The sequence below is a fragment of the Streptomyces sp. NRRL S-118 genome, assembly GCF_000716335.1.
Lineage (GTDB): Bacteria > Actinomycetota > Actinomycetes > Streptomycetales > Streptomycetaceae > Streptomyces.
This window is the reverse complement of the sequence record NZ_JOBL01000104.1, coordinates 1-56,384: the sequence shown is the minus strand read 5'-3', so window position 1 is coordinate 56,384 and position 56,384 is coordinate 1. Positions and strand designations below refer to the sequence as shown.

Here is a 56,384-nt window from a genome sequence, read left to right as displayed (position 1 = left end):
GACGGACGGCAAGCGGCGCAAGGGCCTGATGGCCGCGTCCGCCCTGCTCGGTGGCGTGCTGGTACTCACGGGCTGCAACGACGGCGAGGCCGAGAGCAACGGCACCTCCGGTGGTTCGTCGTCGCAGGCCCAGGTCGACGAGGCCGCCGCCAAGGACGCGTCGCAGGCCCGAATAGCGATCTCGCCGAAGAACGGCGCGATCAACGCCGGCATCAACGACGACGCCAAGGTCACCGTCACCGACGGCAAGCTGACCGAGGTCACCATGACCACGCAGGACGGCAAGGCCGTCCCGGGCGAGATGGCCGCCGACGGCACGAGCTGGAAGCCCAGCGAGCAGCTCGACCGCGCCACCACGTACAAGATCGCCGTGACCGCCAAGGACGCCGAGGGCCGCGAGGCCCACGAGAACTCCTCCTTCACGACCGTCTCGCAGGCCAACAGCTTCATCGGGAACTTCACGCCCGAGGACGGTTCCACCGTCGGCGTCGGCATGCCGGTCTCGATCAACTTCAGCAAGGCGATCACGGACAAGAAGGCCGTCCAGTCCGGCATCACCGTGACGTCGAGCGCCGGCCAGGAGGTCGTCGGCCACTGGTTCAACAGCCAGCGGCTGGACTTCCGGCCCGAGCAGTACTGGACGGCCGGCTCCACGGTCACCCTGAAGCTGAACCTCGACGGCGTCGAGGGCGCGGACGGCGTGTACGGCGTCCAGCAGAAGACCGTCACCTTCAAGATCGGCCGCAGCCAGGTCTCGACCGTCGACGTCGCCGCGAAGACCATGAAGGTCGTCCGGGACGGCAAGACGCTCAAGACCATCCCGATCTCCGCCGGCTCGCCGGACAACCCGACCTACAACGGCCAGATGGTGATCTCCGAGAAGTTCAAGGAGACCCGGATGAACGGCGCGACGGTCGGCTTCACGGACGACGACGGCAAGGGCGAGTACGACATCAAGGACGTGCCGCACGCCATGCGGCTGTCCACGTCGGGCACCTTCATCCACGGCAACTACTGGGGTGCCGACTCGGTCTTCGGCAACGTCAACACCAGCCACGGCTGCGTGGGCCTGAACGACGTCAAGGGCGCGGGCGACCCGGGCCAGCCGGCCGCGTGGTTCTACGACAACTCGCTCATCGGTGACGTGGTCGTCGTGAAGAACTCCAAGGACAAGACCATCGCCCCGGACAACGGCCTCAACGGCTGGAACATGAGCTGGGCGCAGTGGAAGGCCGGCTCGGCGATCTGAGCCGGCGGCCCCGTACGGCCCGAAGGCGGCGGCACCCCTCGCGGGGGACCGCCGCCTTCGGCGTACCGGGCCCCGCGCTCAGTGCCGCTCCGCGACCTCCTCGGCCCCCCAGTTCGCCAGCAGCCGCAGCGCGTCCGCCGACGGCGAGCCCGGCTCCGCGGTGTACGTCACCAGGCTCACGTCGTGGTCGTCGGGCAGCCTGAGCGTCTCGTACGACAGCGTCAGTTCGCCCACCAGCGGATGGTGCAGCCGCTTCACGCCGTGGCCCTTCTCCTGCACCGTGTGCGCGGCCCACAGGGCCCGGAACTCCTCGCTCTTCACCGACAGCTCCCCGACCAGCGACGACAGCTGGGGATCGTCCGGGTAGCAGCCCGCGCACAGCCGCAGCACGCTCACCACCTCGGTGGCCTTGTGCTCCCAGTCGACGTAGAGCTCCCGCGCGTTCGGGTCGAGGAACACCAGGCGTGCCATGTTCCGTTCCTCCGGCGGGAGGGAGCTCAGGTCGCCGAGGAGGGCGCGGGCCATCCGGTTCCAGCCGAGGATGTCGAGGCGGCGCCCCAGGAGGTACGCGGGCACGCCGTCCATCGCGTCCAGCAGGTGCCGCAGCTCGGGCCGCACCCGCTGGGGGCGGGCGGCCGCGGCGCGCTTCTTCTTCGTCTTCGGCCGTGCCAGGTGCGTCAGGTGCGCGTGCTCGGCGTCCGACAGGCGCAGGGCGCGCGCGATGGCGTCCAGCACCTCCGTGGAGACGTTGGCGCCGTTGCCCTGCTCTATGGACGTGTAGTACGCCACGGACACGCCCGCCAGCTGGGCCAGTTCCTCCCGGCGCAGCCCCGGTACGCGGCGCGCCCTGCCGAAGTCGGGCAGGCCGACGTCGCGCGGCTTGAGCCGGGCCCGGCGGGAGCGGAGGAACTCACTCAGTTCGGTGCGCTGGTCCATACCGGACAAGTATTCCGGGTCGTACGCCGGGACACGGCGCCGATCCTGACCCTGCCAGTAGTACGCACACGGGTCGTACGGAGCGCAGGGGGCTGGGTGACCTGCGCCGATGACGACAGGCTTGCCGTCATGACCACGAACGTGACCGCTTACGCAGCCCCCGCAGCCAACGCCCCGCTGGAGCGCACGACCATCCCCCGCCGGGCGGTCGGCGAGCACGACGTCCTCATCGAGATCAAGTACGCCGGCATCTGCCACTCCGACATCCACCAGGCCCGGGACGGCTGGGGCGAGGGCATCTTCCCGATGGTGCCCGGCCACGAGATCGCCGGAATCGTCACCGAGACCGGCCCGGGAGTGACCAGGTACCAGGTCGGCGACCGCGTCGGCGTCGGCTGCTTCGTCGACTCCTGCCGCCGGTGCGAGCACTGCCTCCAAGGCCTGGAGCAGTACTGCACGGGCGGCGCCACCCCCACGTACAACGGCCTCGACAAGAACGGCGAGCCCACCTACGGCGGCTACTCCACCCACATCGTCGTCGACGAGAACTACGCCGTCCGCATCCCCGACGGCCTCTCCCTCGACATCGCCGCACCGCTGCTGTGCGCCGGCATCACCCTCTACTCGCCGCTGGCCCGCTGGAAGGCCGGCCCCGGCAAGAAGGTCGCGATCGTCGGCCTCGGCGGCCTCGGCCACATGGGCGTGAAGATCGCACACGCCCTGGGCGCCGAGGTGACCGTCCTCAGCCAGACGCTGCGCAAGCAGGAGGACGGGCTGAAGCTGGGCGCCGACCACTTCCACGCGACCGGCGACCCCGAGACCTTCCGGAAGCTGGCCGGCACCTTCGACCTGATCGTCTCGACGGTCTCGGCGCCGCTGGACTTCAGCGCCTACCTCGGACTGCTGAAGACCGACGGCGCGCTGGTGAACGTCGGTGCCCCCGAGGAGCCCGTCTCGCTCAACCTCTTCTCGCTGATCAGCGGCCGCCGGACGCTGGCCGGCTCGATGATCGGCGGGATCGCCGAGACGCAGGAGATGCTCGACTTCTGCGCGGAGCACGGACTGGGCGCGGAGATCGAGCTCATCCCCGCGGACCGGATCAACGAGGCGTACGAGCGGGTCCTCCGCAGCGACGTCCGCTACCGCTTCGTCATCGACGCCTCGACGATCCGATGACCTCCGGGGTCATCGACGCCGTCCGCCGGCGCCGGGAGCATGGGGGCATCCGAACCACGAGGAGGACCCCATGAGCGCGTACGCCATCGGAAGCCTGCAGCCCGCCGCCGTCCTGCACGAGGAGGTGCTGGAGTACATGGAGCGCGTCCAGGGCACCCTCGACCCCTTCGGGGGCCGCTTCCTGGTGCACGGCGCGCCCGTCCTGGAGGTGCGGGAGGGCCGCTGGGAGACCGCGCTGGTGATCATCGGCTTCCCGAGCATGGACCACGCCCGCCGATGGTACGACTCCGACGCCTACCAGGCCCTCCTCCCGCTGCGCACGCGCCACCTGCGGGGCGACGTCATCCTGGTGGACGGCGTCGCCCCCGGCTACGAAGCGGCGGCGACGGCCGCCCGGCTGCGAGCGGCTCAGTCGGCCCGGACGACGCCGACCGGGCAGGAGACGCCCGTGCCGCCGATGCCGCAGTAGCCGCCCGGGTTCTTGTCCAGGTACTGCTGGTGGTACGCCTCCGCGGGGAAGAACGGACGGCCGTCCGCCGGGAGGATCTCCGTGGTGATCGCGCCGTAGCCGGAGCCCGCCAGCACCTGCTGGTAGGCGTCGCGGGAGGACTGCGCGGCCGCGGCCTGGGCGGGGGAGTGGGTGTACAGCGCCGAGCGGTACTGGGTGCCCACGTCGTTGCCCTGCCGGAAGCCCTGCGTCGGGTCGTGGGACTCCCAGAACAGCTTCAGCAGCGACGTGTACGCGACGGCCGACGGGTCGAAGACGACGCGGACCACCTCCGTGTGGCCCGTCAGGCCCGAGCACACCTCTTCGTACGTCGGGTTCGGCGTGTGGCCGCCCTGGTAGCCGACGAGGGTCGTCCACACGCCGTCCGTCTGCCAGAACTTCCGCTCGGCGCCCCAGAAGCAGCCCAGCGCGAAGTCCGCGACGTCGAAGCCGGCGGGGTACGGGCCCGCGAGGGGGGTGCCGAGCACCGTGTGGCGGTCGGGCACCGCGAACTGCGGTGCCTCGCGGCCCGGGAGCGCCTGCTCGGGGGTGGGGAGCACGGGGGTGCGGCCGTAGAACATGCGGGTCTCCTCGTCGGTGGCTGCCGACCCGTACAACGTACGGACCGGCGCACCGATTCCACGGACGGCGGGCGGCTCTCCCGGGGAGCGCCGCGGGTCAGTGCGGGAGCGTCGCCGGGCTGCCGCCGTTCGCCTCGTAACCCGCCACCGCGAGCGCACGGTGGATCGCGTACTCGGCCGCCGGGTCCTCGCTCAGGGTCCACGGCAGCGCGCCCACATGGCCGTCGACGTGCACCAGCTGGTGCATCGCCTCGGCCCAGCGCTCCGCCCGCACCAGGAAGTGGATCAGCAGGTGGCGCACGTGCGCCAGCATCGGGTCGTCGGGGCGGGCCGAGTGCACCGCGTACAGCGCGCCCTGCATGGCCCTGGAGACCACCTCGGTGCCGTAGAAGTCCTGCACCAGCGCCACCTCAGGCAGGTGCTCGAAGACCGCGAACAGCGGCAGCGCGGCGAGCAGCGAGCCCTGCGGCGCGCGGGCGGCGGCGGCCGTCGCGAACCGGTCCGCGTCCCGGCGCGAGCCGTGCCACTTCTCGCACCAGTAGTGCAGGGCGGCCAGGTGCGCCCCCATGTGGTGCGGCGCCCGGTCGATGATCTTCGCCCAGACCTGGTCGAACTGCTCGTGCGAGTACCCCAGTCCGCGCGCCACGGCCAGCTCGATGATGTACGGCACGGGGTCGCCGGGTGCCAGCAGCGCGGCCTCGCCGCACACCGTCCGCGCCTCCTCCAGGATGATCCGGAAGTCGTCGGTGCCGGCCGACGACGAACGCCACGCCTGCTGCACCAGGAACTCGGCGTGCACCGCCGCGCCGCCCGGGTCCTTCGGCTGCTCCGCCCGCCAGGTCCGCAGCCACGCGCCGCCGGTGCCCGGCTGCTGCTGGAGCTCCAGCGACGCGGCGCCCGCGAACGCCTGCACGCGCTGCCAGCGCACCTCGCCGTCCCGGTCCGTGCCGGCCAGCAGCTGCGAGGCGGCCCGCCAGTCCTGCGTCCGCTGCACCACGTCCAGCACGTCCACGAGGTCCTGGTCCGGCCCCGGCATCCGCACGTCGAGCTCCTCCTGGCGCAGGAAGCCGTACGCGCTCGGGTCGGCGGCGTCCGGCGCGCCGGGGTCGACCAGCCGGATGCCGTCGCGGCGGCGCCTCAGCCACGGCACGACGATCACGCCGATCAGGCCGACGGTGAACAGGAACCAGAGAATCTCCATGCGCCCATTGTCCCGGACGGCACGGGCACCCCGGCGGCCCGGACTACGCTCGGGCCCATGAGCGACCAGCACACCCACCAGAGCTTCGAGACCCGCGCCATCCACGCGGGCAACACCGCCGACCCGCTGACCGGCGCGGTCGTCCCGCCCATCTACCAGGTGTCCACCTACAAGCAGGACGGTGTGGGCGGCCTGCGCGGCGGCTACGAGTACAGCCGCAGCGCCAACCCCACCCGCACCGCGCTGGAGGAGAACCTCGCTGCGCTGGAGGGCGGGCGCCGCGGTCTCGCCTTCGCCTCCGGCCTCGCCGCCGAGGACTGCCTGCTGCGCGCGCTGCTCGTGCCCGGCGACCACGTGGTCATCCCGAACGACGCCTACGGCGGCACGTTCCGGCTGTTCGCGAAGGTCGTCGCGCGGTGGGGCGTGGAGTGGTCCGTCGCCGACACCTCCGACCCGGTGGCGGTCCGGGAGGCGATCACCGACCGCACGAAGGCCATCTGGGTCGAGACCCCGTCGAACCCGCTGCTGGGCATCACCGACATCGCGGCCGTCGCCGACGTGGCCCGCACCACGGGCGTCAAGCTGGTCGTCGACAACACCTTCGCCAGCCCCTACCTCCAGCAGCCGCTCGCGCTCGGCGCGGACGTCGTCGTCCACTCCCTGACCAAGTACATGGGCGGCCACTCCGACGTCGTCGGCGGCGCGCTGGTGACGGCGGACGAGGCGCTCGGCGAGGAACTGGCCTACCACCAGAACGCCATGGGTGCGGTGGCCGGTCCCTTCGACTCGTGGATCGTGCTGCGCGGCATCAAGACGCTCGCCGTCCGCATGGACCGGCACAGCAGCAACGCGGCCCGGGTGGCCGAGATGCTCACGCGGCACCCCAAGGTGACGCAGGTGCTCTACCCGGGCCTGCCGGAGCACCCCGGGCACGAGGTCGCCGCCAAGCAGATGAAGGACTTCGGCGGCATGATCTCCTTCCGGGTGACGGGCGGCGAGGAGGCGGCGGTCGCGGTGTGCGACCGCGCGCAGCTGTTCACGCTGGGCGAGTCCCTCGGCGGTGTCGAGTCGCTCATCGAGCACCCGGGCCGCATGACCCACGCGAGCGTGGCCGGTTCGCTGCTGGAGGTGCCCGGCGACCTGGTGCGCCTGTCGGTCGGCATCGAGAACGTGGACGACCTGCTCGCGGACCTGAGCCAGGCGCTGGGCTGAGCCCGGCCCAACCCTCGGGCCTCACCCGCCCGCGGGCCCGGCCGCCCGGCCGGGCCCGTATCGCGCCGGACCGGGCGGGTGGCGCGCCCGGGCCGTGCCGCTCCGGCCGTGTCGCCCGCCCGGTACCGGGCTACGGTCGGGGGCGCGGGGCGCCCGGCGCCTCAGAAGCCCTCGACCACGGGCGTGGTCCCCGACGGCGGCGGCGCCCAGGGCTCCGCGGCCGACGCCCACACCACGAACGCGACCCCCGCGGCGGTCAGCAGCAGCCACCCCGTCCGCCGCACCGCGCGCGCGTGACGCAGTCGCCGGCCGCCGCGCGCGACCGCCCGCGGCAGCAGGTCCTCCGGGACACGGGGGTGCGGCGGCGCCTCCAGCAGGCGCCGGACCTCGGCCTCCCTGCGGTCGCTCACGGTGTCACCGCCCGGCCCGCCGCGTCCGGCCGGGCCGCGGGCGCCGCACCGTGGCGCAGGGCGGCGACCGCGCGCGTGCAGACCGCGCGCACGCGCTCCACCGGCAGGCCCAGCAGGGCCGCCGCCTGCTCCTCGGCGAGGCCCTCGTACAGCCGCAGGACCAGGACGAGCCGCTCCTGAGGGGTCAGCCGGGACAGCAGGCCGCCCGTGGCGGGGCGGTGGAAGTGCCAGGCGGCGCGGGCGAACCGGGCGACCAGTTCCTGGCGCGCCCTGGCGTACGGGTCGTCGTCGCGCAGCCGGTCCCAGCGGGCGTACGTCGCGGCCAGCGCGGCGGTCAGCAGCTCCTGGGCCCGCGGGTTGCACGCGGGCGGCTCGGCCGTCAGGAGCGTCGCGGCATGGAGGAGCCGCCCGGCCGCGCCCCCGGCGAACGCCTCGAACTCCCGGGCGCGGTGGCGTGGTGCTGTCGCCTGCCGCCGCTCTCGCACCCCTTCATCCGAGACGACCGGGCGGCCGGGGTCAAGACGTCGGCGCGGCCCCGGTCGCGGCAGCCCTCTCCACGGGCGCCGGAGCGGTCGCCTCGGCCGCGGCCTCGGCGGGGGGCAGACCGGCCTGGCGGGCGGACAGCGCGGAGTTGAAGCGGGTGAGCAGCGTGCAGAACGACTCGCGCTCGGCCTCGGTCCACCCGTCCGTCACCTGGGCCATCAGCTCGCGCCGCGAGGAACGGACCTCTTCGAGCCGGGCCTGCCCGCGCGGCGACAGCTGGAGCACGACCGCGCGGCCGTCCTCCGGGTGCGAGGTGCGCTTGACCAGGCCGGTGTCGACCAGCGGCGCGACCTGGCGGGTGACCGTGGAGGAGTCGATGCCCATCCCGGCCGCCAGCGCCTTGACGCCCATCGGGCCTTCCTGGTCGAGCCGGTTGAGCAGCAGGTACGCGGCCCGGTCCATGGAGTTGCGGAGCTGTCCGGTGCCGCCGAGGCGGGTCTGCTCGGCCCGCCGGGCGAAGACGGCCACCTGGTGCTGGAGGGCATCGAGGAGACCTTGGTCAAGATCAGTCGTCATGTCCTGGGATGTGGGCATGGCTGGGGGCTCTCTCGTGCGTGGTGGTCGGTTGGTGGGGGACAGAGTACGCGGACCCGCGGGAGTCCGTACCGGCGCTGCACGAACGTGATGGGCGGCGCTGTACGAACGTGATGAGCCGCGGCATGAGCTGCGAGACTGGCGGTCATGAGCTTCCGTACGTCACGCCCCTCACACCCGCTCATCCTCGACGACGTCCGCGGGGCGCAGAAGATGCTGTCGGGCGTGGCCCGGATGACACCGATGGAGGGCAGCAGGCACCTGTCCTCGCTGGTCGGGGCGCCCGTGCACCTCAAGTGCGAGAACCTCCAGCGGACCGGTTCGTTCAAGCTGCGCGGGGCGTACGTGCGGATCTCGGGGCTGCGCCCGGAGGAGCGGGCGGCCGGTGTCGTCGCCGCGTCGGCCGGGAACCACGCGCAGGGCGTCGCCCTCGCCTCCTCGCTGCTCGGCGTGCGCTCCACCGTCTTCATGCCGGTCGGCGCCCCGCTGCCGAAGGTGGCGGCGACCCGGGAGTACGGCGCGGACGTACGACTGCACGGACACGTGGTGGACGAGACGCTGGCCGCCGCGGAGGAGTACGCCCGGGCGACGGGCGCGGTGTTCATCCACCCCTTCGACCACCCGGACATCATCGCGGGGCAGGGCACGGTGGGGCTGGAGATCCTGGAGCAGTGCCCCGAGGTGCGCACGATCGTCGTCGGCATCGGCGGGGGCGGACTGGCGGCGGGCATCGCGGTGGCGGTGAAGGCGCTGCGTCCGGACGTGAAGGTGATCGGCGTGCAGGCGCAGGCCGCGGCGGCCTACCCGCCGTCGCTTCAGGCCGGGCGCCCGGTCGTCGTGGACACCGCGCCCACGATGGCGGACGGCATCAAGGTGGGGCGCCCCGGGGACGTGCCGTTCGCGATCGTCGAGGAGCTCGTCGACGAGGTCCGCACGGTCTCCGAGGACGCCCTGTCGTCGGCCCTCCTGCTGTGCCTGGAGCGGGCGAAGCTGGTGGTGGAGCCGGCCGGGGCGAGCCCGGTGGCCGCGCTCCTGTCCGCGCCGGAGACCTTCCTGGGCCCGGTGGTCGCGGTGCTGTCGGGCGGGAACGTGGACCCGCTGGTGCTGCAGCGCATCCTGCGGCACGGCATGTCGGCGGCGGGGCGCTACCTGAGCCTGCGGCTGCGGCTGACGGACCGGCCGGGGGCGCTGGCCACGCTGCTCGGCGTGCTGTCCGTGGTCGACGCGAACGTCCTGGACGTCGGTCACGTGCGCACCGACCCGCGCCTCGGGCTCACCGAGGTCGAGGTGGAGCTGCACCTGGAGACGAAGGGTCCGGAGCACTGCCGCGAGGTCGGGGCGGCGCTGCGGGACGCCGGGTACGTGGTGATCGGCTGAGCCGGGCCGGCGCGGGTTTCGCGAGTCGGCGCCTCGGTGTCGCGAGTCGGCGCTCCGGGTATCGCGACTCGCTGCCGTGGATATCGCGAGTCGGACCCTCGTGGTCTTCCGCACGCTCGCGGTCCGCAAGTACCGCTCGGCGGCCGCCTGAGCCGGCCGCGGGGCCGCCGGGCCACCGGCCGTGGCCGGACGGGCGCACGGGGAACGGAAAGGGGAAGGGGCCGGACCGCGCGATGCGGTCCGGCCCCTTCGCTGTTCGGGGGAAGGCCGGTCAGCCCTGGTACGGCTTGGCCTCGAGGATCTTGACGGACGCCTTCTTGCCGTTCGGCAGCTCGTACTCCGCGTCCTCGCCGACCTTCTTGCCGTTGACGCCCGAGCCGAGCGGCGACTGCGGGGAGAACGTCTCGATGTCGGAGCTCGCGTACTCGCGGGAGGCCAGCAGGAAGGTCAGGGTGTCGTCCTCGTCGCCGTCGAAGGCGATCGTGACCACCATGCCGGGCGCGACGACGCCGCTCTCCGTGGGAGCCTCACCGACCTTCGCGTGCTCCAGGAGCTGGGTCAGCTGGCGAACGCGCAGCTCCTGCTTGCCCTGCTCCTCCTTGGCCGCGTGGTACCCGCCGTTCTCGCGCAGGTCGCCCTCCTCGCGCGCAGCCGCGATCTTGGCGGCGATCTCGGTTCGCGCGGGACCAGACAGGTACTCCAGCTCGGCCTTGAGCTGGTTGTACGCCTCCTGGGTGAGCCAGGTGACGTTCTCGCTGGTCTGGGTCACAGGTGCTCCTCGTCGGTACTGGGAATACAAAGCATCGCCCTACCCAGAAGGATTCTGCCTTCCTGGATGGGCGAAACCACGAGCCTAACAATTTCGTGGGGAAAGGGGGAGGACGAAAGTCACGTATCTTTCGTCTCCGCAGGTCAGCGCGGAATCAGGCAGGGCCGTTCCGGTTACTGCGACGCCTCGGACGTGCAGCCCAGCAGCTGGGCGCTGGTCGCCTTCGCCGTCGTACGGACCGTGACGACCTCGTCGATCCGGTCCGCGGCCCGGTCGAACCGGACCTCCTTGCGGCCCACCTCGCTGCCGTCCTCCGCGAGCGCGCGCAGGGTGCAGTAGCCCCGGGCCGACGGCTCCTTGCGGACCTCCAGGTGGACGGCCACCCGGTCCTCCGCGGAGAGGTCGAACTTGATCACCTCGGCGCTGATCCTCTGGCCGGCGACGTAGTCGTACCCGAACCAGCCGATCAGGGCGAGCAGGCCGACGCCGAGGACGGAGCCGACGATCTTGAGCTTGCGGTCGGCACGCTCGTCCGCCGAGCGGCCGTAACGGCCCTCGGGCAGCCCTTCCCGTACCGCGCTCATGATCGTCCTTTCCCGCGCCGGTCCTTGCGGCGTTCGCGCGCCGGGCGACGGAATTTTCCGCGCGCCGATTCCGTCACTATAGAAGCCGCCGATGCGACCAATCGATGAGGATCCGTCTTGACTGAGCAGCTGCGACTGATGGCCGTCCACGCCCATCCCGACGACGAGTCGAGCAAGGGCGCGGCCACCATGGCCAAGTATGTGTCCGAGGGGGTGGACGTGCTGGTCGTCACGTGCACGGGCGGCGAGCGCGGCTCCATCCTCAACCCGAAGCTCCAGGGGGACAAGTACATCGAGGAGAACATCCACGAGGTACGCCGCAAGGAGATGGACGAGGCCCGCGAGATCCTCGGCGTCCGCCAGGAGTGGCTCGGCTTCGTCGACTCCGGCCTCCCGGAGGGCGACCCGCTGCCGCCGCTGCCGCAGGGCTGCTTCGCCCTGGAGGACGTCGACAAGGCGGCCGGCCGGCTGGTGAGGTCCATCCGCCGCTTCCGCCCCCAGGTCATCACGACCTACGACGAGAACGGCGGCTACCCGCACCCCGACCACATCATGACCCACAAGATCACGATGGTGGCGTTCGACGGTGCGACGGACGCCGAGAAGTACCCGGAGTCCGTGTTCGGTCCCGTCTGGCAGCCGTCGAAGGTCTACTACAACCAGGGCTTCAACCGGCCGCGCACGGTCGCGCTGCACGAGGCGCTCCTCGCCCGGGGCCTGGAGTCCCCGTACGGCGAGTGGCTGGAGCGCTGGAAGGAGTTCGAGCGCGCCGAGCGGACCCTGACCACGCACGTTCCCTGCGCCGACTTCTTCGAGATCCGCGACAAGGCCCTGATCGCGCACGCCACGCAGATCGACCCGGACGGCGGCTGGTTCCGCGTCCCGCTGGAGCTCCAGAAGGAGGTCTGGCCGACCGAGGACTACGAGCTCGCCAGGTCTGTGGTGGACACCTCCCTCCCCGAGGACGACCTCTTCGCGGGCATCCGGGACAATGCCTGACATGAGCGCACACCAGGCACTGACTCAGCTCGTCCCGATCGCCGCCAAGGAGTTCGACGAGAACAAGGTGACCCCCGGCGTCCTCGGGTTCATCGTCTTCGCCGTCATGGCGCTGGCCGTATGGATGCTGATGAAGTCGATGAACCGCCACATGGGCAAGGTCGACTTCGAAGAGGCCCCCGAGCCGGCGAAGACCGCCGGGGCCGCCAAGGCAGCCAAGGCCGCCGAGTAGACCCCGCGGGCCGGCCGCCCGTCTCGCGCTCCGGTTCCATCGACGCGTGGTGGAATCCGGCGCCCGCCCGCGGCCCCCGCGCACGGGGCCGGGTGGCCGCTGTGCGCGGTCCCGGCCCGGCCGCGGGGGTCGCCCGCGCGTCATGCGGGGCCTGGCGAGGTGGGCCCGGCGCGTCATGCGGGGCCCGGCGAGGTGGGGACGCCCATCACCTCCCGCGCCGGGCGGGCCGGGGTGAGGCCCAGCGTCCAGGCCTGCCAGGGGGACTCCAGGCGGATGCCGCGCTCCAGCACCAGGGCCCAGGCCGCGAGGCTCTCCTCCAGTCTCGGGTCGCGCGCGGGGTGCTTGCCGTCCCTCAGTGCGGTCAGCTCCTGCTGGGCGACGACCGTGCCCACGTCCACGCCGCCCGGTGAGGCGTACGGCAGCAGCGTGCAGCGCAGGAAGCGGGCCCAGTCCGCGCCGCGGCGGTCGTCGTACGAGGCGAACAGCTCCGCCGCCTCGTCGCACAGGGCGAGCGCCTGGGGCGCCCTGCTGTTGCCCGCGTCGATGACGGCCAGCTCCAGGCAGGTCCACGCCTCGCCGTGGGCCACCCCGATGCGGCGGAAGTCCGCGCGGGCGTCCACCAGCAGCTGGCGGGCGAAGCCCGAGTTGCGCAGGTTTCCCGTCTGCGCGGCGCGCTGGTCCCGGGTGAGGCGGCCCGCGTGGTGGCGGGCGCACGCCAGGCCGTAGACGTCGCGCATCCGCGAGAACATCCCGCGCGCCCGCTCCAGCTCCCGGACCGCCTCGTCGAGGTCGCCGCCCTCCTCCAGCGCCTGGCCCAGGTAGTACAGCGTCCACGCCTCACCGCGCACGTCCTCGTTCTCGCGGTGCCGTGCCAGGGCCGTCCGCAGCCGCTCCAGCGCCTCGCCCGCCTCGCCGGCCACCAGACGGGCCCGGCCCAGCTGGGTCAGCGCCCACGCCTCGCCCCGCCCGTCGTGCGTCCGCCCGTACAGGTCGAGCGCCGCGCGCAGGGCCGTCTCCGCGCGCCCCGCATCGCCCGTCCGCAGACGCGCCTGGCCCAGCTGGAAGTGCGCCCACGCCTCGCCGTGCAGCGACTCGCTCTCCCGGTGCAGCGCCAGCGACCCGTCCAGCAGGCCCAGCGCCACGGCCACGTTCCCCCGGTCCCGCTCCACCGCCGCCAGGGCGTGCATCGTCCAGGCCCGGTCCGCCGCCAGTTCCGGCGCGTCCTGCAGCGCCAGCGCCTCCCGCAACCGCGCCGCCGCCTCCGGCAGGTTGCCCTGATGGTGCAGCGTGATGCCGAGCGAGCACAGGGCCAGCGCCGCGCCCGCGTCCTGCCGGGCCTCCTGGTACAGCGAGACCACCGACGTCAGGGTCGTCCGGGCGGTGTCCAGTTCGCCCAGCTGGCGCGCCGCGATGCCCGTGCGCCACTGCACCGACCGCACCAGCAGCCCCTGGCCCACCGCCTCACTGAGCTGCTGCAGCTCGCCCAGCCGGTACAGGTCGCCCCGCAGCAGGCAGTAGTCGCACAGAGCGCCGAGCAGGTGCAGCACCGTCTGCCGGGAGACGCCCTCCGCGTGCCGCAGCGCCGCCGTGATGAACCCGGACTCGTCGTCCAGCCAGCGCAGCGCCGCGTCCAGCGACGCGAAGCCGTGCCCGTCGAAGCGGGTCCGGCCGACGCGCGTCGACATCTTGCCGTCCACCATGCGGATCACCGCGTCGGCGAGCTCCGCGTAGTTGCGGATCAACCGCTCCTGCGCGGCGGTGACCTCGCCCGGGTCCTCCTCCTCCCGCAGCCGCGCCGCCGCGAACGCCCGCACCGCGTCGTGCAGCCGGAACCGGTCACCGCGCACCTGGTCCAGCAGCCCCGCCCGCGCCAGCTCCCGCAGCCGCTGCTGCGCCTCCTCCTCCCCGGCCGCCAGCAGCGCGGCCGCCGCCGCCGCGCCCAGAGACGCCCGGCCCGCCAGCGCCAGCCGCCGCAGCAGCCGTCGCTGGTCCTCGTCCAGGTGCGTGAAGTACCGGACGGCGACCGCCCGCTCCACCGGCCCGGCGCCACCCGGCCGCCGCGCCAGCAGCCGGGCGACCTCACCCGCCGGCGCCTCCGCCCCGACCGCCGCCCCCACCACCCGCAGCGCCAGCGGCAGCCCGCCGCACAGCTGCCGCAGCCGCTCCGTGGCCTGCGCGTCGTAGGGGCCCGGCTCCCGGTCCGCTGCCGCCTCCCGCAGCAGCTCCTCGGTCCCCGCCTCGTCCAGGCCGCCCACCGCCAGCCGGTGCACCCACGCCGGCACGTCCTCGCCCAGCTCCAGCGGTTCGCGCGCCGTCACCAGCACCAGGCTGTCGGAGCGCTCCGGGATGAGCGTGCGCACCTGGCGGGCGTCGTGCGCGTCGTCCAGCACCACCGCGACCGGCAGCCCGGTCAGATGCTGGTGGTACACCTCGGCCAGCCTGCGCACCTGGTGTTCCGCCGACGAGGAGTCCCGCATCAGCAGTTGCTCGCGCGGCGCGCCCAGCCGGTTCAGCACGTTCAGCAGCGCGTCGCGTGTCGTCAGCGGCGTCTCGTGGCCGCCCGCGCCGCGCAGGTCCACCAGGCACGCGCCGCGGAACAGGTCGCGCAGCCGGTGCGCCGCCCGCACGGCCAGGGCGGTGCGGCCCGCGCCGGGCTCGCCGTGCAGCAGCACCACCACCGGGCGGGTCTCGGTGGAGGCCCGCGCCGCCCGCACCCACCGCTCGATCTGCTCCAGCTCCGAGCGCCGACCCGCGAAGGGCGCGTCCGGCTCCGGAAGGTGCCCGTAGGACTGCTCCAGGGCAGCGCGCCGGCGGGAGACCGCGCTGCGGTCGAGCCCCCGCAGCTGCGGCGCCGCCTTCGGCTCGGGTTTCTTCAGGGCGGCCGCCGCCAGCATCCGCTGCTGGTCGAGGAACGGGCGGATGCCCCGCACCTCCAGCGCCGTCAGCCACTCCAGCCGTAACTGCTCCGGGCCGCCCGGCCGGCTCAGGGCGGCCGCCCTGCGGTGTGCGGCCGGCCAGTGTCCGGCGGTCGCCTTCAGCACCGTCGTCGCGGCCCCGGCGGCCGCCACCACCGCACCGGCGCCCAGCGCCGTGCCCGAAGTCGTGCCCAGAGCCAGGTCCGCGCCCACCGCCGCGGCCGCCGCGACGGCCGTCACCAGCGCGGACGTGCCCATCACCGGGCCGCGCAGCCGTTCCGCCGGCGACTGCTGCCCGGCCTGCGCCTCCTCCAGCGCCCGGACGTACGCCTCGTACTCCTCGGCCGCGGGCGCCGCCAGTCCCTCCAGCGCGGCACGCCCGCGTGCCAGCAGCACCGCCGCGTCGGCCCGGCCGCCCGAGCGCCGGACCTCCTCCTCCACGGCGCGCACCAACAGCCGCTCCACTTCCCCGCGATGGCCGTCCCGCAGGTGTCCGTCCCGCATCCGCTCGTCGCGCATGTGCGTCCCCCTCCGCCGCGTTCCGTCAGCAGGCCCGGCGACAAGTGTCCGTCGTACGGACGATCGGCGCGAGGGCCTGTGGACAACCCCGCGGCGGGCCGGGGCGCCGGGTCCGCTTCCCCCGCCCCGTCCGGCAGGATGGGTGGTATGGCGAACCGACTGGCCCATGAGACGTCCCCGTACCTCCTCCAGCACGCCGACAATCCGGTCGACTGGTGGCCCTGGTCGGAGGAGGCCTTCGCGGAGGCCCGGCGCCGTGGTGTACCCGTGCTGCTGAGCGTCGGCTACAGCTCGTGCCACTGGTGTCACGTCATGGCGCACGAGTCGTTCGAGGACGCGGCCACCGCCACCTACCTCAACGAGCACTTCGTGCCGGTCAAGGTCGACCGCGAGGAGCGGCCGGACGTCGACGCGGTGTACATGGAGGCCGTGCAGGCCGCCACCGGCCAGGGCGGCTGGCCCATGACGGTGTTCCTCACGCCGGAGGCCGAGCCGTTCTACTTCGGTACGTACTTCCCGCCGTCGCCCCGCCACGGCATGCCCTCCTTCCAGCAGGTACTGGAGGGCGTCCGGGCGGCCTGGACGGACCGGCGCGAGGAGGTCGGCGAGGTCGCCGGCAACATCGTGCGGGAGCTGTCGGGGCGCTCCCTGGCGTTCGGCGGGGCCGGCGCGCCCGGCGAGCAGGAGACGGCGCAGGCGCTGCTGGGGCTGACCCGCGACTACGACGCGCGGTACGGGGGCTTCGGCGGGGCGCCCAAGTTCCCGCCGTCCATGGTGGTCGAGTTCCTGCTGCGCCACCACGCCCGCACCGGGGCGGAGGGCGCGCTGCAGATGGCCGCCGACACGTGCGAGGCCATGGCGCGCGGCGGGATCTACGACCAGCTCGGCGGCGGGTTCGCCCGCTACTCGGTGGACCGCGAGTGGGTCGTGCCGCACTTCGAGAAGATGCTCTACGACAACGCCCTGCTGTGCCGCGTCTACGCGCACCTGTGGCGGGCCACCGGCAGCGATCTGGCCCGGCGGGTCGCGCTGGAGACGGCCGACTTCATGGTGCGCGAACTGCGCACCGCCGAGGGCGGTTTCGCCTCCGCGCTCGACGCGGACAGCGACGACGGCACGGGCAGGCACGTCGAGGGCGCCTACTACGTGTGGACCCCCGGGCAGCTGCGCGAGGTGCTGGGCGAGGAGGACGCCGCGTACGCCGCCCGGTACTTCGGCGTCACCGACGAGGGCACCTTCGAGCACGGCTCCTCCGTCCTCCGGCTGCCGCAGAGCGCCGGGGTCGCCGACGCCGAGCGGGTCGAGCGGATCCGCCGGCGGCTCCTCGACGCCCGCGACCGGCGCCCGCGCCCCGGCCGTGACGACAAGGTGGTCGCCGCCTGGAACGGGCTCGCGATCGCCGCCCTCGCGGAGACCGGCGCCTACTTCGACCGCCCCGACCTGGTCGAGCGGGCCACCGAGGCCGCCGATCTGCTCGTACGGCTCCACATGGACAGCACCGCACGCCTCTCCCGCACCTCCAGGGACGGGCAGGCCGGCGCCAACGCCGGGGTGCTGGAGGACTACGGCGACGTGGCGGAGGGCTTCCTCGCCCTGGCGGCCGTGACCGGCGAGGGCGTGTGGCTGGAGTTCGCCGGGTTCCTGCTGGACATCGTGCTGGACCGGTTCACCGGGGAGGACGGCGCGCTCTACGACACGGCCCACGACGCCGAGCAGCTGATCCGCCGCCCGCAGGACCCCACCGACAACGCCGCGCCGTCCGGCTGGACCGCCGCGGCCGGGGCGCTGCTCGCGTACGCCGCGCACACCGGCTCCGAGGCGCACCGCACCGCCGCCGAGGGGGCCCTCGGCGTGGTCAAGGCGCTCGGCCCGCGCGCGCCCCGCTTCATCGGCTGGGGCCTCGCCGTCGCCGAGGCGCTGCTCGACGGGCCGCGCGAGGTCGCGGTGGTGGGCGACCCGGACGACCCGGACGCCCGCGCGCTGCACCGCGCGGCGCTGGTCGCCGCCGCTCCCGGCGCCGTCGTCGCGTACGGGCGGCCGGGCGAGGAGGACCGTGACGACGTGGAGTTCCCGCTGCTCAGGGACCGTCCGCTGGTCGGCGGGCGGCCGGCCGCGTACGTCTGCCGCCACTTCGTCTGCGACGCGCCCACCACGGACGTGGCCGGTCTCGAGGGGAAACTGTCCAGCGGACCCCGCTAACGATGTTTTTATCGGGATAGCCCCCTGAGTGTCGGTCCTGGCCTCTATCCTCGTCGGCATGAGGAGTTGAGAAGACTCCGCGCGCGTTCTGGGGAGGGCGCGGGCGGACGTCGTGTGGGGGCGTCGACGGCCAGGGGGGTCCTGCCGCGATTCGCCCCGAAGTGCCTTTGCACCTACCGAAGTGCCTTTGGGGATTGACTCGTCCTGCGGTGGCAGCGCCGTGCCCGGCTGCGCGCCCGCGCCGTCGCGACGGGTCCGAGGGGGGACCTTTCGTGCTCGTATCGCTGTTCGTCGCTGCCGTCTCGCTCGCGCTGTTCTGGATGGCCGCGTTCACGCTCTGGTGGCAGATGCACGCCTGGCGCACGCCGGAGACGCTCGCCGCCACCCGTTTCGCCAGTCCTGACGGCCGACAGGGCCTGTCGTTCTCGCTGTTGCTGCCCGCCCGGCACGAACAGCTCGTCCTGGAACACACCATCGACCGGCTCCGGGAGTCCAGCCACCGCGACTTCGAGATCATCGTGATCGTCGGTCACGACGACCCGGAGACCGCCGAGGTCGCCGAGCGGGCCGCCGCCCGCGACCCCGGCCGCGTACGGGTCGTCGTCGACACCCACGCCACCAAGAACAAGCCCAAGGCGCTCAACACGGCGCTGCCGCACTGCCGCGGCGACGTGGTGGGCGTCTTCGACGCCGAGGACCAGGTCCACCCCGAGCTGCTCGCCCACGTCGACCACGCCTTCACCGCCACCGGCGCCGACGTCGTCCAGGGCGGTGTCCAGCTCATCAACTTCCACTCCAGCTGGTACTCCCTGCGCAACTGCCTGGAGTACTTCTTCTGGTTCCGCTCCCGCCTCCACCTGCACGCCGCGAAGGGCTTCATCCCCCTGGGCGGCAACACCGTCTTCGTCCGCACCGACGTGCTGCGCGAGGCGGGCGGCTGGGACCGGAACTGCCTCGCCGAGGACTGCGACCTGGGCGTCCGCCTGTCCAGCAAGGGCAAGAAGGTCGTCGTCGCGTACGACGCCGACATGGTCACCCGCGAGGAGACCCCCGGCACCCTGATGAGCCTGCTCAAGCAGCGCACCCGCTGGAACCAGGGCTTCCTCCAGGTCTACCGGAAGAAGGACTGGCGCCAGCTGCCCACCCTCGGGCAGCGGATGCTCGCCCGCTACACCCTGATGACACCGTTCATGCAGGCGTTCACCGGTGTCGTCATCCCGCTCAACGCCGCGATCGCGTTCTTCCTCGACGTGCCCGTCGGCATCGCCTTCATCACCTTCCTCCCCCTGATCACCGCCCTGGTGACGTTCGTCTTCGAGATCGTCGGGCTGCACGACTTCGGCCGGCAGTACGGACTGCGGGTCCGGTTCGTCCACTACCTCAAGCTCATCGTCGGCGGCCCCTTCTACCAGCTGCTGCTGGCGGGCGCGGCCGTGCGCGCGGTCTGGCGCGAACAGCGCGGCCGCAACGAGTGGGAGCTCACCAGCCATGTCGGCGCGCACCTCGTCCGGGAGGAAGCCACCCGATGACCGCCACGCTGCCGGCCGCGAGCCCCGCGGCCCCCGAGCCCGCCGCCCCGCCGGCCCCGCCCGCGCCGCTCGACAAGAGACGGCTCCTCATCCGGCCCGTCGTCCGCTTCCGCGGCTCACGCCCCGACCTCGTCCTGTGCGGTGTGCTGCTGGCCGCGATCCTGCTCGTGCAGGGCTGGAACATCCAGCAGTACCCCACCCTCAGCGACGACGAAGGCACCTACCTGGCCCAGGCATGGGCCGTGCAGAACGGCCACGGCCTCGCCCACTACACCTACTGGTACGACCACCCGCCGCTCGGCTGGATGCAGCTCGCGGCGCTCACCTGGATACCCTCCCTGATCGCCCCCGAGTCCATGACGGTCGCCCCCATGCGCTGCGCGATGCTGGTGGTCGGCGCCGCCTCCGCGGTCATGCTGTACGTGCTGGCGCGCCGGCTGTGGCTGCCGCGCTGGGCCGCCGGGCTGGCCATGGCGCTGTTCGGGCTCTCCCCGCTCTCCGTCGTCCTCCAGCGGGAGATCTTCCTCGACAACCTCGCCGTGATGTGGATGCTGCTGGCGTTCTGCCTCGCCGCCTCGCCCAGCCGCCACCTGTGGCACCACTTCGGGGCCGGGCTCGCCGCCGCCGTCGCCGTGCTCACCAAGGAGACGATGCTCGTCGTCCTGCCGGCGCTGCTGGTGACCATGTGGCGCTACAGCCACCGCGACACCCGCAAGTTCGCCGTCACCGGCGCCGTCACCGCCTGCGTGCTGATCGGCCTGTCCTACCCGCTGTTCGCGCTGCTGAAGGGCGAACTGCTGCCCGGCGCCGGGCACGTCTCGCTGTGGGAGGGCGTCACCTACCAGATGAGCCGGCCCGGTTCGGGGTTCATCCTCACCGACGGCAGCGGCTCCAACGGCGTCCTGGACTCCTGGCTGTACTACGACCGCGTGCTGCCGCTCGGCGGCCTCGCCGGCGCCGCCCTGCTCCTGGCCACCGTCCGCTGGTCGGTCACCGCGCGGGCGCTGGCCGGACCCGCCCTGGCGGTCGCCGTCCTGGCGCTCGTCGCGATGCGACCCTCCGGCTACCTGCCCGCCATGTACGTCATCCAGGCGCTGCCCTTCCTGGCCCTGGTCCTCGCCGGAGGCGCGGCGAGCGTCGCCCACGCCGTGCTCCGCAAGGGCCGGCCCCTGCCCCGGCTGGTGCCCGTCCGCAGGACCGTCGCGGTACTGCTCGCCGCCGTCGCCGCCGCGTACGTCCTGCCGCGCTGGTACGACGGCGACCGCACGGCCATGACCGCCGACGCCAACGCCCCCTACCGCGCCGCGGCCTCCTGGCTCGGCCGCGAGGTGGACGACCCGGCCGGCGCGCGCGTGCTGGTCGACGACGCGCTCTGGCTCGACCTGGTCCACGCCGGGTACCGCCCCGGCCTGGGCGTCATCTGGTTCTACAAGGCCGACCTCGACCCGGCGGTGACCAGGACCATGCCCCGCGGCTGGCAGGACCTCGACTACGTGGTCGCCTCCCCGACCGTACGGCGCGACGCCCGCGACCTGCCCAACGTCGCGGCGGCGCTGCGGCACTCGACGCCCGTCGCCACCTTCGGCGTGGGCGAGGAACGCATCGAGATCCGGAAGATCACCGGAGCGGAGGCCCGTTGACCATCCAGCCCACCGGAGCCGAACAGGCCACCCCCGTCACGGCGGACCCCGCCGAACCGGGCGCCGTCACCGTCGTCATCCCCACCTACAACGAGTCCGGCAACGTGCGGGAGCTGCTGCGGCGCATCGCCGACGCGGTGCCCGCCCGCATCCCCTGCGAGGTCGTCTTCGTCGACGACTCCACCGACGACACCCCCGCCGTGATCGCCGACGCGGCGCGGGACTGCGCCTTCCCCCTCTCCGTCATCCACCGCGACACGCCCGAGGGGGGCCTCGGCGGAGCCGTCGTCGCCGGCCTGAAGGCGGCCGCGTCGGAGTGGATCGTCGTCATGGACGCCGACCTCCAGCACCCGCCCGACCTCGTCCCCGACCTCGTCGCCACCGGCGAGAAGGAAGGGGCCGACCTGGTGGTTGCCAGCCGGTACCTGCCGGGCGGCAGCCGCGCCGGACTCGCGGGCGGCTACCGCGTCGCCGTCTCGCGCGGCGCGACGTGGCTCGCCAAGGGGCTCTTCCCGCGCGCGCTGCGCGGCATCAGCGACCCGATGAGCGGCTTCTTCGCCGTCCGCCGCGACGCCGTCACCACCGACGCCCTCAAGCCCCTCGGCTACAAGATCCTGCTGGAGCTGGCGGTGCGGTGCCGGCCGCGCCGGGTGGCCGAGGTGCCGTTCGTCTTCCAGGAGCGGTTCGCCGGCGCATCGAAGTCCACCGCGAAGGAGGGGCTGCGCTTCCTGCGCCACCTCGTCGAGCTGCGCACCGCCTCCCCGCTCGCCCGGATGGCAGCCTTCGGACTGATCGGCCTCACCGGCTTCGTACCGAACCTGGCCGCCCTGTACGCACTGACCGGCGCCGGACTGCACTACCTCCCCGCCGAGATCCTCGCCAATCAGTTCGGCGTCGCCTGGAACTTCCTCCTCATCGAGGTGCTGCTGTTCCGCGACCGCCGCCACCACCGGCACCGGGCGGACCGGATCGGGCGGTTCGCGCTGCTCGCCAACGCCGACCTGGTGCTGCGCCTCCCGCTCATCGCCCTGTTCGTCGGGCAGCTCCACCTCGCGGTGCTGCCCGCCACCGCCCTCGCGCTGCTGACCACGTTCGTCCTGCGCTTCGCCGGGACCGAGGCGCTGGTCTACCTGCCGCGCAAGGGCCGCCCGGGTACCGGCCCCACGGCCGGGAGCCGCACAGGAAGGAAGGTTCGATGAAACCACCCGGACGCCCGCCCGCCCCGTCCCGCACCCCCCGGCGCAGGAGAACGGCCGCGCTGCTCGCCGTCGGCGCCATGACCTCCGGGCTCCTCCTGGCCGCCCAGCCCCCGGCCGCGGCCGGGATCAACCTCATCAAGAACCCCGGCTTCGAGACCCCGGGCACCGACCACACCGGCATGCCGCAGTGCTGGTCCAGGTCCGGCTGGGGCGACAACGACTTCACCTTCTCCACCACCACCGACGCCCGCTCCGGCACCGCCGCCATGAAGGTCGAGCTGACCCGCCGGGTCTACGGCGACCGCAAGGCCCTGATCACCGAATCGGACGCCTGCGCCCCGGCCGTCGTCGCCGAGCGGCAGTACGACCTGTCCCTCTGGTACAAGTCGACGACCCCGGACGCGGCGATCACCCTGTTCCGGCGCGACACCACCGGCGGCTGGCAGTACTGGACCGACCTCAAGACCCTGCCGACGGCCGGCGCGTACACCCGCGCCGAGGTGCGCACCCCCGTGGTGCCGCCCGGCACCGACAAGATCGCCTGGGGTGTCTCCGTCTTCGGCACCGGCAGCGTCACCACCGACGACTACGTGATGGAGGAGGTCGCCCCGCCGGCGCCGGACCCGGTGTGCACCGGCACGGCGGAGGAGTGCGCCAAGGGCAAGTGGGAGGTCCTGCCTACCAGGAACCCGGTCCGCTCCATGCACTCCGTCGTGCTGCGCAACGGAAAGGTGCTGCTGATCGCCGGTTCCGGCAACGACCCGGAGAGGTTCAGGGCCGGCACCTTCACCTCCGCCGTGTACGACCCGGCGAACGGCTCCTTCAGGACGATCCCCACCCCCGCCGACATGTTCTGCGCCGGCCATGTGCAGCTGTCCGACGGCCGGGTGCTGGTGATGAGCGGCAACAAGGGCTACCCCTCCGCCGACGGGAAGATCGGCTACCAGGGCCTGAAGGACTCGTACGTCTTCGACCCCGCCACCGAGACGTACACCAGGACCAACGACATGCACGACGGGCACTGGTACCCGTCGGCGACGATCCTCGGCAACGGCGACGTGATCTCCTTCGGGGGCCTGAAGGAGGACTCGACCGGCAATGTGACGGCGGAGAAGTTCTCGGCCGTGCAGAACAGGTGGCTGCCGATCAACGAGGTCAAGCAGACCTGGTCGTACTGGGGCCTGTACCCGTCCATGATCCTGATGCAGGACGGGCGGCTGTTCTACTCCGGCAGCCACACCTTCGGCAACGGAACGCCGGGCACGGGCGCCTCGATCTACGACTACGACGCCAACACCATCACCGACGTACCCGGCCTGAGGAACAAGGACGAGCGGGACGAGTCGGCGAGCGTCCTGCTGCCGCCCGCCCAGGACCAGCGGGTGCTGACCATCGGCGGTGGCAACAACGAGCGCAACCCCGCCGCCAACCGGCTCACCGACATCATCGACCTCAAGCAGCCGAACCCGCAGTACGTCGCGGGGCCGCCGCTCCCGCAGGGCCTGGTCGACCAGGGCGCGGGCAAGCGGCCGCAGACCGGCGACGAGGGCAAGATGTACGTCTCGGCCGTGCTGCTGCCCGACGGCAAGGTCCTGGAGACCGGCGGCGCCCTGCACGACCGTGCCGACCCGGTGTACGAGGCGTCGATCTTCGACCCGGCCACCGACACGTACCAGGCCGGCATGGCCGCCGACCCGGTGCCGCGCGGATACCACTCGTCGGCGTTCCTGCTGCCCGACGGCCGGGTGATGGCGGTCGGCGACAACCCCGGCAACGGCTCGTACAACCACGACGTGTCGCTCTACACGCCGCCGTACCTGCTCAAGGGCCCGCGCCCGCGGATCACCTCGGTGATCGACGGCCGCTGGAACTACGGCGACACCCAGCGCATCACCGTCGACCGGCCGATCGCCAAGGCGGAGCTGATCCGGCCGGCCGCCGTGACCCACTCCTCCGACCCCAACCAGCGGTTCGTCGACCTGCCCATGAGCGTGATCGACGACAGGACGGTCGACCTGAACGTCACCGGCAATCCGAACCTCGCCCCGCCCGGCTGGTACATGCTCTTCGCGGTCGACGCCAACGGCATCCCGTCCGTCGCCCAGTGGGTGCACCTGGGCGGACCGGCCGCGATGGCCGCGGAGGCGGAGCGGACGGCGCACGTCCACGACTTCGCCGGGGACCTCGCCGCCGCGCCGAAGAAACCGCTGAAGAAGCGGGACTCCGTTCCGGTGAGTCCGCGGATCGCCGGGTGCGACCGGCACTACGGCTCGGCCGGGGTGTGCGTGCCGACGGTGTTCCCCCGGTCGGTGAAGGCGACGACGAAGGCCCGCTGCGACTGGCTGGCCTCGCACGACTACGGGCGCCTGAAGGTCAACGGCAAGGACGACCCGCTCCGGCTGGACCCGGACCGGGACGGTCTGGCCTGCGGGAAGGGGGACACCCGGAGGCGCTAGGCAGCGTCCGCGCGGACAGGTTGATCCCTGGCCGCACGGCCGCACGGAACGGGGGAGTGCCGGCCGGGGCCCATCCCGGCCGGCACTCCCCGCCGTCCGGGGCAGGAGCGGGCTCGGTCCGCGCTCCGGTGCCGCCCGAGTGCGCGGTGCGGTCCGAGTGCGCGGTGCCGTCCGCGGCCAGCGGCGGAACCGGGAGTACGGGCCGGCCCGGGCGCCGTGCCGCTCGGGCACATCCCGCCCGGCCCGCCGGCCGGACGGGACGGTGCGGACACGTCCTAGAGGGCCTGGAGGGAGTGCCGGCCGCCGAGGGTGTCGAAGGCGCGGTCGATGAGCGCGACCAGGTCGTCCTGCTGGTCGCGCTCGGCCCAGTGGACCGTCACCTCGCGCAGGGCGCCCATCACGGCGGCGGTGAAGACCCGCACCTCCAGGTCGTCCGCCGCCCGGCCGGTCCGGTCGGCCAGCACCTGCGACAGCAGCCGCGAGGACTCCGCCATGGCCTCGGTCATCCGGGCGCGTACGGCCGGCACCCGCGCCAGCAGTACGGCCCGCTGCCGCATCAGCTCGGGCTCGTGCCGCAGGACGCCGGCCACGGCTTCCCGGAACACGGCGCGCAGCGAGTCCAGCGGCTCCTCCCCGGCCGGGCGGGCCCGCAGCGCGTCGGCGACCGGGCCGTACTCATCGGTGAGGACGATGTCCTCCTTGGCCGGGAAGTACCGCACCACCGTGCTGGGCGAGACCTCCGCCGCCTCCGCGATCTGCTCGATCGTGGTCGCCTCGTACCCCCGCTCGGCGATCAGCCGGTACGCGGCCCGCCGGATCGCCAGACGGGTCTTGAGCTTCTTGCGCTCACGCAGGCCCATGGGCGGATGCGCGTCGGCGAGGGAGGGGCGGGCGGCCATGGAACCCATTGTTCCGGCTCACGCGTGCTGGTACGCCACGAGCGAGATCCCGACGTAGTGGACGACGAACGCCGCCAGGGTGAGAGCGTGGAAGACCTCGTGGAAGCCGAACCACCGCGGTGACGGGTCCGGCCGCTTGAAGCCGTACACCACGCCGCCCAGGCTGTAGAGCACCCCGCCGACGATCACCAGGACCAGCACCGCGACGCCGCCCTTGTGCAGGAAGTCCGGCAGGAAGAAGACGGCCGCCCAGCCCATGGCGATGTAGCAGGGCGTGTAGAGCCAGCGCGGGGCGCCGACCCAGAACACCCGGAAGGCGATTCCCGCCACCGCAGCCGCCCAGACCGCCCACAGCAGCACCCGCCCGGTGGAGTCGGGGAGGAGCAGCAGCGTCAGCGGGGTATAGGTGCCCGCGATGATCAGGAAGATATTGGCGTGGTCGAGCCGGCGCAGGACGGCCGTGGCGCGCGGGCCCCAGTCACCCCGGTGGTACAGCGCGCTCACCCCGAAGAGGGCACAGGCGGTCAGCATGTAGACGCCGCAGGCGATCCGGCCGCGTGTGGAGTCGGCCAGGGCGGTGAGGACGATGCCCGCGATCAGGACCGCGGGGAACATGCCGGCGTGCAGCCATCCGCGCAGCCGCGGCTTCAGCACGGCGGCCGCGGCCGACACGGAGGTGGTCACCGAGGAGGTGGCGGAGGTGTGCGCGGACGGGCGCGGGTCGTCGTCGGTCACTTCGGGCATGGCCGATGCAGTCATACCGGAATGCTACCTACGCATGAGTAGGTGGGGACCTGAGTGGCAATGCTCACGTGAGAGGCCCTCTGGACATATGCGCAACGGACGCGGATGATCAGATGAGTGCGGTCGGCACCGGATGAGCGCCAGATCAACCACGTGAAGCGTCCGGGTCGCAGCCCCCACGGGGCAGAAAACCTAAAACCCCTCAACAAGGAGCAATCGTGGCGCGCGACAACGCGGCTCCCTCCACCGTCGTCCCGACCAACCACCAGGAACTGATCTCCTGGGTCGACGAGATCGCAGCAATCACGCAGCCGGACGCCGTCGTCTGGTGCGACGGTTCCGAAGCCGAGTACGAGCGCCTGTGCGAGGAGCTCGTCGCCAAGGGCACCTTCCGCAAGCTGGACCCGACCTCGCGCCCGAACTCGTACTACGCCGCGTCCGACCCCTCCGACGTGGCACGCGTCGAGGACCGCACCTTCATCTGCTCCGAGAAGGAGGAGGACGCGGGCCCGACCAACCACTGGAAGGCCCCCGCCGAGATGCGGGAGATCTTCACCGGGGACGAGGGAATCTTCCGCGGCTCCATGAAGGGCCGCACGATGTACGTCGTGCCCTTCTGCATGGGCCCGGTCGGCTCGCCGCTCTCCGCCATCGGTGTCGAGATCACCGACTCCGCGTACGTCGCCGTCTCCATGCGCACCATGACCCGCATGGGCCGCGCCGTCCTGGACGAGCTCGGCGAGGACGGCTTCTTCGTCAAGGCCGTCCACACCCTCGGTGCCCCGCTGGAGCCCGGCCAGGAGGACGTGCCCTGGCCCTGCAACACGACCAAGTACATCTCGCACTTCCCCGAGAGCCGCGAGATCTGGTCGTACGGCTCCGGCTACGGCGGCAACGCCCTGCTCGGCAAGAAGTGCTACGCCCTGCGCATCGCCTCCGTCATGGCCCGCGACGAGGGCTGGCTCGCCGAGCACATGCTGATCCTCAAGCTCACCCCGCCGCAGGGCGAGTCGAAGTACGTCGCCGCGGCCTTCCCGTCGGCCTGCGGCAAGACCAACCTCGCGATGCTGGAGCCCACGATCTCCGGCTGGACGGTCGAGACGATCGGCGACGACATCGCGTGGATGCGGTTCGGCGAGGACGGCCGGCTGTACGCCATCAACCCCGAGGCGGGTTTCTTCGGCGTCGCGCCCGGCACCGGGGAGCACACCAACGCCAACGCCATGAAGACCCTGTGGGGCAACGCGGTCTTCACGAACGTCGCGCTCACCGACGACAACGACGTGTGGTGGGAGGGCATGACCGAGGAGGCGCCCAAGCACCTCACGGACTGGAAGGGCAACGACTGGACGCCGGACTCCGAGACCCCGGCCGCCCACCCCAACGCCCGCTTCACCGTCCCGGCCTCGCAGTGCCCGATCATCGCACCCGAGTGGGAGGACCCCAAGGGCGTGCCGATCTCGGCGATCCTCTTCGGCGGCCGCCGCGCCTCGGCCGTCCCCCTGGTGACCGAGTCCTTCGACTGGCAGCACGGCGTCTTCCTCGGTGCGAACGTCGCTTCCGAGAAGACCGCCGCCGCCGAGGGCAAGGTCGGCGAACTGCGCCGCGACCCGTTCGCCATGCTGCCGTTCTGCGGCTACAACATGGGCGACTACATGGCCCACTGGATCAAGGTCGGCAAGGACGCCGACCCGGCCAAGCTGCCGAAGATCTACTACGTGAACTGGTTCCGCAAGAACGACGCGGGCAAGTTCGTCTGGCCCGGCTTCGGTGAGAACAGCCGCGTCCTGAAGTGGATCGTCGAGCGCCTCGACGGCAAGGCCGAGGGCGTCGAGACGCCGATCGGCATCCTGCCGACCAAGGAGGCCCTGGACACCGACGGTCTCGACCTGCCCGAGGAGGACCTCGACTTCCTGCTCAAGGTCGACACCGAGGTCTGGCGCGAGGAGGCCGCCCTGGTGCCCGACCACCTCAACACCTTCGGCGACCACACGCCGAAGGAGCTGTGGGACGAGTACCGCGCGCTGGTCGCCCGCCTGGGCTGACCCGACGGACCTCGTGGCGGGTCAGCCCGACATCCGCCCTGACCTGTGGGTTCACGAATGACCCGCCGCGATGCAATCGGCCCCCGAAGCACCCTCAGGCTTCGGGGGCCGATCCTTTTCCGGCCCTTCCGGCCCTTCCAGGACGACGCTGCTCCGCGGACGCTCCCAGGGTCCGGCGTCAGGATTCCGCCCGGTGGGTGGCACCCGGTCCGCGCGCCGAAACGGGCGCGGACCGGGGCCGTCATGGGGTGTCCCGGCCCCGCGGGCCGGGTGAGGGGCCCGGGGTGCCTCGGGCGGGCGGCGAAGGGACGCCGTTCCGCCGTTCCCTCAGGCCGCGCCCGCGGTGGCGACCGGACTCCGCCGGTCGTCCCGCAGCTCGTCGAGTGCGGCGGTGTGCGCGTCCATGCGCTCGGCGGCGAGGATCGCGGCGGCCGTGTCGGCCCGGGAGGCGGCGACGACCAGTGCCCGGCCCGCCAGCGTGTGCGCCCGGCGGTGCAGGGCCACCGGGTCGGCGCCGGTGAGGCCCGCGTGCCGTGCGGGCGGCGCGCCGCGCAGCCGCGCGACCTGCTGGGCGATCCGGTCCGCCGCCACGCCGTCGTCGAGCTCGTCGGTGACGGCGAGCAGCGCGGCGAGGTGTCCGGCGAGCTGGATGTCCAGCTCCTCCTCGCGGGAGCGGTGCGGAATGCGGTCCTGGGCGTCGTCGGCCATCCGGTGGACCGACTTGGTGCGGATCGGTTCGTACATGGTGGACGGCCTCCTGCTCTTCGTCAGGAGACCATCCTACATTGGATTCTGTCTAAAGTTGAGTCTGCGCCAAGTGGGGGGCTCAGGGCTGGCCGTAGCCGTCCAGGAAGTTTCCGATCCTGGTCACCGCGTCCGCCAGGTCCGTCGCGTTCGGCAGCGTCACGATCCGGAAGTGGTCCGGCTCGTGCCAGTTGAAGCCCGTGCCGTGCACCACCATGATCTTCTCGGCCCGCAGCAGGTCCAGCACCATCTGCCGGTCGTCCTTGATCTTGAAGACGTTCGGGTCCAGCCGTGGGAACAGGTACAGCGCACCCTTCGGCTTCACGCACGTCACGCCCGGGATCTGCACCAGCAGCTCGTACGCCACGTCCCGCTGCTCCAGCAGCCGGCCGCCCGGCTGGACCAGGGACTCTATCGACTGCCGGCCCTGCAGCGCCGCGGCGATCGCGTGCTGCGCCGGCATGTTGGCGCACAGCCGCATGTTGGCCAGGATGGTCAGGCCCTCGATGTACGAGGAGGCGTGCGCCTTCGGCCCGCACACCGCCATCCAGCCGCTGCGGTAACCGGCCACCCGGTAGTTCTTCGACATGCCGTTGAAGGTCAGCACCAGCAGGTCGGGGGCGAGCGCGGCGGTCGGCGTGTGGGTGACGCCGTCGTACAGGATCTTGTCGTAGATCTCGTCCGAGCAGACGACCAGGTTGTGCCGGCGGGCGATCTCCGTCAGGCCGCGCAGCATCTCGTCGTCGTACACCGCACCCGTCGGATTGTTCGGGTTGATGATGACGATGGCCTTGGTCCGGTCGGTGACCTTGCGCTCGATGTCGGCGAGATCGGGCATCCAGTCCGCCTGCTCGTCGCAGCGGTAGTGCACCGCCGTACCGCCGGCGAGGGACACGGACGCCGTCCACAGCGGATAGTCCGGCGCCGGTACGAGCACCTCGTCGCCGTCGTCGAGCAGCGCCTGCATCGACATCTGGATGAGTTCCGAGACGCCGTTGCCGAGGTAGATGTCCTCGACCGACAGCGGGATGCCCTTGGTCTCGTAGTGGCTCATGATCGCCCGCCGGGCCGACAGCAGCCCCTTCGCGTCCCCGTAGCCGTGCGACTCGCCGAGGTTGCGCAGCATGTCCTCGAGGATCGCGGGCGGGCACTCGAAACCGAAGGCGGCGGGGTTGCCGGTGTTCAGCTTGAGGATGCGGTGACCTGCAGCCTCCAGCCGCATCGCCTCCTCGAGCACCGGGCCCCGGATTTCGTAACAGACGTTGGCGAGCTTCGTGGACTGGATCACCTGCATGCCGCGAGCTTACGGCGGCGGGCGGCGGGACGCCTCGTGTTTTGTGCCACTGGACCCGTACGGGCGGGGTGCGCGGGGCACCATCCGCCCATGGAATCTCTGCACCGCTTCGGCGGACACGGCGTACTGATCACCGGCGCGGCCCGCGGCATCGGCGAGGCCACCGCCCGCAGGCTCGCCTCAGAGGGCGCCCGCGTCCTGGTCGCCGATCTCGACGGGGAGCTCGCGGGCGAGGTGGCGGACACCATCCCCGGAGCCGTGGGCCAGGCGTGCGACGTCGCCGACCGGGCGGCGGTCGAGGCGGCGGTCGCCCGCGCCGTCGAGACCTTCGGCCGGCTCGACGTGCTGGTCAACAACGCGTCCTCGTGCACGCCGGACGCCGGGCGCTTCGAGGACGAGGCGGACGAGGGCTGGCGGCGCGACCTGGACATCACGCTCGGCGGCGCGATGCGGTGCGCGCGGGCCGCCCTGCCCCACCTGGAGGCCTCCGGCCGCGGCGCGATCGTCAACATCGGGACCGTCAACGGCCTGCAGTCCTTCGGCAGCCACTCCTACAGCGCGGCCAAGGCCGGCCTGGGCTCGCTCACCCGCACCCTCGCGGCCCACGCCGCCGGGCGGGGCGTCCGCGTGAACCAGATCGACCCGGGAACCGTTCGCACCCGCGCGTGGGCGGGCCGCGAGCGCGGGCTCCGGGCGCTGGCCGACCGCGTCTACCCGCTGGGCCGGGTGGGTGAGCCCGAGGACATCGCGGCGGCCGTGGCGTTCCTGGCGTCCCGCGACGCCTCCTGGATCACCGGCACCGCCCTGACGGTGGACGGCGGCCTGCTCGCGGTGAACACCGGCTTCCGCCAGGCGCTGGACGCGACGGACGAGGCCCGGGAGCTCGGCGGATGAAGAACCCGGGCCGGCCCCGGATGACGGCGGCGCGTCACCCGGCGCAGGGACGCCGGAGCGCACCGCGACCGCGGCCTCCGGCGCGGGGGCCGGCCGGCCGGGCCGATAGGTTGGCCGGTCATGTGGGAGATGAGCGCGGTCGGGTACCGCCGACTGGGTGCGACCGGGTCGCTCGCGGCGGCCGCGGGCGGCTGGGCCGCCGGCAGCCTTCCCGCCCGTGACCCGTGGAACCTGTGGGTGCCGCACGGCACGGCGACGACCGTGGCGGCCGCCGTCCTCGCGTACGCCGGGCTCACGCTGCTCCTCGCCGCCTGGTGGGGGTACGGGCGGGTCGCCCGCGAGGCGCCCGTGCGCGAGACGCTGACGACGCTCGCCTGGTGGACCGCGCCCCTGCTGCTCGCGCCCCCGCTGTACAGCGCGGACGTCTACAGCTACATCGCCCAGGGCGCGATGGTGCTGGAAGGGCACGACGTCTACGCGGCCGGGCCGGCGGTCCTGGACCCCGGCGGCCCGGGCGGCGACGCGGCGGCGAGCGTCGGCGGCCACTGGACGCACACCCCCGCGCCCTACGGCCCGGTCTTCCTCGTGCTCGCCCGGGCGGTGACCTGGCTGACCGGCGGCACGATCGTGCCCGCCGTGCTCGGCATGCGGCTCGTCGCCGTGGCCTCGCTGGTCCTCGTCGTGTGGGCGCTGCGGAGCCTCGCCCGCGACCGGGGCCGCAGCGAGAGCGGAGCCCTGTGGCTGGGGGCGCTCAACCCGCTGCTGCTGATGCACGTGGTCGGCGGCCTGCACAACGACGGCGTGATGACCGGCCTGATGCTCGCCGGGATGGTGGGGGCCCTGCGCGGCCGCTGGGTCGTGGGCAGCGCGCTGATCGGCCTCGCCGCGATGGTGAAGTCCCCGGCCGCGGTGGCGCTGCTCTTCGCCGGCGTGGCGGTCGCCCGGACCGCCACCGGGCCGCGTGCCCGCCGTGTCGCCATGGGCCTGCTGGCCCCCGGCCTGGTGGCCGCCGCGGTCGCCGTCGCCGCGACCCTCCTCACGGGCACCGGCTTCGGGTGGCTGCGCACCCAGGGGGTCGCCGGGACGATCCACACGGCCCTGTCGGCCACCAGCGACCTCGGCCTCGCCCTCGGAGAACTGCTGCACCTGCTCCTCGGCACGGACCCCGACCCCGTCAAGGCCGCCGTCCAGCGCCTGGGGCTCGCGGCGGCCCTCGCGCTGATCGCACACCTGGCGTGGCGCTCGCTGCGCGGCCGTCCCGACCCGGTCCACGCCCTCGGCCTGGCCCTGCTCGCGCTGGTCGCCCTCTCCCCGATGGTGCAGCCGTGGTACCTGCTGTGGGGCATGGCCGCGGTCGCGGCCACCGCCGCGCCGGCCGGCCGCGTCACCCGCGTCCTGGTCGTGCTGTCCCTGGCCCTGCCGTACGAGACGCAGCCCTCGGGCCACACCCCGGCGTACGGCTTCGCCCTCGCGGGCGCCGCCTGCCTGCTCGGGGTGTGGCTCCTGCGCCGGGAGAAGAGCCCGGCCCGCGTATGACGCGCCGGCGGAGCCGCGGTCAGCGTGGGGTGCGGCGGACCGCGCGGCCCGCCAGGGCGTCCGTGCGGCGGCCGTCCTCGATCACGAAGCGGCCGTCGATCAGCACGTGGGGGATGCCGGTCGGCAGGGTGCGCGGGGCGTCGAAGGTCGCGCCCGCCGCGACCGTCGACGGGTCGAAGAGCACCAGGTCGGCGCGGTAGCCCTCGCGGACCAGGCCCCGGTCGGGGAGCCGCAGGCGGGCCGCCGGGCGGGAGGTGAGGTGCGCGACCGCCTCCTCCAGGGACAGCACGCCGAGCTCGCGCACGTACCGGCCCAGGTAGTGCGGGAAGGTGCCGTAGGCGCGCGGGTGCGGCTTGGCACCCTGGAGGATGCCGTCGGAGCCGCCCGTGTGGACGCGGTGGCGCATGATCGCGCGGACGTTCTCCTCGTGGCCCACGTGCTGGAGGACCGTCGTCCCGAGCCGGTCGCCGATCAGCAGGCGGCGGGCGACGGTCCACGGCTCCTCGCCGCGGGCGTCCGCCGACTGCCGGACGGTCCTGCCGACGAAGGCGGCGAGCGAGGGGTCGCCGACCCCCGAGACCTCGACGGTGTCCCATGCGACGGGCACGCCGTGGCAGCCGTCCGAGCCGAGGACCTCGAGGTGATGGCGGACGCGCTCGGCGGTCGCGTCGTCGCGCAGCCGGGCCAGGACCGCCTCCGGGCCGCCTTCGCTCGCCCAGCTCGGCAGCAACGCGACGAGGGTCGTGCAGCCGGGCGTGTACGGGTAGGTGTCCAGGGAGATGTCCGCCCCCGCGTCGAGCGCCGCGTCGAGCAGCGCGAGCAGCTCGGGCGCCCTGCCCTCGTTGACACCGAAGTTCATGGTGGCGTGGGCCAGGTGCAGCGCGCAGCCGGCCTCCCGCGCGAGGGCGACCATCTCCTGGTACGCCCGCAGTGCGCCCGCGCCGTAACTGCGGTGGTGCGGGCAGTAGTAGCCGTCGTACGCCGCCACGACCCGGCACAGGGCGGCGAGTTCGGAGTCGTCGGCGTACATGCCGGGCGTGTAGGTGAGACCCGAGGACATGCCGACCGCGCCCTGCTCCATGCCCTCGGCGACCAGCGTCTTCATCCGGGCCAGCGCGGCGTCCGTGGGCGGCCGGTCGTCCCAGCCCATGACGTGGGCGCGGACCGTGCCCTGCGGGATCAGGTACGCGGCGTTCACCGCGATGCCCTGTCCGCCGAAGTTCCGGTCCAGGCGGTCGAGGTACTCGCCGACGGTCCGCCAGTCGAAGTCGACGGAGGGGTCGCCGGGCCCCCCGCCGTTCCAGCCGGCGATGGCGGTGCGGACCTCGTCGAGGGTGCGGTCGTCCACGGGTGCGTACGACAGGCCGTCCTGGCCGAGCACTTCCAGCGTGACGCCCTGCGCGGCCTTGGCGCTGTGGTCGGGGTCGCGCAGCAGCGCCAGGTCGCTGTGGGCGTGCATGTCGACGAAACCGGGGGCGAGGGCGAGTCCGTGGGCGTCCAGGACACGCCGGCCCGGCAGCGCCGGTTCGCCCGGGGTGCGCAGGGCGGCGATCCTGCCGCCCTCGATGCCTACGTCGGCGCGGACGGAGGGGCCGCCCGTGCCGTCGACGACGCGGACGTCCCGTATGACGAGGTCCATGGCCACCGGGCCCTAGAAGAAGGTGCGGACGAAGTCGGCGACCGTGCCGTCCGCCTCCACGAGCGGGATCAGCTGCCACTTGTCGAACACCGTGCAGGGGTGGGACAGGCCCATCCCGACCCAGTCGCCCACCTCCAGCTCCGCCCCCTCGGCCGTGTCCAGCCAGGCGTGCTGGTCGGACAGGCGGCTGACCGTGATCCCGGTGGCCGGCCGGACCGAGCCGTCCCGCGCCGAGCGCACGACCTGCGCCTCGGGCAGGTGGAGGTCGTACGCCGCGTCCCGCTTGCCCGCGTTGACGAACGCCTGCCCGGCGGTCGGGCGGGACACCACCTGGGCCCACAGGCGGAACGCGGGCTGGAGGGCGCCCTCGTCGGGGACCCGGTTGAAGGGCGTGAGGGCGCGGTACTGGCCGTCGTCGTGCGACACGTACGCGCCGGAGCGCAGCAGCTTCAGCACCGGGCGGGAGAGCGGCGGCAGTTCGGCGAACACCTCCGCGACCGTGTCGAACCAGGCGCTGCCGCCGGCGCTGACGACGATCTCCTCGACGCCGGCCGGGAAGCGGCCCGCCGCGTCCAGGCGGGCGGCGAGCGCGGTGAGCCGGCGCAGCCAGTCCCGGACGGTCGCCCCGGTCGCCTGCGGTACCTCGCCCTCGTACCCGGCGACGCCCACCAGACGCAGGTGCCGGGCCGCGGCGACGGCCTCCGCGACGGCGTCGCAGTCGGCCTCCGTGCGTGCGCCCGTGCGTGCGCCGTCGCCCGCGCCCAGCTCGACGACGACGTCGACGGGGCGTGCCGCTCCGTCGAGCGCCTCGTCCATCAGCTCCACGCCGCGTACCGAGTCGACGTAGCAGACGAAGTGGAAGCCGGGGTCCTCGGCGAGCTCCCGCGCCAGCCAGCGCAGGGCGGCGGCGTCGACGAGCTCGTTGGCGAGGAAGATCCGCGGGACGCCGAACGCCCGGTAGACGCGCGCCTGGTGCGGTACCGCGGCGGTGATGCCCCACGCGCCGTACGCCAGCTGGCGGGCGAAGAGCTGCGGCGCCATGGAGGTCTTGCCGTGCGGGGCGAAGGCCAGGCCGTGCCGCTCGGAGTACGCCTCGAGGACGGCCAGGTTGTGCTCGACGGACTCGGCGGAGAGCGCGAGCACGGGGGTGGTGAACCCGCCGGTGAAGAGGTTGCGGCGCTGGGCGGCGAGCTCGCCGACGGTCAGGCCATCGGCGTCGAGCGGCAGCCCTTTGAAGCGGTGGTCGACACGCTCGTCCCGGAGGCGGTCGATGGTGTCGGCGGCGTCCGTCATGCGCGCCCTCCCTCTCTGCGGTGCACAGTTGCACATACTGCAATGGTCGTTGCGTATAACGCTTGCGGCTGTCTAACATCCGGCGCAACGCCGGGTCAATGGATCCGCCGCGCCCGTGAGGAGCCCAGCGTGACCGGAAGCGACGTCGTCTGTCTCGGCGAGTCCATGGTCGCCTTCCTGCCCTCGCGCCCCGGCCGCCTCGCCGACGTGCCCTCCTTCACCCGGGCCATCGGCGGCGCCGAGTCCAATGTCGCCTGCGCCCTGGCCGCCGCCGGGCACCGGGTCCGGTGGGTCGGCCGGGTCGGCGCGGACGGCTTCGGCGACCACCTGGTCGAGGCGATCGCGGCGTACGGCGTCGACACGTCCGCGGTACGGCGCGACCCGCTGCGCCCCACCGGCGTCTACTTCCGCACGGCGGCCGACCGCGGCACCGCGGCCCACGAGGTCGTCTACCACCGCGCCGGTTCGGCCGCGTCGGCCATGTCCCCGCGCACCGTCCCGTACGAGGACCTGCGGTCCACCCGCGTCCTGCACCTGTCGGGCATCACGGCCGCGCTCTCCCCGGGCTGCCTCGCCCTGGTGCGCGACCTCACCCGCCCGCGCCCCGGGCGGCCGCTCGTCTCCTTCGACGTGAATCACCGCCCGGAGCTGTGGCGCACCGCGCCCGCCGCCCCAACCGTGCTGCTCGACCTCGCCCGCGGGGCCGACGTCGTCTTCGTCGGCGAGGACGAGGCGGCCGCGGCGTGGTCCCTGCGCGGGGCGTCCGCGATCCGCGAGGCCCTCCCCGAACCGGAGGTCCTGGTGGTCAAGCAGGGCGCGCGGGGCGCGACGGCCTTCACCCGCCGCGCGGGCCACGTCCCCGCCCCCGCGCCCGGCTCCGCTCCCGCTCGCGGCCGGGCCCCCGCGCCGGGCCCCGCCCCCGCATCCGGCTCCGCTCCCGCCCGGGGGATCGCGCCCGCGCCCGGCTGCGCGCCCGCGGGCGACATCGTCGTCTCCGTACCCGCACCCCGGGTCGACGTCGTCGCGGCCGCCGGCGCCGGCGACGCCTTCGCCGCCGGGTTCCTCGGCGCGACCCTGCGCGGGCTCGGCCTGCGGGCGAGGCTGCGGCACGGGCACCTCGTGGCCGCCGCCGCGCTCACCGTGCCCGGTGACCTCGCAGCGCCGCCCGGCGCCGCACTCGCCGACCGGCTCGCGGCGCTGGACGACGACTCCTGGGGGAGACTGCACCTCGGCCCCGGCTGGACGCGGACCGGGGAGGACCTGGAGGTACGCACGCCATGAGCCAGACCGTCGACCGCGCGCTCAGCATCCTGCCGCTGCTCGCGCAGGGTCCCGCCGACCTCGGCCGGGTCGCCGAGGCCCTCGGCGTGCACAAGTCGACCGCCCTGCGGCTGCTGCGCACCCTGCACGAGCACGGCCTGGTCTACCGGCAGGAGGACCAGCGCTACCGCCTCGGCGCCCGGCTCTTCGCGCTCGCCCAGGAGGCCGTCGAGAACCTCGACATCCGCGGGATCGCCCACCCCCACCTCGTACGGCTGGGCGAGCAGACCGGCCACACCGTCCACCTGGCCGTGTACGAGGAGGGGGAGGTCCTCTACATCGACAAGGTCGAGAGCCGCTACCCGGTGCGGATGTACTCGCGGATCGGCAAGCCCGTGGCGATCACCGTCGCCGCGGTCGCCAAGCTGATCCTCGCCGACCTCCCCGAGGCCGAGCGCCGCGCCCTCGCCGCGAAGCTCGACTACCCCATGTACACGCCCCGTTCGACCCCGAACGCCGCCGCCTTCCTCACGGAGCTGGCGGCCGTCCGCGAACAGGGCTGGGCCTCCGACCTCGGTGGCCACGAGGAGTCCATCAATTGCGTCGCGGCCCCCGTTCGCGGCGCCGACGGCCGCGTCGCCGCCGCCATGTCCGTCTCGGCCCCCAACGTCGTCGTCACCGCCGACGAACTCCTCGCCCTGCTCCCGCTGGTGCGCCGCACCGCCGACGCCATCACCCGGGACTACTCCGGCACCACACCACCGAAGGACACCGCATGACCGAGAAGACCGCGCTCACCCCCGCCACCCACACCGCGCCGCCCGCCGCCTTCTCCCACGGCGTGCGCAAGGGCAACATCCTGCAGGTCGCGGGCCAGGTCGGCTTCCTCCCGGCGGTCGGGGGACGGGCCCCGGCCGTCGCCGGCCCCACCCTGCGCGAGCAGACCCTCCAGACCCTGGCCAACGTCGAGGCGGTGCTCACGGAGGGCGGCGCCACCTGGGACGACGTGATGATGATCCGCGTCTACCTCACGGACACGGCGCACTTCGCCGAGATGAACGAGATCTACGACGAGTACTTCCGGGACCTGACCGTGCCCCCGGCCGCCCGCACCACCGTCTACGTCGGCCTCCCCGCCGGCCTGCTCATCGAGATCGACGCCCTGGCCGTCCTGGGCTGACAGCCGCGCCGGGGCGGCGCCGGGCGGGGCGCGACCGGACGGAGCCGTCGCGGCAGGGCGGCGACGCCCGTGCCACGACGGCCCTCGCGCCGTCAGGCGCAGTACTGCTGCTCCTTGCCGATCGACCGGTACATGCAGTCCGCGTTCTCGATCAGCTGCAGCACCGCGTCACGGTTGCGGCCGGTCTCGCGCTCGATGACCTCGTCGGGCGGGTAGAAGCCGCCACCGCCGGAGCTCCTCGGGTACATCTCGAAGGTGTAGCCGAAGATCTTGTGCGCGCCCCAGAGGTAGTCGTCGATCGACCCGTCGGTGACGTAGAGGTCGCTCGACTGCTGCGGGGTGTACCCGTTGCTCGCGGCCATCTTGCGGCCGACCGCCGCGAAGGCGTCACGGTCGTCCTGGGTCAGGCCGGGGGCCGTGTCGTTGTACGTGTAGCCGTACGGCCACAGCACGAGCTCGCTGTACGTGTGGAAGTCGATGGCCGCCCGGATCTGCTGCTTGCCGCCCACGGCGCGCGAGCGGACGAAGTCGGCGACGACCTTCACCTCGGGGGCGGACTCGGGCGCCGAGCCGCGGTAGGTCTCGGAGCCGTACGAGCCCGAGGAGCCGCCGCAGCAGCCCCACTTGAAGTTCCAGTTGCGGTTCATGTCCGTGCCGACGTACGAGGAACCGGAGTTGGGCTGGCGGTTCTTGCGCCAGCTGCGGTAGGAGCCGGAGGCGATGTCGTACTCGCCGCCGTCCGGGTTGAGGTCGGGGATGATCCAGAGCTCACGGTTGTCGACCGCGCTGGTGATCCGGGAGTCGGTCGCGTACCCGGCGCCGAGTTCGCGCAGCAGGTACAGCGCCATCTCGACGGTGAGGTGCTCGCGGGCGTGCTGGTGGTGGGTGAAGAGCACCTCGGGCTCGTTCTCGTCCGTCGCCACGTTGTCGCTGATCTTGATGGCGACGATGTCCCGGCCCTGGTACGTCTTGCCGATGACCCGGCGGCTCATGATGTTCGGGTACTGCTGGAGCCGCTGGGCGATCTCCGCGTTCATCTCGGCGTAGTTGTGGTACCGCGCGTCGGCGGAGGGGAAGTCCAGGGCGCCGACGGACTTCCCGCCGGACCGGTCGGGCGGCGCGGGCAGGGCTTCGAGCGCGTACCCGAGGGCCCGCAGCCGCTTCGCCTGACCGGTGTCGGCGCTGACCACGACCGCGTGGGAATCGACCTCGTCGATCGAGACACCGGTCGCGGCGAGGGCGGTGCGCTCGGCCGCGGTGGACGGGCCGTGGATCTCGTACTGCCGGATGACCTCCTCCGTGGTGGCGGCGGGGGTGGCCGGCACGTCGGCGGCCGTCGTGGTGGTGGCGGCGAGCGGTGCCACGACGGCGAGCGCCAGTAAGGCCGTGAGGGTGGCGGACCTTCTGCCGTGCGCGCCGCGTATGCGAAGTCGCATGCTTGTCGTCTCCTGGGTGGGGGGTACGGGGGGCTCTCCCCGTGCGAGGCATCGTCCGGCCCTGGCATGAGCGCGTCAAGGGTCGGCTCCGGCCAAGGTCGCGTCCGGCCGGTCCCCTTGCGGGATCGCCGAGGACCCGCTTTCGTGACGGAACGTCGACGATCACGAGCGGAAGGTGGCCGGACATGGCAGGTGCAGAGACCGTACGGAGCGAGGAGACCGGCGGGAGCACCGCACCCCGCAGGCCGAGCTGGCGCTCCATCGGCCCCGGGATCGTCGTCGCGGCCACCGGCGTGGGCGCCGGCGACCTGGTCGCGACGCTCATCGCGGGCAGCAAGTTCGGCTACACGCTCCTGTGGGCCGCCGTCATCGGGTGCCTCGTCAAGATCGCGCTCGCGGAGGCCGCCGGCCGCTGGCACCTGGCCACCGGCCGCACCCTCTTCGACGGCTGGCGGAGCCTCGGTGCCTGGACGACCGTCTACTTCGTCGGGTACGTCGTCGTCTGGGGCTTCGTCTACGGCGCGGCCGCCATGTCCTCCAGCGCGCTGCCGCTGAGCGCGCTCTTCCCGGACGTCATGGACCTGAAGTGGTGGGCCGTGCTGTGCGGCCTGACCGGGCTGGTCTTCGTCTGGTTCAACCGCTACGCCGTCTTCGAGAAGGTCATGACGGTCCTGGTCGGCGTGATGTTCGTGGTCACCGTCTACCTCGCCGTCCGGGTCACCCCGCACCTCGGCTCGGCGGTGGCCGGCCTCGCTCCGGTCCTGCCGGAGGGCTCGCTCGTCTACACCCTGGGCCTGATCGGCGGCGTCGGCGGCACCATCACGCTGGCGGCGTACGGCTACTGGGTGAACGCCAAGGGCTGGACCGACATCAGCTGGATCAAGGTCATGCGGCTCGACAACCGCGTCGCCTACATCACCACCGGCATCTTCGTCGTGGCGATGCTCTTCGTCGGCGCCGAGCTGCTGCACTCCTCCGGCGTGGCGCTGGCCAAGGGCGACAAGGGGCTCCTCGACCTCGGCGAGGTCCTGGAGGCCCGGTACGGCACCGCGACCGCCAAGCTCTTCCTGGTCGGCTTCTTCGCCACCTCCTTCACCTCCCTCATCGGCGTCTGGCACGGCGTGAGCCTGATGTTCGCCGACTTCGTCACCCGCTTCCGCAAGCAGCGCGGCGGCGGTGACGCGGCCACGGTCGTGCAGCGCGAGAAGTCGCTGCCGTTCCGGGCGTACCTCCTGTGGCTGACCTTCCCGCCGATCAGTCTGCTCTTCCTGGACCAGCCGTTCGGCCTGGTGATCGTGTACGGCGTGATCGGCGCGTTCTTCATGCCGTTCCTGGCCCTCACCCTGGTCTGGCTGCTCAACTCGGAGCGCACGCCGCGGGAGTGGCGCAACGGCATGCTCAGCAACGCCATGCTGGTCGCGGCCGGGCTGCTGTTCGTCGTGCTGTGCGTGCAGCAGGTGCGGGAGCTGCCCTGGTAGATACTGCAGGCATGAGCATGCCGCCACCGCCACCGGGCTTCGGGCCCCCGATACCCGTAGCGCAGCCGTACCCGCAGCCGTACCCTCACCAGCCTCAGCCGCCGCAGCCGCACCCGTATCAGCAGCCGCACCCGTACCAGCCGCCCCAGCCCGCCGCCCCGGCCGGCGGCCCGGAGTTCGTCGCCCACGACCGGCACAACTCCGTCGTCGTCGACCCCTCCGGGATCGGCCTGGAGGTCAACGGCCACACCATGGACTTCCCGTGGGCCGGGGTCGCGACGGCGCACTTCGCCCCCGCGCCCCACGGCCATGTGCTCATGGTCGCCGTACGCCACCCCGGCGGCATGCTCTACGAGTGCCGGGTCACCGCACGCCGCAGGGCCCAGCTCGACCAGTGGCTGGCCGAGCTGGGCCCCGTACTGCACCACTACCTGGGGAACCGCCCGCCCGGGTGAGGGGCTACGGCAGGTTGTGCACGTGCGGGCCCACCGCGCCGGACCAGGCGTTGCCGGCGGTCGCGTCCCAGTTCGTGGACCAGGTCATCGCGCCGCGCAGCGCCGGGTAGGTCCTCGACGGCTTGAAGGAGCCGCAGCCGGTGCCGCGCGTCAGGCAGTCCAGCGCGTTCTTCACCACCGACGGGTCGACGTACCCGCTGCCCGCGCCGCGCGGCGAGGCCGGGACGCCGAGCCCCACCTGCGAGGCGTCCAGGCCGCCCTCCAGCTGGATGCAGGCCAGCGCGGTCAGGAAGTCCACCGACCCCTGCGCGTAGACCTTGCCGTCGCAGCCGAGCATGGAGCCGCTGTTGTAGTACTGCATGTTCACGACCGTGAGGATGTCCTTCACGGCCAGCGCGGTCCTGAAGTACTCGGTGCCGGTGTTCTGCATGTCGATGGTCTGCGGCGCCATCGTCAGCACCATGCCCGGCCCCGCCTTCGCCGACAGCTGGCGCAGCGCCCTGGTCAGGTACGTGGAGTTGATCCCGTGCTCCAGGTCGATGTCGACCCCGCTGAAGCCGTACTCCTGCATCAGCGCGTACGCGCTGTTCGCGAAGGCCGTCGCCGACGCGTCGCTGTTGATGGTGACGTTGCCCTTCTCGCCGCCCACCGAGATGATCACCGACTTGCCGGCGGCCTTCTTCGCCGCGATGTCCGCCTTGAAGTCGGCCACCGAGGCGTAGCCGACGGCCGGATCGAGGTTGAAGACGATCTGGCCGGGCGTGGCCGTCGAGTCGGCGAACGAGACGGCGATGATGTCGTACTGCGCCTGCACGTCCCGCAACTTCTGCACCCTCGCGCCGTTGTCGAAGTTCTGCCAGTAGCCGGTCACCGCGTGCCGCGGCACCGCGGGGTTCGGGTTCGTCCCGCCGTCCGACGTCCTGCCGGTCACCACCGCCGACCTCGCCGACTCGCCCGCCGCGTTGGCGGCGCTGACCTGGAAGCCGTACGAGGTGTTCGCGGCCAGCCCGGTCACGGTGGCCGAGGTCCCGGTCACGGACTGCACCTTGGTGCCGTCGCGGTAGACGTGGTAACCGGTCGCCCCGGGGACGGCGTTCCAGCTCAGGGCGACGGACGACGAGGTCACCGCGCCGGTGGTCAGCCCGGCGGGCGTGGCGGGGACCACCGGGTCGGGGTCGCCGCCCCCGCCCCCGTCGGGACCGAAGACCGAGACGTCGTCGGCGTAGTAGGCGGCCTGCCCGTACCAGCCGTGCGTGTAGACGGTCACCTGCGTGGTGTTCGCGCCGGTGGTGAAGCGGGTGGTCAGCTGCTTCCAGCCGGCCGAGTCCGGCGTCCACGTCGACACGTCGGTGGTGCCGGTGCCGCTCGCGCCGAGGTACGCGTACCCGCCCTGCACCCAGGCGCTCAGCGTGTACGTGGAGTTGGGCCGGACGGTCACGGTCTGCGCGCAGCGGGCGTTGTCCTGCCCGCCGGGCGTGGCCCTGAGCGCGGCGGTCCCGGCGTGCACGGGGGAGGAGACCGTGGTGCCGCTGCCCGCCGAGCAGGTCCAGTTGGCGAGCCCGGCCTCGAAGCCGGCGTTCCTGGCGACGTTGACGTCGGCGGCGTACGCGGTGCCGGCTCCGCCGGTGACCGCCAGGCCGGATCCGACGGCGAGTGCCAGGGCACCACCGAGCCATCTGCGTGAGCGTGAGCGGTCCACTTGCTGCCTCCGGTGGGGGAGTCGGGGGTACGGACGGAGAACGGTGGCCACCGCTGGCGTAAAGTTGGTCCAGACCAATCGCGTTGTCAAGACCTCCGGCAGCGAGGCGTACCTGAGGGCCCATCACCCGTTCGGATGGTCCGGATGACCGGCGACAGGCGCGGCCCCTTCGGAACTCCCGTCCCGCAAGCGTCCCGAAAGGTGTTCTCTGCCTCGTAGGACGTGGATAAAGTGCTGGGCAGAAGCAGTAGGGAAGCAGCACGTAGCAGTGCGTAACTGCGGCCTCCGGACCCCCGGCGGCCGGAGCCGAACGGGGAACCAGCGTGCCGACCGCAATAGCCGTGACCAGCGCCGACCTGGTGCTGCCGCCGACCGACCACCACACACCCACCGCGGCGCTGCTCCAGGCGCCCGGCGACCAGCCCCTGGACGCGGCGCTCGCCGACATGCAGGTCCTGGTGGAGCAGCACGGCTACGTCATCGCCCTGTACCCGGCCTCCGTGCCGGTCGCGCACGAACGGCGGCTGCACACCGTCCGGTCCGTCCTGGAGAGCGACCGGATCGCCCTGCTGAAGCTGGACCTGCCGCCGCTCGGGGTCGCGGTACTCGTCCGGCAGCTGCGGCAGTTGTCGGTCTGCGACTTCAGCGCCGGCGTCATCGCCTCGGCCGCCCGGCTGCTGTCGCACTACATCTACGCGGGCGCGCTGCTCAATTCCGTGACCAAACTGGACCGGGTCCCGGTGAGCCTGAAGACGCACGCCAAGTCGTGGGTCCCCGGTTCGCAGTTCGGCGTGCTCGCCCATCCCCACCCCCAATTGGTGAAGATCGGCACCGGCGAACTCGCCGGACCCGAATTCGGCACGCACCTGCTGGTCGCCAAAGGCCAATTGCCGTCGGACTGGGCGACCACCGTGCTCGCACCGGCCTGGCGGGTCCAGGGCGTACAGGAAGCCCCGCTGCCCGCCGATTCCCCCGGGTGGTGGGGAACGGCCAAGCTGATCGAATTCGCCGCCTTCCTGCCCGACATCTCGGTCCTTTACCAGCTGGTCTCCTCGGTGAGACGCGAAGTGTGCACCTGGTGCGGGATCGAACTCATCGGTGATCGTTGCGGATTCTGCTCCGCGCCGCTCACGCCGCCCGAGAACCGGAACCGGCCCGACGGTGTCCTGAACCATGGAACACCGATGCGCCACGGGTCGTAGCACGCACGCCGAGGCCGCGATGCCGCCCCCCGGGGGTCCACGGCCGCGTACGGCCCCGTGAGAAAGCCCGCACGTGCACGCCAGCCACCGTCTCCCAACGAGGTTGTCCCGCTCATGAATTCACGGCAACGCCGCGGCGTCATTCTGCTCCTCCTCTCCGTGCTGTGCGCATTGGGCGCGTTCGCCGGGGTTCTTTCGGTGATCAGCGATGTGAATTCCAAGGTCGGACCGGAAGTCACCGCGTACCGCGTCAAGACGGACGTGGCCGCCTACACGGCATTGCAGCCCGCCCAGTTCGAGAAGATCAAAATGCCGGAGCGCTGGCTCTCCGAGAACGCGGTGACCGACCTCGGCGTACTGGACGGAAAGATCGCCGTCACCCAGCTCCGCAAGGGCTCGCTGCTCCAGAACGACATGATCGTCAAACGACCCGCGCTGGAGAACGGCCAGCAGGAGATCGCCATCATGATCGACGCCGCCACCGGCGTCGCCGGCAAGATCACCCCCGGCTCGCTGGTCAACATCTTCGCCACCTTCGACGACGAGGGGAAGGGCAAGGGGGAGATCGCCGAGTCCCGCATCATCGTGACCAACGCCCGCGTCATCGACGTCGGCAAGCTCACCCCGCTGGAGCCGAGCCGCGACGACCGCGGCAGCCGCGCCACCGAGGCCGTGCCCATCACCTTCGCGCTCAACACCCTCGACGCCCAGCGCGTCGCCTTCGCCGAGTCCTTCGCCGTCCACGTACGGCTGGCCCTGATCGCGGACGGCAGCCCGACCACCCTCCGCCCCGGTGACGGCACGTACACCCTCGAAGAAGACAAGAACAAGTGAGGGCCGGATGACCACACGCATCCTCCCGGCCGTCGGTGACGCCGACGCCGCCCGATCCATCACCACGCTGCTCAGCCAGCTCCCCGACGCGGAGCCGGCCGGGCCGGTGGGGGACTCGACCTCGCTGCTCGACACGCTGGCCCGGCTCGCCGCCGAGTCGCTCGACGAGCTGCCCGAGGTCGTGCTGGTCCACGAACGGATCGGTCCGGTCCCAGCCCTGGAGCTGATCCGGGAGGTCGCCCTCCGCTTTCCGGCGGTCGGGGTCATCCTCGTCACGTCCGACGCGAGCCCCGGGCTGTACTCGGCCGCCATGGACTCCGGCGCCCGCGGCCTGGCCGGACTGCCGATGTCGTACGAGGAGCTCGCCCAGCGCGTCCAGGCCGCGGCCTCCTGGTCGACCGGCGTACGGCGCCACCTGGGGCACGGAGCCGGTGACCTCCACACCGGCCCCGGCGGCACGGTCGTCACCGTCAGCGGGGCCAAGGGCGGGGTCGGGACGACGGTGCTCGCCGTCCAGCTCGCGCTGGCTGCCCGCGCCTCCGGCATGAACACCGCGCTCGCCGACCTCGACCTCCAGGCCGGCGATGTCGCCTCCTACCTGGACGTGCAGTTCCGGCGCTCCGTCGTCGACCTCGCCGGCATCCAGGACATCTCGCCGCGCGTCCTCCAGGACGCGCTGTTCTCCCACCCGACCGGCATCGGGCTGCTGCTCGCCCCGGCCGAGGGCGAGCGGGGCGAGGAGGTCGACGACCGCGCCGTACGCCAGGTCGTCAGCGCGCTGCGCCACCGCTACGAGATCGTCGTCGTCGACTGCGGCACCCATATGGACGGGGCCAACGCCGCAGCCGTCGAGATGGCCGACCTCACCCTGCTGGTCACCACCCCCGACGTGGTCACCGTACGGGCGGCCAAGCGGATGGTGCGGCTCTGGGACCGGCTGCAGATCCGCAAGGCGGAGGAGACGGTGACCGTGGTCAACCGCCACACCCGCAACACCGAGATCCAGCCCCCGCTCATCGAACGCATCACGGGCACCCGTGTCACCCGCACCGCCGTGCCCGCCGGCTTCAAGGAGCTCCAGGCGGCGGTCGACGCGGGCCGGATGCAGGACCTGGAGGCCAAGTCCGCGGTGAAGCAGGCGATGTGGGCGCTGGCCGGGGAACTCGGACTGGTGAAGGCGCCCGAAGGCGTGGAGAAACCGGGAAGGTTCCGGGGCGACCGCGGTTCGATCGGCATGCTGCGTAGCAGGAACAAGTGACGGGCAACGACGGCATCGCGTTGAGGGGGGCACGTCGAGTCATGGCACTTCCGAGGACGGGACGTCTCGACGACCGGGGGCAGACGGTCATCGAGTTCACCGGCACGCTGCCCCTGATCCTGGTGACGCTGGCCCTCCTGTGGCAGGCGGCGCTGGTCGGCTACACCTTCTCGCTCGCGGGCAACGCGGCGGACAAGGGCGTGCGCGCCGGCACGGTCGGCGGGCCGGCCGCCTGCCAGGCCGCGGCGGGCGAGGACATGCCGGGCGCGTGGGCCGCCGAGTACGACTGCCGCGAGGAGGGCGACACGTTCCGGACGACCGCGAACGTGCAGGTCCCGCTGCTCTTCCCCGGCGGGTTCGACCTCCCGATCTCCATACCCGGCGAGGCCGCCGCGCCCCTCGAGAGCAGGTGGTGACCCATGCGCGCGATCCGGTACCCCCGCCAGGAACGGGGCCAGGCCGCCATCGAGTACGTCGGCATGCTCGGCCTGCTGCTGTTCGTGGCCATGGCCGTCGTCCAGCTCGGACTCGCCGTGTACGCGGCTCAGCAGGCGGGTACGGCGTCGCGGGCGGCCGCCAGGGCGGTGTCGCTGGGGGAGGGCAGCGCCCAGCAGGCGGGCAGCGCGGCCATGAGCGACTGGCTGGAGAAGGGCGCCACCTTCCGGGGCGGCCCGGCGGGCGACGAGGTCACCGTCGAGGTCACGGTCGCCATTCCCTCCGTCGTACCCGGCATCGACTTCGGCCCCGTACGCAAGAGCACGACCATGCCCAAGGACTGAGCCACGCAAGCCACCGCAGTACCAGGGAGTTGAGGACGAGATGAGCCTGCGGGCGCGCATCAACAGCCCGGAGCCGACGAAGGGCCACACCGAGGGCGACCACCTCGTCGGGGTCTACCGCGCCAAGCTGCTCGAGGAGATCGACCTCGCGGAGATGTCGGCCCTCGCGGCCGCCGAGCGCCGTGCCCGTCTGGAGCGCGTCCTCGGCCACATCATCAGCCGCGAAGGCCCGGTCCTGTCCACGGTCGAGCGCTCCCAGCTCATCCGCCGCGTCGTCGACGAGGCCCTCGGGCTCGGCATCCTGGAACCGCTCCTGGAGGACGCCTCCATCAGCGAGATCATGGTCAACGGCCCCGACCAGGTCTTCGTCGAGCGGGGCGGGCGCCTGGAGCAGCTGCCGCTGCGGTTCTCCTCCACCGACCAGCTGATGCAGACCATCGAGCGCATCGTCTCCACCGTCAACCGCCGCGTGGACGAGGCGAACCCGATGGTCGACGCCCGCCTCCCCAGCGGCGAGCGCGTCAACGTCATCATCCCGCCGCTCTCGCTCAGCGGCCCGATCCTCACCATCCGCCGCTTCCCGCGGGCCTTCACCCTCCAGGAGATGATCGGCCTCGGTTCGCTGGACGAGCACATGATGATGCTGCTCGCCGGGCTCGTCCGGGCACGTTTCAACCTGATCGTCTCCGGCGCCACCGGCACCGGCAAGACCACCCTGCTCAACGCCCTCTCCGGCCTCATCCCAGACGGCGAGCGCATCGTCACGATCGAGGACTCCGCCGAGCTCCAGCTCCAGCAGTCCCACGTCATCACCCTGGAGTCCCGCCCCGCCAACGTCGAGGGCAAGGGTCACGTCTCCATCCGCGACCTCGTGCGCAACTCGCTGCGCATGCGCCCCGACCGCATCATCGTCGGCGAGGTCCGCGGCGGTGAGACGCTCGACATGCTCCAGGCGATGTCGACCGGTCACGACGGATCGCTGGCCACCGTCCACGCCAACAGCGCCGAGGACGCGCTGATGCGTCTGCAGACCCTCGGCTCCATGTCCGAGGTCGAGATCCCGTTCGTCGCGATCAAGGACCAGATCAACAGCGCGGTCGACGTCATCGTCCAGCTGACCCGCAGCGCCGACGGCGCCCGCAGGATCACCGAGATCGCCGTGGTCGACTCGCACGGCCGTGAGGAGTACCGGATCGTGACCGTCTGCCGCTTCCACGCCCAGCCGATGACCGCCGACGGGCGGATCCACGGACACTTCGAGTACTTCCCGCTGCCGCGCCGCACCGCCGAACGGCTCTACATGAAGGGGGAGGCCATCCCCGCGGCGTACGGCGTCGCCCAGTCCGAGGAACAGCTGGCCCTGCGCCGGGCGGTCGCCTGACCCGGAACGCCCGGCGCGCGGTCCCGCACCCCGGCACCCCGCCCGGACCGCGCCCGCTCCCTCCGCGCCGCCGCCCGGCCCGTCCGCTCCCTCCGCCCGGCCCGCGTCCGCCGACGCCCACACCGTCCCCGACCCACCTGGACACCCGACATGGACAATCTCCCCCTCCTGACTCTCGGCGTCACCCTGCTGGCCTGCCTCACCGCCGTCGTCGGCGTGCACGTCTACACCTCGGGCAAGGCCCACCAGCAGGTCCTCCTGGAGCGGATGTCCCAGACCGGCCAGATCGCCCTCCCGGGCCGCCGCCGCCGCTTCGCCGGCATCGACCGGCGGCTGCGCCGCACCGCGTTCGGCAAGCGCATCGAGCGCAGGATCACGACGACGGGACTGGACCTGACGGTCGGCGAGTACGCCGTGTACGTCGTCGCCGCGCTGCTCGCGCTCTACTTCATCGCCGGCTCCGTCTTCGCCCCCTTCTTCGGACTGATCGCGGCCGTCATCGGCCTGTGGGGCGCCAACGCCTTCCTCAACTGGCAAGTCCTCAAGCGCACCGAGGGCTTCATCAACCAGCTCCCCGAACTCACCCGCGTCCTCGCCAACGCCACCCAGGCCGGCCTCGCCCTGCGGACCGCCATCGCCATGGCAGCCGAGGAACTCGACGACCCGGCCGGGGAGGAGCTCAAGCGGGTCGCCGACCAGCTCGCCGTCGGCCGGTCCCTCGACGACGCCCTGGGCGACCTCGTCGAACGGCTCCCCTCCCGCGAGCTGACCGTCCTCGTGACCACCCTCATCCTGTCCAACCGCGCCGGCGGCACCATCGTCTCCTCCCTGCGCAACCTCACCGAGACGCTGGAGGAACGCAAGGAGACCCGGCGCGAGGTCTCCACCCTGCTCTCGCAGGTCAAGGTCACCGCGATCATGGTGCCCGTCCTCGGCCTCGGGTTCCTGATGATCATCAACTCGATGCGGGCCGGCGCGCTGGACGACATGACCGGCGCCTTCGCCGGCAAGGTCGCGGTGATCATCTCGGCCGGGCTGTACGCCCTCGGCTTCTTCCTCATCAACCGCCTCACCCGTGTACGGATCTGAGAGGGGACGACACCTGTGGAACTGCTCCTCGCCGCCGTCGCGGGACTCGCCGTGTACGGCGCCTTCCACGGCATCCGCATGTACCGCGCCGACGCCAAGCTCCCCGGCGACCTCGCCATCGCCCTGGAGGTCGGCGCCACCCGCACCACCGCCACGGGCTCCGCCATCGACCGCATCGGCATGCGCCACGCGCCGCGCGTGCTGCGCATGATGGGCCCCAAGCGCGTCGACAAGGTGCGCCGCAAGCTCGACATGGCGGGCAACCCCGGCGGCATGACCGTCGACCGGTACGCCGCCCGGCGCGCCGTGTACACCGGCCTCGGCACGATCTCCGCGCTGGCCATGCTCATGAACGGCCAGCTGGTGCTGGCGGTCCTGCTCTTCGTGTACGGCTGGTTCTGGACCGACGTCATCATCCGGTCGGCCATCAGCCGCCGCAAGGACGACATCGAGCGCACCCTGCCCGACTTCCTCGACGTCCTCGCCGTGGTCGTCTCCGCCGGCCTCGGCTTCCGGCAGGCCCTCGAACGCGTGGCGGAGAAGTACGAAGGCCCGTGGGCCGACGAACTGCGCATCACGCTGCGCCAGATGGACATGGGCGTCAGCCGCCGGGACGCCTTCGAGCAACTGCGCCGCCGCAACCGCTCCGAACAGGTCTCGATGTTCGTCTCCGCGCTCCAGCAGGGCGAGGAGCTGGGCGCGCCGATCGTCGACACGCTGATCCAGATCGCCGACGACATGCGCCGCACGGACGCCCAGAACGCCCGCCGCAAGGCAGCCAAGGCCGTCCCCAAGGCCACCCTCATCGTCACCAGCTTCATGCTGCCCGGCACGATGATCCTCATCGCGGTCGGCTTCTACTACGCCTCGGGCGTCAACTTCGACGACATGTTCGGCGGCGTCTGATGGACGCCGCGCCCTCCCTGCCCCTCCAGGTCAACGCGCTGCAGGCGATGTGCCGCCAGGTCTTCGGCTTCCGCATGGCGATGATCGCGCTGGCCGTCCCCTTCTCGCTGGGGGGCACCACCTCGCGCCTCGGCACCTGGCTGGTCGTCGCCGCCGTGACCGTCACCTTCATGGTGTCGTACGCCCTGCTGCGCGACTGGGAGCGGTTCGGCCCCGTCCTGCTGCGCCACCCCGCACTGCTCGCCGTCGACATGCTCTTCGGCGCGCTGCTGCTGGTCACCGCCTCCCCCGCGTCGACCCTCGCGTACGTCACCATCTGCACACCGCTCCTCGCGGGCCTGGTCTACGGCTGGCGCGGCGGGGCGGTCTTCGCCGTCTGCCAGTCGCTGGTCCTGGCCGGCGCGTACGGCGTCAGCGACAAGGTGGAGCTCAACGCGGACGCGCTGCTGCTGCCGGGCCTGTGCCTCATCACCGGCGCGGTCGGCAGCGCACTGCGGGGCCTGGTGCTCGGCTTCGGGGCGGCCAGCCAGGCCCTGACGGAGGCGCGGGCGCGGCTCGCCGTCCACGAGGCCGTCGAGCAGGAACGGGCCCGGCTCGCCCGCGAGATGCACGACTCCGTCGCCAAGACCCTCCACGGCATCGCGCTCGCCGCCGACGGGCTCGCCGGCTCGGCCGACCGGATGGACCCGCGCACGCTCAAACGCCAGGCCGAGCTCGTCGCCCGCTCGGCGCGGCGGGCCGCCGCCGAGTCCCGCGAGCTGCTCTCCGACCTGCGTCGCGACTCCGGCCTGGACGGCGGCGTCGACGTGCTCACCGAGCTCGCCGCCCGCACGGCCGACTTCGCCCGCCGCCATGACGTCCGCGCGGAGTTCCGCCGACTGGGCGCCGCGCCGCCGCCGCCCGTGCCGCAGGTCGTCGCCCGCCATCTGCTGACCATCGCCTCCGAGGCCATGGAGAACGCCCACCGCCACGCCCGCCCCACGTATGTCGACGTCTCGGCGGGCGTGGTGGGCGACGTCCTGCGCGTGAGCGTGTACGACGACGGGCGGGGTCTGCCGGCCGGCACGAGCCTCGACCAGCTCAAGCGGGCCGGCCACTTCGGGCTGGTCGGCATGGTCGAGCGCGCCGCCTCGATCGGCGCGCGCATCCGCATCGGCCGGGGCCGTGCGGCGCACGGCACGGAAGTGCGCCTGGACATCCCGGTCCGGGCCCTGACCCCGGACCCGCCCCCGCTGCCGTACATCCCGAAACAGCCCATCACCACCTGAGACGAGGAAGGAGGCCGCACCATGCCGGACGACATCTCACACAGTTCCGGTCACCACTGGACACACCAGACGCAGGTGTCGCAGCACACCTCCACGGCGTCCGGGGAGTTCCCCTCACTCCCCACCCCACCCGTGCTCCGGGTGGTCGTCGCCGACGACAACCCGGTGGTCCGCGCGGGCCTGACGGTCCTGCTGTCGGGCCGGGACGACATCGAGGTCGTCGCCGAGGCGGGCGACGGCCGCGAGGCGTACGACGCGACGGTCCGGCTCCGCCCGGACGTGGTGCTGCTCGACGTCCGCATGCCGGGTGTGGACGGCATCTCCGCGCTGCCGCACCTGGTGCGGCTGGCACCGGTGCTGATGATGACGTACAGCCGCGAGAGCGCCATCGTCCACGAGGCCCTGCGCCTGGGTGCGGGTGGCTACCTCGTCCACGGCGAGTTCACGGCCGATCAGCTGGTGGCCGCGGTCCGCGACATCAGGCAGGGCCGCCCCCACTTCACCCCGACGGCCGCGGGCGCCCTGCTGGCCACCGTGCGCGACGGCACACCGCCGCAGGGTGCGGGTCCGTTACCGGACGGGCTGGGCGCGGCGTTCACCGCATCGCAGCCACCGTCTGCACCCGCACATCCGTCGCCGGAGTCCCCCTCTCACGACGCTGTGCGTGAACCGCAGTTGAGTGCGCAACGGTTTGCTGAAAAGCCTTCGCTTTCGCAAGCGAATGTGGCACATTCGTCTCCAGGCGTACTCACCGAGCTGAGTCAGAGGGAGGTGGAGGTGATGGACCTGATCGCGTCGGGCCTGACCAATCAGCAGATCGCCGCCACGTGCTTCATCAGCCAGAAGACGGTCAAGAACCACATCAACCGCATCTTCGCCAAGCTCAACGCCACGAGCCGCGGCGAAGCCATCGCCATCTGGCACGGCGTCCGCCGAGGGGGCCCGGCATGAGGACCCTGAAGGCCCAAGCCCCTGAATGGGCCCGCGGTTGGGCCCTGAGGCCCATGTGGGCTCGCCCTTCCGGGACGTACGTTCTCGGTGTCGCCAGCGGGACCGGCCAGGAGGAAGCCGGTACCGCCCGTGACACCACGAGGACGCACGCCGACACGGGAGGGGCACACCATGATGAAGGACGCCACGCTGAAGGCCGTCACCACGACGCAGGTCTACATCGGCCACTGGGCGAACACCCGCGTCGAGAAGATGAGGTCCCGCCGGGACCGCGGCCAGGGTGCGATCGAGTACGTGGGCATCACGATTCTGGTGGTGGCGATCGTGGTGGCCGTGATGAACACGAAGATGGGCGAGTCGATCGCGAACAAGTTCAAGGAAAAGATCGACGAAGTGCTCAACGGTGGGTGACGGGAACGTCCCGTCGCGAGTCGGGGCAGGCCACACCGCTGTACATCACAGCGGTCGTGGGCCTGCTCTTTCTTGCGTTGGTCTTCTTCGCGTTCGGTCAGGCGGACGTCACCCGGAACGGCGCGCAATCCGCGGCCGACGCGGCTGCGCTGGCTGCGGCCCGGGAGTCCAGGGACCAGTTCGAGGACGAATTCCTCGCGAACATCCTGACGCCCGGTTACCTCGATGACATCTTCGGCGGCGACTTCATAGGCAGGGTGTACGGATGCAACGCCGCGAGCCATTACGCCACACGCAACGAGGCGGAACTGCTCGGGTGCGACCCGACGGCTGACGGCCGCTGGGCCTTCACCGTGAAGGTCAGGTCCAAGGAGTCCATGGGCACCAGCATCATCGAGGGAACGGACGAGAAGCACGCGGAGACCACGGCCACGGCCGTGGTCGAACCGCTGTGCACTTTCGAGGCAGCGGAACAGGATGACAATCCGGATGACGGGGGCGACGGTGACGCGGGCGAAGGAAACGCCGGACCCGTGTCGCCCGGCGAGCTCGTCTGTGACGGTGGGAGATGGGATATAGATCCGGGGAACCTGGACCTCCTCCCGGACATGTCGGATCTTTTCACCGTCAGGCTGGCCGAGGACTGACCGCGAATGACGAGCACAAAGGAATGGCAACCATGAACATTCGGCATGCAAGGACAGCGCGTCGAACGGGCGCGGCCGCCCTGCTGGCAGCGAGCCTGCTCTTCACAGCGGCTTGTGGAGGCGGTGAAGGGACCGGTGGGCAGGAGGGGAACAAGCAGAGCTCCGAGCCTGCCGCCAACCAGAGCTCAGCCGATGATGGCGGTCAGACCTTGCCGGACAAGAGCAAGACGCTGGCCACGCTCAAGGGCGACAAGGGCCTCGACATGGTGATCCACGAAGCCAAGCGGGACCAGGGGGGGTTCCTTACTGTCTCGGGCGAATTCAAGAACACCTCCGGCAGCCGGATCGTCACGCCGGTGCAGTGGAGCGGTCAGGAGCGCGAGGTCGCGTCCACCGGACCGTCCTTGGCTGCGATGACGCTGGTGGACTCGGCGGGCAAGAAGCGCTACTACGTCCTGCGCGACACCGACAACCGCCCGTTGACCACGACCGGATACGACTCGGGCATCGATGCGGGCAAGAGCCTCACCTTCTTCGCCCAGTTCCCCGCGCCGCCGGCCTCCACCACCACGGTCGACCTCCAGTTCCCCGGCTTCCCGAACGCTCCGATTGAGATCTCCTGATGAGCACGGCCACCACCACCCACCGGAGAATCCGCGCCCGCGTCGCCGTCACCGTCGTCGCCGGGGCGCTCGCGTTCGGGATCGGGGTCGCGCCCGAGGCGATGGCCGAGGACAGTCCGTACCCGTCCGCGTCCGCCACGCCGCCGGTCGAGGTCGATCCGGGCGACGCCGACCTGAAGCTGCCCGACGGGGCCACCCTCGCGCCGCCCAAGGTGCTCGACATCAAGTCGGTCGTCGAGGACCTGGCCGGCGAGGAGCGCCGTGAGGACACGAACGCCGACATCAAGTTCGCCCTCCAGGCCGAGGTGCTGTTCGGCAAGGACAGCGCCGCGCTCTCCGGCAACGCCAGCGCCCGTATCGCCGCGATCGCCGCGGAGATCAAGAAGCAGGACGCCCGGAAGGTCCGCGTCTTCGGCTTCACCGACAACCTCGGCTCCTCCGCCCACGGCGACGTGCTGTCCAAGCAGCGCGCCGAGGCGGTGCACAACGCCCTGTCCAAGGAGCTGACCGCCGAGGGGATCACCTTCGAGATCAGGGGCTACGGCGAGCAGTACCCGATCGCCGACAACAGCACCGAGGAAGGCCGCAAGAAGAACCGCCGCGTGGAGGTCTCCTTCCAGCGCGGCGCTACCGGCGGCTGACAGAGGAAGCCGGGCCGCTTCGCCGGATGCGGCCCGGTCGTCCCGCACAGGATCTACGGTGGACGGGTGACCGAGACCTGGAACGCCACCGACTCCGGCGTCCTGCGGCTGCCCTCCGGGAGGCTCGTCCGCGGCCGCGGGCTCCGCCGGCCGCTCCCGGCCGGCCCCCCACCGACGTACGCCGTCCACCTGCTCGGCAAGCGGCCGCCCGAAGTCCCGTGGGAAGCGGAGTGGATCCGCTGGCCGGACTTCCGGCTGCCCGCCGACCGCGCACACGCCCTGACCGTCCTCCGCGAGGCGTGGGAGCGGGCGGCCGGCGAGCGCGTCGAGATCGCCTGCGGCGGAGGCCGCGGCCGTACGGGCACCGCCCTCGCCTGCCTCGCCGTACTGGACGGCGTCCCGGCCGACCGGGCCGTGGAGTTCGTCCGCCGGGAGTACGACCGCCACGCCGTGGAAACGCCCTGGCAGAAGCGCTACGTCCGGCGCTTCACCGGCTGACGGGACCGCTGACGAAAACGCTGGCGGGACCGCTGGCGGAACCGCGGACGGAGTCGCCGGCGGGGCCGACGCGGAAACCGCCTCGCCGGGCGGCACCAGCTGCCGCTATCGTCCGGCGCATGTCTCTCCCACCCGCGACGACGACCCTGTGGCGCCCGACCGGCCCTGACGAGCTCCGGCTGGTCGAGGAGTCGGGGTGGCGCGCCTGGCCGCCCCGGCTGCCGGAGCAGCCGATCTTCTACCCCGTCCTCAACGAGGACTACGCGATCATGATCGCGCGGGACTGGAACGTGAAGCACAGCGGCGCCGGGTTCGTGACCCGCTTCGAGGTGGAGTCCGACTTCCTCACGAGGTACCCCGTCCAGCAGGCCGGGGGCCGGACCATCCTGGAGCTGTGGGTCCCGGCGGAGGAGCTCGACGAGTTCAACCGGCACATCGTCGGCACCATCGAGGTCGTCCACGAGTTCCGCTGACCTGTTCCACCCCGACTGGGCCCGTGGGCCCATGACTTGGGAAGCCGGTGCTTCTAGCGTCGGCCGTATGGTGTGTCGGA

At 72.4% G+C, this 56,384-nt stretch carries 53 protein-coding genes (1 of these 53 running past the window's edge); 36 read left to right on the top strand and 17 right to left on the bottom strand.

Annotated elements, in window-relative coordinates; all coding sequences use genetic code 11:
• A protein-coding gene (locus tag IH00_RS0101330) for a L,D-transpeptidase (RefSeq protein ID WP_031068605.1) crosses the window boundary here: on the top strand, window positions 1–1,249 show its 3' portion. The gene continues 17 nt to the left of window position 1, outside the view; 1,249 of the gene's 1,266 nt are visible here — the last part of the coding sequence; its start codon lies beyond the left edge, outside the window; its stop codon occupies window positions 1,247–1,249.
• A 78-nt stretch (window positions 1,250–1,327) separates the two neighbouring features.
• On the opposite strand, the gene IH00_RS0101325 is transcribed toward IH00_RS0101330, so the two are convergent.
• Window positions 1,328–2,185, bottom strand: a complete 858-nt coding sequence (locus tag IH00_RS0101325) for a helix-turn-helix domain-containing protein (RefSeq protein ID WP_031068603.1) — start codon at window positions 2,183–2,185, stop codon at window positions 1,328–1,330.
• Between the two features lie 129 nt (window positions 2,186–2,314).
• On the opposite strand from IH00_RS0101325, the gene IH00_RS0101320 reads away from it, so the two are divergent.
• On the top strand, window positions 2,315–3,361 hold the full coding sequence (locus IH00_RS0101320; RefSeq protein WP_031068600.1) for an NAD(P)-dependent alcohol dehydrogenase: 1,047 nt from the start codon (window positions 2,315–2,317) through the stop codon (window positions 3,359–3,361).
• A gap of 70 nt (window positions 3,362–3,431) precedes the next feature.
• Window positions 3,432–3,830, top strand: coding sequence for a DUF1330 domain-containing protein (locus tag IH00_RS0101315; RefSeq protein ID WP_031068599.1), 399 nt, complete (start codon window positions 3,432–3,434; stop codon window positions 3,828–3,830).
• Here IH00_RS0101315 and msrA read toward each other — a convergent pair.
• Window positions 3,770–4,429, bottom strand: coding sequence for a peptide-methionine (S)-S-oxide reductase MsrA (msrA, locus tag IH00_RS0101310; RefSeq protein ID WP_031068597.1), 660 nt, complete (start codon window positions 4,427–4,429; stop codon window positions 3,770–3,772). The genes IH00_RS0101315 and msrA overlap by 61 nt on opposite strands.
• 97 nt (window positions 4,430–4,526) lie before the next feature.
• Window positions 4,527–5,630, bottom strand: coding sequence for a hypothetical protein (locus IH00_RS0101305; protein WP_031068595.1), 1,104 nt, complete (start codon window positions 5,628–5,630; stop codon window positions 4,527–4,529).
• Window positions 5,631–5,687: 57 nt separating this feature from the next.
• Here IH00_RS0101305 and IH00_RS0101300 point away from each other — a divergent pair, with 57 nt between their 5' ends.
• Window positions 5,688–6,842 carry a cystathionine gamma-synthase gene (locus IH00_RS0101300; RefSeq protein ID WP_031068593.1) on the top strand — a complete coding sequence of 385 codons (1,155 nt, stop codon included), beginning with the start codon at window positions 5,688–5,690 and terminating at the stop codon, window positions 6,840–6,842.
• Between the two features lie 161 nt (window positions 6,843–7,003).
• On the opposite strand, the gene IH00_RS0101295 is transcribed toward IH00_RS0101300, so the two are convergent.
• The 3 genes from IH00_RS0101295 to IH00_RS36820 are packed head-to-tail and all read right to left on the bottom strand — an operon-like array spanning window position 7,004 to window position 8,329.
• Entirely contained in the window at window positions 7,004–7,252 is a 249-nt protein-coding gene (locus tag IH00_RS0101295) for a hypothetical protein (RefSeq protein WP_031068591.1), read from the bottom strand.
• Complete coding sequence (locus IH00_RS0101290; protein ID WP_052411110.1) at window positions 7,249–7,737, bottom strand: sigma factor-like helix-turn-helix DNA-binding protein; 489 nt, start codon at window positions 7,735–7,737, stop codon at window positions 7,249–7,251. The genes IH00_RS0101295 and IH00_RS0101290 overlap by 4 nt, the downstream gene beginning before the upstream one ends.
• A 31-nt stretch (window positions 7,738–7,768) precedes the next feature.
• Window positions 7,769–8,329, bottom strand: coding sequence for a MarR family winged helix-turn-helix transcriptional regulator (locus IH00_RS36820; RefSeq protein ID WP_031068587.1), 561 nt, complete (start codon window positions 8,327–8,329; stop codon window positions 7,769–7,771).
• Between the two features lie 147 nt (window positions 8,330–8,476).
• Here IH00_RS36820 and ilvA point away from each other — a divergent pair, with 147 nt between their 5' ends.
• Window positions 8,477–9,706 carry a threonine ammonia-lyase gene (gene ilvA, locus IH00_RS0101280; protein ID WP_031068584.1) on the top strand — a complete coding sequence of 410 codons (1,230 nt, stop codon included), beginning with the start codon at window positions 8,477–8,479 and terminating at the stop codon, window positions 9,704–9,706.
• A 271-nt stretch (window positions 9,707–9,977) separates the two neighbouring features.
• Here ilvA and greA read toward each other — a convergent pair whose 3' ends face one another.
• Window positions 9,978–10,475, bottom strand: coding sequence for a transcription elongation factor GreA (greA, locus tag IH00_RS0101275; protein WP_031068582.1), 498 nt, complete (start codon window positions 10,473–10,475; stop codon window positions 9,978–9,980).
• Window positions 10,476–10,648: 173 nt separating this feature from the next.
• The gene (locus tag IH00_RS0101270) at window positions 10,649–11,059 is read right to left on the bottom strand and encodes a DUF4307 domain-containing protein (RefSeq protein WP_031068579.1); all 411 of its coding nucleotides are present in this window, start codon (window positions 11,057–11,059) and stop codon (window positions 10,649–10,651) included.
• Window positions 11,060–11,176: 117 nt separating this feature from the next.
• Here IH00_RS0101270 and mca point away from each other — a divergent pair, with 117 nt between their 5' ends.
• Both mca and IH00_RS0101260 read left to right on the top strand, forming a co-directional pair.
• Window positions 11,177–12,058: a mycothiol conjugate amidase Mca gene (mca, locus tag IH00_RS0101265; RefSeq protein ID WP_063835284.1), complete on the top strand. Its 882-nt coding sequence runs from the start codon at window positions 11,177–11,179 to the stop codon at window positions 12,056–12,058.
• Window positions 12,051–12,290, top strand: coding sequence for a hypothetical protein (locus IH00_RS0101260; RefSeq protein ID WP_078887489.1), 240 nt, complete (start codon window positions 12,051–12,053; stop codon window positions 12,288–12,290). The genes mca and IH00_RS0101260 overlap by 8 nt, the downstream gene beginning before the upstream one ends.
• 173 nt (window positions 12,291–12,463) lie before the next feature.
• Here IH00_RS0101260 and IH00_RS0101255 read toward each other — a convergent pair whose 3' ends face one another.
• Window positions 12,464–15,724, bottom strand: a complete 3,261-nt coding sequence (locus IH00_RS0101255; RefSeq protein WP_039945971.1) for a tetratricopeptide repeat protein — start codon at window positions 15,722–15,724, stop codon at window positions 12,464–12,466.
• 147 nt (window positions 15,725–15,871) lie between these two features.
• On the opposite strand from IH00_RS0101255, the gene IH00_RS0101250 reads away from it, so the two are divergent.
• From IH00_RS0101250 to IH00_RS0101230, 5 genes are all read left to right on the top strand, one after another.
• Window positions 15,872–17,923 (top strand): thioredoxin domain-containing protein, encoded by a 2,052-nt coding sequence (locus IH00_RS0101250; protein WP_031068571.1) that lies wholly within the window; start codon window positions 15,872–15,874, stop codon window positions 17,921–17,923.
• A gap of 272 nt (window positions 17,924–18,195) precedes the next feature.
• Window positions 18,196–19,452: a glycosyltransferase gene (locus IH00_RS0101245; RefSeq protein ID WP_031068569.1), complete on the top strand. Its 1,257-nt coding sequence runs from the start codon at window positions 18,196–18,198 to the stop codon at window positions 19,450–19,452.
• Entirely contained in the window at window positions 19,449–21,092 is a 1,644-nt protein-coding gene (locus tag IH00_RS0101240; protein ID WP_031068567.1) for an ArnT family glycosyltransferase, read from the top strand. The genes IH00_RS0101245 and IH00_RS0101240 overlap by 4 nt, the downstream gene beginning before the upstream one ends.
• Entirely contained in the window at window positions 21,089–22,291 is a 1,203-nt protein-coding gene (locus IH00_RS0101235; RefSeq protein ID WP_031068565.1) for a glycosyltransferase, read from the top strand. Before IH00_RS0101240 ends, IH00_RS0101235 begins: the two co-directional genes overlap by 4 nt.
• Window positions 22,292–22,368: 77 nt before the next feature.
• Window positions 22,369–24,747, top strand: a complete 2,379-nt coding sequence (locus tag IH00_RS0101230) for a galactose oxidase early set domain-containing protein (protein WP_031068564.1) — start codon at window positions 22,369–22,371, stop codon at window positions 24,745–24,747.
• 275 nt (window positions 24,748–25,022) lie between these two features.
• On the opposite strand, the gene IH00_RS0101225 is transcribed toward IH00_RS0101230, so the two are convergent.
• Complete coding sequence (locus IH00_RS0101225; protein WP_031068563.1) at window positions 25,023–25,655, bottom strand: TetR/AcrR family transcriptional regulator; 633 nt, start codon at window positions 25,653–25,655, stop codon at window positions 25,023–25,025.
• Window positions 25,656–25,664: 9 nt separating this feature from the next.
• Window positions 25,665–26,405: a PAQR family membrane homeostasis protein TrhA gene (gene trhA / locus IH00_RS0101220; RefSeq protein WP_107064378.1), complete on the bottom strand. Its 741-nt coding sequence runs from the start codon at window positions 26,403–26,405 to the stop codon at window positions 25,665–25,667.
• A 203-nt stretch (window positions 26,406–26,608) separates the two neighbouring features.
• Here trhA and IH00_RS0101215 point away from each other — a divergent pair, with 203 nt between their 5' ends.
• Window positions 26,609–28,435 carry a phosphoenolpyruvate carboxykinase (GTP) gene (locus IH00_RS0101215; protein WP_031068561.1) on the top strand — a complete coding sequence of 609 codons (1,827 nt, stop codon included), beginning with the start codon at window positions 26,609–26,611 and terminating at the stop codon, window positions 28,433–28,435.
• A 327-nt stretch (window positions 28,436–28,762) separates the two neighbouring features.
• Here the strand turns inward: IH00_RS0101215 and IH00_RS0101210 are convergent, their stop codons facing one another.
• Both IH00_RS0101210 and IH00_RS0101205 read right to left on the bottom strand, forming a co-directional pair.
• Window positions 28,763–29,179, bottom strand: a complete 417-nt coding sequence (locus IH00_RS0101210) for an SCO4983 family protein (protein ID WP_031068553.1) — start codon at window positions 29,177–29,179, stop codon at window positions 28,763–28,765.
• A gap of 82 nt (window positions 29,180–29,261) precedes the next feature.
• Window positions 29,262–30,473, bottom strand: coding sequence for a pyridoxal phosphate-dependent aminotransferase (locus tag IH00_RS0101205; RefSeq protein WP_031068551.1), 1,212 nt, complete (start codon window positions 30,471–30,473; stop codon window positions 29,262–29,264).
• A 90-nt stretch (window positions 30,474–30,563) separates the two neighbouring features.
• Between IH00_RS0101205 and IH00_RS0101200 the strand changes: the two genes are divergently transcribed.
• The gene (locus tag IH00_RS0101200; protein ID WP_031068548.1) at window positions 30,564–31,367 is read left to right on the top strand and encodes an SDR family NAD(P)-dependent oxidoreductase; all 804 of its coding nucleotides are present in this window, start codon (window positions 30,564–30,566) and stop codon (window positions 31,365–31,367) included.
• A 120-nt stretch (window positions 31,368–31,487) separates the two neighbouring features.
• Window positions 31,488–32,903, top strand: coding sequence for a polyprenol phosphomannose-dependent alpha 1,6 mannosyltransferase MptB (gene mptB / locus IH00_RS0101195; protein WP_031068546.1), 1,416 nt, complete (start codon window positions 31,488–31,490; stop codon window positions 32,901–32,903).
• A 19-nt stretch (window positions 32,904–32,922) separates the two neighbouring features.
• Here the strand turns inward: mptB and IH00_RS0101190 are convergent, their stop codons facing one another.
• On the bottom strand, window positions 32,923–34,542 hold the full coding sequence (locus IH00_RS0101190) for an N-acyl-D-amino-acid deacylase family protein (protein WP_031068543.1): 1,620 nt from the start codon (window positions 34,540–34,542) through the stop codon (window positions 32,923–32,925).
• 12 nt (window positions 34,543–34,554) lie between these two features.
• Window positions 34,555–35,835 carry an alanine racemase gene (locus IH00_RS0101185; protein WP_031068541.1) on the bottom strand — a complete coding sequence of 427 codons (1,281 nt, stop codon included), beginning with the start codon at window positions 35,833–35,835 and terminating at the stop codon, window positions 34,555–34,557.
• Window positions 35,836–35,964: 129 nt separating this feature from the next.
• Here IH00_RS0101185 and IH00_RS0101180 point away from each other — a divergent pair, with 129 nt between their 5' ends.
• From IH00_RS0101180 to IH00_RS0101170, 3 genes are read left to right on the top strand one after another with little or no spacing between them, the layout of a single operon-like run.
• Window positions 35,965–37,116, top strand: coding sequence for a sugar kinase (locus IH00_RS0101180; RefSeq protein ID WP_267882532.1), 1,152 nt, complete (start codon window positions 35,965–35,967; stop codon window positions 37,114–37,116).
• Window positions 37,113–37,874: an IclR family transcriptional regulator gene (locus IH00_RS0101175; RefSeq protein ID WP_031068538.1), complete on the top strand. Its 762-nt coding sequence runs from the start codon at window positions 37,113–37,115 to the stop codon at window positions 37,872–37,874. The genes IH00_RS0101180 and IH00_RS0101175 overlap by 4 nt, the downstream gene beginning before the upstream one ends.
• Window positions 37,871–38,275 carry a RidA family protein gene (locus IH00_RS0101170; RefSeq protein ID WP_031068536.1) on the top strand — a complete coding sequence of 135 codons (405 nt, stop codon included), beginning with the start codon at window positions 37,871–37,873 and terminating at the stop codon, window positions 38,273–38,275. The genes IH00_RS0101175 and IH00_RS0101170 overlap by 4 nt, the downstream gene beginning before the upstream one ends.
• Window positions 38,276–38,367: 92 nt before the next feature.
• Here IH00_RS0101170 and IH00_RS0101165 read toward each other — a convergent pair whose 3' ends face one another.
• Window positions 38,368–39,711 (bottom strand): M14 family metallopeptidase, encoded by a 1,344-nt coding sequence (locus IH00_RS0101165; RefSeq protein ID WP_031068533.1) that lies wholly within the window; start codon window positions 39,709–39,711, stop codon window positions 38,368–38,370.
• A 185-nt stretch (window positions 39,712–39,896) separates the two neighbouring features.
• Between IH00_RS0101165 and IH00_RS0101160 the strand changes: the two genes are divergently transcribed.
• Both IH00_RS0101160 and IH00_RS0101155 read left to right on the top strand, forming a co-directional pair.
• Window positions 39,897–41,189 (top strand): Nramp family divalent metal transporter, encoded by a 1,293-nt coding sequence (locus tag IH00_RS0101160; protein WP_031068532.1) that lies wholly within the window; start codon window positions 39,897–39,899, stop codon window positions 41,187–41,189.
• Window positions 41,190–41,200: 11 nt separating this feature from the next.
• Window positions 41,201–41,644: a hypothetical protein gene (locus IH00_RS0101155; protein WP_031068530.1), complete on the top strand. Its 444-nt coding sequence runs from the start codon at window positions 41,201–41,203 to the stop codon at window positions 41,642–41,644.
• Between the two features lie 4 nt (window positions 41,645–41,648).
• Here IH00_RS0101155 and IH00_RS0101150 read toward each other — a convergent pair whose 3' ends face one another.
• Window positions 41,649–43,343: a chitinase gene (locus tag IH00_RS0101150; RefSeq protein ID WP_031068529.1), complete on the bottom strand. Its 1,695-nt coding sequence runs from the start codon at window positions 43,341–43,343 to the stop codon at window positions 41,649–41,651.
• Window positions 43,344–43,684: 341 nt separating this feature from the next.
• On the opposite strand from IH00_RS0101150, the gene IH00_RS0101145 reads away from it, so the two are divergent.
• From IH00_RS0101145 to IH00_RS0101070, 16 genes are all read left to right on the top strand, one after another.
• Window positions 43,685–44,545 (top strand): hypothetical protein, encoded by an 861-nt coding sequence (locus IH00_RS0101145; protein ID WP_031068527.1) that lies wholly within the window; start codon window positions 43,685–43,687, stop codon window positions 44,543–44,545.
• 114 nt (window positions 44,546–44,659) lie between these two features.
• On the top strand, window positions 44,660–45,379 hold the full coding sequence (gene cpaB / locus IH00_RS0101140; protein WP_031068525.1) for a Flp pilus assembly protein CpaB: 720 nt from the start codon (window positions 44,660–44,662) through the stop codon (window positions 45,377–45,379).
• Between the two features lie 7 nt (window positions 45,380–45,386).
• Window positions 45,387–46,637: a CpaE/TadZ family protein gene (locus IH00_RS0101135; protein WP_031068523.1), complete on the top strand. Its 1,251-nt coding sequence runs from the start codon at window positions 45,387–45,389 to the stop codon at window positions 46,635–46,637.
• A gap of 41 nt (window positions 46,638–46,678) precedes the next feature.
• Window positions 46,679–47,053 (top strand): TadE family protein, encoded by a 375-nt coding sequence (locus IH00_RS0101130; RefSeq protein ID WP_031068519.1) that lies wholly within the window; start codon window positions 46,679–46,681, stop codon window positions 47,051–47,053.
• A 3-nt stretch (window positions 47,054–47,056) separates the two neighbouring features.
• Entirely contained in the window at window positions 47,057–47,416 is a 360-nt protein-coding gene (locus IH00_RS0101125; RefSeq protein ID WP_031068517.1) for a TadE family protein, read from the top strand.
• Window positions 47,417–47,456: 40 nt separating this feature from the next.
• Window positions 47,457–48,797, top strand: coding sequence for a TadA family conjugal transfer-associated ATPase (locus IH00_RS0101120; protein ID WP_031068516.1), 1,341 nt, complete (start codon window positions 47,457–47,459; stop codon window positions 48,795–48,797).
• A gap of 150 nt (window positions 48,798–48,947) precedes the next feature.
• Window positions 48,948–49,886 carry a type II secretion system F family protein gene (locus IH00_RS0101115; RefSeq protein WP_031068514.1) on the top strand — a complete coding sequence of 313 codons (939 nt, stop codon included), beginning with the start codon at window positions 48,948–48,950 and terminating at the stop codon, window positions 49,884–49,886.
• A 15-nt stretch (window positions 49,887–49,901) separates the two neighbouring features.
• On the top strand, window positions 49,902–50,792 hold the full coding sequence (locus IH00_RS0101110; protein WP_031068513.1) for a DUF5936 domain-containing protein: 891 nt from the start codon (window positions 49,902–49,904) through the stop codon (window positions 50,790–50,792).
• Complete coding sequence (locus IH00_RS0101105; protein WP_052411108.1) at window positions 50,792–52,060, top strand: sensor histidine kinase; 1,269 nt, start codon at window positions 50,792–50,794, stop codon at window positions 52,058–52,060. Before IH00_RS0101110 ends, IH00_RS0101105 begins: the two co-directional genes overlap by 1 nt.
• Before the next feature lie 21 nt (window positions 52,061–52,081).
• Window positions 52,082–53,011, top strand: a complete 930-nt coding sequence (locus tag IH00_RS0101100) for a response regulator transcription factor (protein ID WP_031068511.1) — start codon at window positions 52,082–52,084, stop codon at window positions 53,009–53,011.
• A gap of 171 nt (window positions 53,012–53,182) precedes the next feature.
• Window positions 53,183–53,422, top strand: coding sequence for a hypothetical protein (locus IH00_RS41545; RefSeq protein ID WP_234334723.1), 240 nt, complete (start codon window positions 53,183–53,185; stop codon window positions 53,420–53,422).
• Window positions 53,419–54,069, top strand: a complete 651-nt coding sequence (locus IH00_RS41540) for a pilus assembly protein TadG-related protein (RefSeq protein ID WP_031068508.1) — start codon at window positions 53,419–53,421, stop codon at window positions 54,067–54,069. Before IH00_RS41545 ends, IH00_RS41540 begins: the two co-directional genes overlap by 4 nt.
• 32 nt (window positions 54,070–54,101) lie before the next feature.
• Window positions 54,102–54,692 carry a hypothetical protein gene (locus IH00_RS0101085; RefSeq protein ID WP_031068506.1) on the top strand — a complete coding sequence of 197 codons (591 nt, stop codon included), beginning with the start codon at window positions 54,102–54,104 and terminating at the stop codon, window positions 54,690–54,692.
• Window positions 54,692–55,333, top strand: a complete 642-nt coding sequence (locus IH00_RS0101080) for an OmpA family protein (RefSeq protein ID WP_031068504.1) — start codon at window positions 54,692–54,694, stop codon at window positions 55,331–55,333. The genes IH00_RS0101085 and IH00_RS0101080 overlap by 1 nt, the downstream gene beginning before the upstream one ends.
• Before the next feature lie 66 nt (window positions 55,334–55,399).
• On the top strand, window positions 55,400–55,831 hold the full coding sequence (locus IH00_RS0101075; RefSeq protein ID WP_031068502.1) for a protein-tyrosine phosphatase family protein: 432 nt from the start codon (window positions 55,400–55,402) through the stop codon (window positions 55,829–55,831).
• A 119-nt stretch (window positions 55,832–55,950) separates the two neighbouring features.
• Window positions 55,951–56,304, top strand: a complete 354-nt coding sequence (locus IH00_RS0101070) for a hypothetical protein (protein WP_031068500.1) — start codon at window positions 55,951–55,953, stop codon at window positions 56,302–56,304.
• Window positions 56,305–56,384 lie beyond the last annotated feature (80 nt).

Coding starts and splice junctions, on each gene's coding strand:
- IH00_RS0101225 (WP_031068563.1), bottom strand. CDS start 25,655: ATGGGTTCCATGGCCGCCCGCCCCTCCCTCGCCGACGCGCATCCGCCC.
- mptB (WP_031068546.1), top strand. CDS start 31,488: ATGTGGGAGATGAGCGCGGTCGGGTACCGCCGACTGGGTGCGACCGGG.
- IH00_RS0101270 (WP_031068579.1), bottom strand. CDS start 11,059: ATGAGCGCGGTACGGGAAGGGCTGCCCGAGGGCCGTTACGGCCGCTCG.
- IH00_RS0101210 (WP_031068553.1), bottom strand. CDS start 29,179: ATGTACGAACCGATCCGCACCAAGTCGGTCCACCGGATGGCCGACGAC.
- IH00_RS0101250 (WP_031068571.1), top strand. CDS start 15,872: ATGGCGAACCGACTGGCCCATGAGACGTCCCCGTACCTCCTCCAGCAC.
- IH00_RS0101115 (WP_031068514.1), top strand. CDS start 48,948: ATGGACAATCTCCCCCTCCTGACTCTCGGCGTCACCCTGCTGGCCTGC.
- IH00_RS36820 (WP_031068587.1), bottom strand. CDS start 8,329: ATGCCCACATCCCAGGACATGACGACTGATCTTGACCAAGGTCTCCTC.
- IH00_RS0101130 (WP_031068519.1), top strand. CDS start 46,679: ATGGCACTTCCGAGGACGGGACGTCTCGACGACCGGGGGCAGACGGTC.
- IH00_RS0101240 (WP_031068567.1), top strand. CDS start 19,449: ATGACCGCCACGCTGCCGGCCGCGAGCCCCGCGGCCCCCGAGCCCGCC.
- IH00_RS0101305 (WP_031068595.1), bottom strand. CDS start 5,630: ATGGAGATTCTCTGGTTCCTGTTCACCGTCGGCCTGATCGGCGTGATC.
- IH00_RS0101135 (WP_031068523.1), top strand. CDS start 45,387: ATGACCACACGCATCCTCCCGGCCGTCGGTGACGCCGACGCCGCCCGA.
- IH00_RS0101105 (WP_052411108.1), top strand. CDS start 50,792: ATGGACGCCGCGCCCTCCCTGCCCCTCCAGGTCAACGCGCTGCAGGCG.
- IH00_RS0101175 (WP_031068538.1), top strand. CDS start 37,113: ATGAGCCAGACCGTCGACCGCGCGCTCAGCATCCTGCCGCTGCTCGCG.
- IH00_RS0101300 (WP_031068593.1), top strand. CDS start 5,688: ATGAGCGACCAGCACACCCACCAGAGCTTCGAGACCCGCGCCATCCAC.
- trhA (WP_107064378.1), bottom strand. CDS start 26,405: ATGACTGCATCGGCCATGCCCGAAGTGACCGACGACGACCCGCGCCCG.
- ilvA (WP_031068584.1), top strand. CDS start 8,477: ATGAGCTTCCGTACGTCACGCCCCTCACACCCGCTCATCCTCGACGAC.
- IH00_RS41545 (WP_234334723.1), top strand. CDS start 53,183: ATGATGAAGGACGCCACGCTGAAGGCCGTCACCACGACGCAGGTCTAC.
- IH00_RS0101170 (WP_031068536.1), top strand. CDS start 37,871: ATGACCGAGAAGACCGCGCTCACCCCCGCCACCCACACCGCGCCGCCC.
- IH00_RS0101120 (WP_031068516.1), top strand. CDS start 47,457: ATGAGCCTGCGGGCGCGCATCAACAGCCCGGAGCCGACGAAGGGCCAC.
- cpaB (WP_031068525.1), top strand. CDS start 44,660: ATGAATTCACGGCAACGCCGCGGCGTCATTCTGCTCCTCCTCTCCGTG.
- IH00_RS0101185 (WP_031068541.1), bottom strand. CDS start 35,835: ATGACGGACGCCGCCGACACCATCGACCGCCTCCGGGACGAGCGTGTC.
- IH00_RS0101070 (WP_031068500.1), top strand. CDS start 55,951: ATGTCTCTCCCACCCGCGACGACGACCCTGTGGCGCCCGACCGGCCCT.
- IH00_RS0101205 (WP_031068551.1), bottom strand. CDS start 30,473: ATGCAGGTGATCCAGTCCACGAAGCTCGCCAACGTCTGTTACGAAATC.
- IH00_RS0101260 (WP_078887489.1), top strand. CDS start 12,051: ATGCCTGACATGAGCGCACACCAGGCACTGACTCAGCTCGTCCCGATC.
- IH00_RS0101315 (WP_031068599.1), top strand. CDS start 3,432: ATGAGCGCGTACGCCATCGGAAGCCTGCAGCCCGCCGCCGTCCTGCAC.
- IH00_RS0101255 (WP_039945971.1), bottom strand. CDS start 15,724: ATGCGCGACGAGCGGATGCGGGACGGACACCTGCGGGACGGCCATCGC.
- msrA (WP_031068597.1), bottom strand. CDS start 4,429: ATGTTCTACGGCCGCACCCCCGTGCTCCCCACCCCCGAGCAGGCGCTC.
- IH00_RS0101320 (WP_031068600.1), top strand. CDS start 2,315: ATGACCACGAACGTGACCGCTTACGCAGCCCCCGCAGCCAACGCCCCG.
- IH00_RS0101230 (WP_031068564.1), top strand. CDS start 22,369: ATGACCTCCGGGCTCCTCCTGGCCGCCCAGCCCCCGGCCGCGGCCGGG.
- IH00_RS0101165 (WP_031068533.1), bottom strand. CDS start 39,711: ATGCGACTTCGCATACGCGGCGCGCACGGCAGAAGGTCCGCCACCCTC.
- IH00_RS0101100 (WP_031068511.1), top strand. CDS start 52,082: ATGCCGGACGACATCTCACACAGTTCCGGTCACCACTGGACACACCAG.
- IH00_RS0101160 (WP_031068532.1), top strand. CDS start 39,897: ATGGCAGGTGCAGAGACCGTACGGAGCGAGGAGACCGGCGGGAGCACC.
- IH00_RS0101080 (WP_031068504.1), top strand. CDS start 54,692: ATGAGCACGGCCACCACCACCCACCGGAGAATCCGCGCCCGCGTCGCC.
- IH00_RS0101085 (WP_031068506.1), top strand. CDS start 54,102: ATGAACATTCGGCATGCAAGGACAGCGCGTCGAACGGGCGCGGCCGCC.
- IH00_RS0101125 (WP_031068517.1), top strand. CDS start 47,057: ATGCGCGCGATCCGGTACCCCCGCCAGGAACGGGGCCAGGCCGCCATC.
- IH00_RS0101190 (WP_031068543.1), bottom strand. CDS start 34,542: ATGGACCTCGTCATACGGGACGTCCGCGTCGTCGACGGCACGGGCGGC.
- IH00_RS0101200 (WP_031068548.1), top strand. CDS start 30,564: ATGGAATCTCTGCACCGCTTCGGCGGACACGGCGTACTGATCACCGGC.
- IH00_RS0101325 (WP_031068603.1), bottom strand. CDS start 2,185: ATGGACCAGCGCACCGAACTGAGTGAGTTCCTCCGCTCCCGCCGGGCC.
- IH00_RS0101155 (WP_031068530.1), top strand. CDS start 41,201: ATGAGCATGCCGCCACCGCCACCGGGCTTCGGGCCCCCGATACCCGTA.